Origin of the sequence: Acinetobacter sp. YH12138, assembly GCF_015218525.1 — a bacterium.
GTDB lineage: Bacteria > Pseudomonadota > Gammaproteobacteria > Pseudomonadales > Moraxellaceae > Acinetobacter > Acinetobacter amyesii.
Window position 1 is genome coordinate 1,730,146 of the sequence record NZ_CP048670.1, and the last position, 57,671, is coordinate 1,787,816.

The following is a 57,671-nucleotide window of genomic DNA, read 5'->3' on the forward strand; positions in this document are numbered from 1 at the left end:
AGCGCCTTCAACCAATCGGTTAATACCATATTCACCTGGCTCATCAAAAATCGTATGCGTTTGACCTTCCAAGTCAATTGCAGTAATACGTGCACCCGGAATTGCCCCTTTATTTGGCCAAACGAAGTTCACCCATTGCTGAACACCGTTTTCATACACCATACGCTGACCATCAATATCAATGGTATATGAAAGCAACTGTGTATTTTCTAATGGGAAGAACTGGAAGTTCGATTGATTGGTTGCCGCAGGTGCTGCTTGACTCAATTCCCCTGTAGCAACGCCATTACTTGGCGCAACATAGCGTTGGAAGTTCGCTACGAATTGTGGATTTAAACCAATGCCCAAATCTTTCCATGTTTTCGTGGTTAAGGTATAGCCTCGACGAATCACCAATGGATCCAAATATTCTTTTACAAAACGAGCGATACTTCCGTTTTCACCAAAAATTTGGCTAATTTCATTACTGGTCGCTTGTAAAGTAGCATTGCTATTAAATGGATATTTAGGTGCAAGATTGGTTGTAAATGGTTGATACGCCTGCATTGCCCACAACTTATTAATTTCGTTTTGAGCTGGGATCAGTAATACTTCAAATGACTGGGTCACCGGCTGCATAAAGAGCTTTTGAATCAACTGCTGGTCTAATTCATTCAGACCCACAGACATTTTTTCATCCACAAATTTTTGCGTGCTATTAAAGACAGAGCTTTGATCATTGATGGTTTGTTTCACCAATGTCATGCTTGCAGGTCCCATATCACCGCCACTCTTCAAATCATTGAACTTACTACGTACTTGACTCAAAGACAGCATGTATTCATCTAAAATAGATTTGTTTTGCTGATCATCACGCTTACGAACTAGTTGATAGAACACATCAAACTCTTTTGCAATAACGCCTTGACCGGCTTTAGAAGCAACTTGCTGTGCCTGCTGCGCATCATCACGGCTGAGGACTTTACGTTTAAACCACGCAATAAAACCTTTCTGAGGCGCAGCCAGTTCTGCTTGAACAATTGGATTATCCCAGCTGGTTTCTTTGGCAATACGGTCGACCACTTTACGAATTGGCGAATTCTCAGGTTCACCTAAAATATCGATAAAACGTGACTGCTGAGCAACATCTGCACCTTTGCCATAATGCACAGCATTTAAAAATTTACGCCATTCAGCGATATATTCCTGCTTATAAAGTTCGGTTAACTGTTTACTGATCTGATCTGGACTACCACTAAACGTCAGGTCATCAGAGCGATTGGTATTGAGTACCCAATCTTGGGTATCTGTCGGATTATTCGCAGCTTGGTTAATCGCATCTTTTACATAATCATTCCATGCTTGGTAAGTAAAAATACCCGGCAAAGCATAACTACCTAACATGCTGTTTTGGCCTGTTTCACCTAAAATTTGCTTCACAGTTACTGCAGGGAAACGTACCGAACCACGCATTTTAATTTCATTATAAACGCGGTCACGTGCAGGAATACCCATAGTAACAGCCGTCAATAATTGACGTGTTTGATCTACCAATAAAGGATCAGATTCCATTTGCGGAAACGCAGGATCAGCAGCTAAAGTCATCGCATAAGATAAAACTTGTTCGGCTTTTTGAATCATTTCCCCACGTGGCATTTGACCACGATTTGAATCTAACCACGAACGCCAGAAACGAGTAATCTGGTCACTCAAATGGCTCGATTCCATATATTTATGATTGCTCATCATCAAATAAGCCTTCAGTGCATTATATGCATCCTGAGGATTAGTATCCGATGGTTCTAAATAGGGCTGATTTGATTTCACAGCTTGAGTGATTTGCACATTGACGTGATTTTCTTTCAACGTCGCTTCATTGGCTTTAACGCGTTGTAAGTACTGCGCCATATTTTGCTGAGATGGTGCCAATACAATTTGTTGAATACCACGTAAATACTCAACTTTAAGTTTTTCACGGATTTTATTCCCTTGGTATAAACCAAAGCTGTATTTCAAAGGACGATCTTCATCAAAGTGATCGAGCTGCTGTAAATGCCCTTGTAATATCAGCAATGCATCCAATTGAGTCGAAAGCTCACTTCCGCTATGGCTTTCCATTTGCACAACTTTGTCTAAGTCAGCTTGAACTTCCGCCACGAGTTGTTGGTTATTACGATACGACCAAACCCATAACCCAAGCACCACAGCAACCAATAACAATGCAGCAATAAATGCCATAAAGCGCTGACGTTTACGTGCAGGATTGATATGTTGTTTAACTAGATTTTTATCTTTTAAAATGACGGTTGAAAAGAGTCCTTTTAAGAAATAACCATGGTCTTGCGAAACAGAATTCGTGGGAATGCCAAACTCACTATCCGTACTTTTCACCAAATGAAAGTCTTCAGCGATTTGCTCGGTCATTGGACTTTCAATCACACCTTCTTGTAGCGCACTGGTGAAATAGAACCCACGGAAAACTGGTTTAAACTGATAAGGGTTGTCTTGAAACAACGTACCAATAAAAGTTTTTAACACTGGCTTTAAACTTTTAAACTCAAGTGGAAATGTCATTACACTTGGAGAAATATTTTGCGAATGACGACGACTCAAGTGCGTAGTACTGACGCTCTTCAAACCATCGTATAAAATTGAATAATGCTTTTCGAACATCTCAACGGCATGCTCAGATGAGTCTGGATCATAAGGCAGTGTTGCACCCCAAACTTGATCAAATTCATCCTTATCATAACAATCAAAAAATTCAGTAAAGCCAGCAATCAAATCCATTTTTGAAAAAACGATATACACTGGCGCAAAAATTTCTAAACGTTCAGTCAAATCCTGTATACGTGCGCGTAAGTTTTTGGCTAATTTGATTGATTTTTCAGGGCTTTGACTGACAAGCTCAGCCACAGAAACAATCACGATTAAACCGTTAATCGGCGCTTTAGAACGGTTTTTCTTTAGAATATTTAAGAAACCTAACCATTCTGAATGGTCTTCGGCATAAACTGAATATCGACCTGCGGTATCGAGTAACACACCATCTGTAGAGAAAAACCAATCGCAGTTACGTGTACCACTTAAACCTGCCGACACCATTTTCTGATGAGTTTCTTCAAATGGAAATCTAAGACCAGAATTATAAATCGCTGAACTTTTACCCGCTGCTGGGTTACCAATCACCATGTACCAAGGTAATTCATATAGGGCTGCATTACCCTTTTTGTCGCCGAGTTTTGATTTACGGATAAGTTGAATCGAGTCTTTCATTTGCTGATTGATCAGCGCAAGTTCTTCTTTATTCTTTTGTTTGCCGTATTCAGCTTCATTATCTTTGGCAATCGCCTCAGCTAGCTCTTCGCCTTGCTGTTTATGACGATAATGCTGCACTAATTCATAAATACCCCACAGAATTAATCCGAGAATATAAACAGCAACCACAATGTAAAAAGTCTTTTGTGGAATCGAATTATGCATAGCCACAATGGCCACAAAAAATGACAAAGCCACCATCGCTTTAGGATTGGTGACGTACTGCCAAACATAACCGAGGATCGTATAAAATAGTGTGTTCACAATGTTCTCAATTTCGTCTTAATTCTAATTAAACAGTTTCTTGTTCAAGTTCATCTTCTACTGAAAATGCTTGAATAAAAGCAAATGTCGATTCTTGGTCTGTGCTATAAATCATGGCAGTTAACTCTTCTGGCAAGTGCATACCCAACATGAATCCAAAAATTTTTGCCAATTGCTGGGTATTTCCAAGATTCTGTTTTGTATATAAAAAATGATAGGTTTCAATCGCGGTTTCATTAAATTTATACTGTAATTTTTTCACCACTTTCATATCCGTTGCATCATCTAACATCAATAAAAAGGGTTGTTCTTGATCATACTGATCTAAATTATTCAGTGCTTTAAGCTCTAAATTACGCTTCAACTCAGGCTCATGTGCCACCACCTGTAGCACTTTATTTGGAGTTAAACCTCGAACTTGAACGTCTGAAGCAGCCAAACACCAACTCGATGCAAACTCTGCAGCAATGTATTTTTCTTGTAACCACATCTTTTCATCAATCCATTCTTGGTCGATTTCAGAGTCAGCATTGAGAATCAAACTGACTTCAAACTTTTGTTTTGAAATCATCTCTAAAATGCTTAACCATTCTGAATAAGCGACTTGAGTGCCGATAAAATGTGGCTCGATATGAATTTGTTCGGGAATGATCGAAAATCCGTCAGATAGATACTGCTGAATAATTTGAGCATAATCATCATTCCATTGATGAATCAAATTATCAGCAAGCAAAATATGAACATTTATACGATTTAGACGTGAAACTTGCTGTGCAGTGTTCTCCAAATGTTCTGGGTGTTCATCTTGCGTATAGTCTGGGTCCACCCAACCCGGATGCATACGATACTGATATGCCAATTCACTATCATAAAAGAGTGCTGATTGCTTCAGATGCTCAGCGATTAAAAACAGACTTTCAACGTGTTGCTCTAGTTGTTGCTGAATAAGTGACTGGATTCGTTTTTCACGCATGGTGATGGCACTATATTCATCATCTGCTTCTTCATTAGTGAGTTCATCTAAATCTTTGATTCGAAATGAAAGAACAGGCAAACCGTATGCATTAAATAACTTATCATCGAGTTCAGGACTTTTGAATTGTTGAATATCTTGGATAATTTGTTCGTTTTCACCAAAACTATGCCAAGCCGCTGAAGAATAAACATTTAAACGAAATTGCTGTACATCAATAGGCTTTGGTTTTGCTTGTTCAATGGCCTCAAGTTGTTGTTGCTCAGCTTGTTCTTCTGCACGTTTTTCAGCTTCAAGTTTTTTTTCTTTTTGATGTTGAATGCCCTTGTAAAGCAAATAAGGCGACAAAATAATTGCACATAAAGCGACAGGAAGAAGTAAAAAGTATGTGACTAAATCGAAAGCCGTCGGGTCATAGCCTGTATCTCGCCAGTAAAAAATCACGAAAGCAGTACACAAAACAAAAAGCGTACTAAAGGTTCCAATTATTAATTTCAGCATTATTATGCATTCCCCATTAAGGCATAACAGGTTTCTGTATTATCGACCTGTTTATTCGGCTGTAAAAATGCTCCCTGAGCTAAACCAATTCCGCTCAAAGAATTTAAACACACCGGTTTTATTTCTTCTTTTTGTAAAATTAAGCGCACATCCACCATTAATGTTGGACTGCACCAAGTTTGAATCATTTGTTTTAATTTTAGGCTGCGTGCCTGATTCGGTAAAAATGTTAAATAATCTTCATGATTTAAAGGTCCAATCACGATTTCAATTTTTTCGTCAATCTGTTGAATCTTCTCACCACAAAAAGTATTCAGCCCCAATAAGCTTGGCTGAGATCCACCTAAACATGTTCTCTGATCTTCTTCAAATACAAAAGTTTCAGGGATAAATTCTCGAATATCAAATTTCTGCTTAAAGATACAATTCAGCATGGTTTTTAATGCATAAGCTGTATTGTTTTGCCCCTGCATTAAACCTGAGAATTCAGCAAAATAATCATCTAAATCTGGCTGATCATGCTGGCTACGGATATAACCATTTAATGCATGTAAAATATCAAGATAGTGATTATCCTGCTCGATTTCATAACGAATAGGTAAATGATAATTTAAACTGGCATCAACATAATGTGCTGTTAATTTATGATTAAACAGCCCTAAAAACTTTTGTGTTTCGTGTCGCTGATGTCGCCCGCTGAGCTTAATCTTATTGGTATAGCTATAAGGTAATGCACCTTGAATACCCGTTAAACCCACCATTAAATTTGTCAGTTCAACTTTCTCATCGTTGAACTCTAAACTTTCAATTTCAGTGTTCGGGAAGTTCAAATTAAGTGAACTATTAAACTCAAAGTCATTGGCCCAATGGACTTGAGCTGCTCCATAAGGTGCATGTCTTAACAAACGAGTAGCTTGAACAAACTCGTAGGCTTTCGGTTCTTGGAAAAGTCCGTCAATTACAGAGCTTTCTTGCCACCAACGTTCTGCACGCATTGGTATAACTCCTGTTGACTATTTGCATCAAAAACCGAGACATCGACAAAGCTGTTCATATTGACTTTTAAATTAAAGATATGGGCCAGCAATTGACTAAATATATACAGGCTATGCCCTCTAAATATATCCGCATCGATATCGAGCTGTACTTTTAAACCTCTGACAAATAATGGAAACGGTTTACTATCTACAAGTTTCTGTGTGGTAGAAAACTGAATCTTTTTTATGGAGTCGATAATAATTTGGTTTTCTTTCGATTTAGGTAAATTATACAATTCCAAAAGTTCTTTAATATGAGAGACCGTATCGCCTTTCATTAAAGACATATTATTCAAAGATAAATGTGAAATGACCCGCCACTGTTCTTGTTTATTTTGCTCAAAATAATACGGTAACGACGGTCGTTTGAGCATCAGGGCACGACGGGCCAAATTACTATCATTCAGAGTTAATGCATTCTGATCTTTATTATAACTTTCGTAAGGTAACTCACGATTACTACATAGTAGTTCAGTACTAATAAAATCGGACTGAGTGCTATGTGGGTCTAAAGCACGAGATATGATTGAATAGTTTAATTCCTGATGTTTATTCTTCATCTGCTGCGGATTTAAACTATAAAAAAACTGGACTTTATCCTGATGATAATGACTCATTGCAAAAAAAGGCAGTACAGGATAATACACTTCATCTTGGTTACTTTTTTCACGCACCATATTCATTTTTACAATGCTATAGGCTTGAAAATATTCAGGATGGTGTGCATCTGTCACCAATGGATATTCCATTCGCTTATGATTAATCTTTTGCGGCTCTGCTTGTTTATTGAAAAGATTAACAATTGGTGTAGCAAACAATTTAAAATTTGCCGCATTTAATTCTGAATAATTTCGAATCGCCGCTTGATCATTTAAATTGAGTTTAAAGTGCATTTGAACTTCAAATTCACTATGTTCTAAACTTAAAAACTTAATGAAATCTAAATTTAGATTTAAAAAATTGAATTTTTCAGGAACACAAAAATATTCCATCAATAAACGATATGCATGATGCGTATGTTGATCGATAGGTAGAACACTTTGAACTTCTTCAAAGCCCATAATTTCAAATGGATTGGCAATATCAAAAATGTGCTGCCCTACACGAATCGAAAAACTTGTAGTGGATTTAAAAATACTATCCAAAACCTGCAAAGGAAAATTAGAAATAGCGTCTAAAAAGATCGGCAAAGTTTCATTTTTGAGTAAAGCGTGCTTATTCGAAAAAATTTCAAATCCTAAGCTCAATGTGGCATTTTGATTTAAATGCATATGTGCCGATGGATGAGTTTTGAAATTGAGCTGTTTTAATTGAATCGGTAATAATGTGACTTCTTGTACCGTCTGATATTCACATTGAACACCGCGCGTACTTTTGGCTTTTAGACTGGTCGCCTTTGGAATAACGTGTCGATCTGTTAATTGCTTAATTTTATTTATATCTTCGAAGCTTACTACAGAACATGCAGGAAATGGTTTTAAATATTGAGGAAACATCACCTCAAAAATTGAACGGGTAAAAACGTCATAACTATCTGCAAGTTTTTTATCAATCCGTGCAGAAATTAGAGAAAATGCTTGAATTAAACGCTCAATATGCGGGTCATCTATTTGTTCTTGGTTTAAAGACAAACGCTGGGCGATTTTGGGGTATTTACTGGCAAACTCACGGGACTGTTGTCCAAATTCCTGTAGTTGTTTTTCGTAATACGGTAACAGCTCTTCAATCACAGATAACCCACTTCATTAAGCTCTTGGAGAAATAACATATTGTTGTGTTGTTGGTTTTAATAAGGCATCAAAAATAACTGGCTCATATAAAGGATGAATATTTAAATATGCTTGAATACTTAAACATAGTGCCCCCATATTATGACCATCCATGAGCATTTCGACTCGAATCTGCTTTAAACGCGGTTCATGTGCAGCAATCGATTGTTCAATTGACTGACAAATTTTGTCACGATCCGATGGATTTGCTGTCGATAAGCCCACAAAATCGATAATGCCAAACTGCAAAATAGACTTTTTTGCTAATGGAAAGTCATCAATCAGTTCATCTAACTTTGCCACCCGACTATTGAGGAGATCCTCTAAATCGGAAGCAACAGATTCACGAAGTTCTTGCAAAGACAGACCTTGAGTCTGCTGAGCATCTGCTGGTAATAAGCGGTCAAATAAAGTCGTTCTAAAACCATAAGGATAAAGCTGATCGAGATTCATATCTTCTTATAAATATTTAAAAAAATGAAAATAGAGGCTACCCAAGTAAGCCTCTATCTGAATCCATCTATTACGCTGCGTATGAAGCAGTGTTGTTAGATAATGACCACTTCTTAGTAACAGCACCTTTCGCAGTACCGTTAATATCTTGTTGGTTATATGTCCACTCTACTGCAGCATATTTCAAACCAAATGATTCGTGTGGAACACCTTCATCATTTACAGTTGGTGTCACGCTAGAAACCAACACATGTTTCAGTTTGATTTGAAGATATTTAATGCGTTTGTCGCCATTCGCACGGTAAAAATCAATTTGAACTTCATCAAATGTATAACCTGCTGAACATGCTTCCCAAAGTTTAGGGCTTGTCGCATCTAAATCTTTAACAAAAACCATGTCAGAATGTTCTACACGTTCTGCGGTGTGACCACCCACACTTGAAGAAGTCGCAGATTTAGGTTGACGGATGTTATGCGTCCAAGAGTTAACTTCTAACCAACTCTTGTGCTCTGCATCACGAGATTCGCCGTCTACTTTGTACTTACCACGAAATTGAATGTATATATCTTTCATTGTTCTGAATACCTATTTATTTAAAGTTATTATAGTGTTGACCCAAAATTAATTTGAGGACTGAGGTAACTCGGTCACAAGTCGTAATGAAACAGACAACTCATCCAACTGGAAATGTGGTCTTAAGAAAACCACAGATTTGTAGTGACCAGGCAAAGCTGGATTTTCTACAACTTTTACAGAAGCTTCACGCAATGGATACTGAGCTTTAGCTTCTTGAGATGCACCATCATCGAGTAATACATATTGCGATAACCATTCATTTAAGAAGGTCTCAACATTACCCGCTGATGCAAAACTACCCACTTTGTCACGCATCATTGCTTTTAAATAATGTGCAATACGTGAAACTGCCATGATGTATTGGATCTGGCTAGACAATGCAGAGTTGGCATTTGCTGTATCGCTATCATATTTTTTAGGTTTTTGCGTCGATTGCGCACCGAAAAATGCTGCATAATCCGTATTTTTGCAGTGTACCAACGGAATAAAACCAAGGTCACTCAGTTCTTTTTCACGACGGTCAGTAATGGCAATTTCAGTTGGGCATTTAAAGACCACTTCGCCATCATTGGTTTTGAACGTATGGACAGGCAAGCCTTCAACTAAACCACCACCTTCTACACCACGAATCGCAGCACACCAACCATGCATATCAAATGCATTGGTTAAACGCGTACCAAAGGCATACGCCGCGTTCATCCATAAATATTCATTATGATTTTCACCTGAAACTTCTTCAACGAAGTTAAATCCTTCAGTGGCAATGCCTTCTTTTGGATCATATGGCAAACGACCCAATACACGTGGCATTGTCAATGCAACATATCGTGCATCGTCACTTTCACGGAATGAACGCCATTGTACATATTCTGCTGTTTCAAAGATTTTAGATACATCACGCGGACGATCAATATCAGTAAAAGACTCTAGTCCCAACATATTCGGGCTAGCAGCCGAAATAAACGGTGCATGTGCAGCCGCAGCGACATGTGAAATTTGCTCAAGCAAATACATATCAGATGGAGTACGGTCAAACTCAAAGTCACCAATCAATGTTGCATAAGGCGCACCACCGAATGATCCATATTCTTCTTCATAGATTTTTTTGAACAATGTGCTTTGGTCAAAATCGGTCGCACCTTGGAAATCTTTAATCAGCTCTTTTTTCGTCGTATTTAACATACGAATTTTTGTTAAAGAGTTTGAAGGTGTTTCTTGGCAGAAATAATACAAACCACGCCATGTCGATTCAATTTTTTGAAATTCAGCATGGTGCATGATTTTACTTAACTGAGATGAAATCAACGCATCAATTTCAGCAATACGCTTATCAATTGATAAAGTCATATTGTCTGAAACGGTGATGGTACCTGCCATCACTTCTTTAGCAAGTTCACCAATCAAACTTTTTGCACGATCATGTTCTTGATCTGTACGCGCGATACGACTTTGTTCGACAATTGAATCTAAAAGTGAATATTCTTCGGTTGCTTCAACGTTTACAGCAGTTGCAGTATTATAATTACTCATTTTCTGCCTCCACGCTCAACTTACGAATTTGATCAGTGTTATGTAACACTTCATCCAATAAATCTTCTAAGCGTTCATTATTTGAAATTTTATTACGCAAGTCAGACAGACGCTCACGCGCGGCAACTAACTTTTGTAATGGATCAACCTGTTGTACAACTTGCTCTGGAGTGAAATCGGCCATGCTCTTAAATGTAAGATCTACCGACATTTTTCCACCGTCTTCAGTCAAGGTATTCTCAACTTGAAAATTAGCACGTGGCGCTAAAGACTCCATGACTTCATCAATATTATCTAAATCAACATTAATGAATTTCTTGTCTTTTAATTTAGTTTTCTCTACTTCAGATGCCGCAGAGAAATCACCTAACACCCCAACAACGAATGGTAATTCTTTAATTTCTTTACCGTCGCCAACTTCAACATCGTAAGTCAATTGAACACGAGGAGGACGAATTCGTTGAAGTTTTTTCTGTACACTTTCACGTTTTGCCATGAGTGCTTTTCCTTGTTATTTATTTTTTAATGTATCGAAAGGTGAACCACTGGCAGCAGGTTTTTTCGCTGTAGTCTGCGTTTTTGCTGTCGTGGTAGTTTTCTTTTTGCTTGCTGCTGTAGTCGTTTGTTTAGACTTGGTAGACGCTGTATTGGTTCGTTTTTTAGCTGGTGTTGTCTGTTTAGATTTCACATTGCTCGAAGATTCTGTACTTTTTTCACGAACATCTGCTGCAGCAGACGTAGATTTATCAATCGTCGGCTGAATATAACGAATATTATCCGACAACACTTTGGCAGGAGAATAGGTCTGTTCATCTAGAGTACGATTTTCATTACTCCGCATATGATTCAGCGCATTATAAGAAATAGCGATACCTGCTAAAAAAGTGACATCAGTAAGTTCAGGCGACTGATAGTTCTTTTCTCGCAGCAGATTGACCGCTTGCAATGCTTTTAAATTGTAACCATTAGCTTGATATTTTTTGGCAATATCTACAAAAATTTCATTTTTTAAGTTCTCATTTTTCTTATTTTTTTTGTCACATAACTGATTATAAAAACCAATAATCTCTGGATCTGTATCACCTACTGCCAGTGGATAATCCTTTAAACAGGATTTTTTCACAGATGCCGCTTTATCTTTTGCAAAAACGGTTTGTGTTAAACTAGCTGCTAAAATTATAGGTAATAAAACACTAAATTTATTCAAAATTGCCTCTGTATTTCTACGTGCTAAAACTTAATTTATGTGAATATGTGGAGAAATCACCACTTATTTTCCCGTGGGTTTTCTCTTCATTTATCAAAATTAAAAATATGCTGCAGATTTAACAAAAAATAAGCACATAGAGTCAATACAAAAATGTGCCAAATACTCCAAAGTTTGTCGACGATTTGTTTTTTTTTGTTTCATTTTATAAAAAAATCTTTTTCCTTTTTTTATTTAGTCTGTATTATATCGCCTAAAGCAAGACACTAAAAATATATAAGGTGTTGATTTTAAAGTTTTTATTTTTATAGCAAGAAAAAAGAGATCACAGTCAAACTTGTAAAATTTTGTACTGTGGATTCTAAATTTGATGAGTTATTTATGAATAATTTAAAAGTTTTAATTACTAAACTTTCACCTCACGCCCGCATTTCACTCGAAAAGTCAGCCAATACATGTATTTCACAGCAAAATTATGAAATCGAAATTGAACATTTTTTACTCGAATTATTAACCTATAACAATAAAAATGACCTTCAAATACTCTTAGAAAAATACAAAGTTTCTGCAGACGGTTTGGCAGATGACCTCAAAGAAAGTATCGCTCAACTTCCAAAAGGAAATACGCGCACCCCGATTTTTGCCCAATCCATTGTGCGCTTACTTGAACAAGCTTGGTTATTAGCATCTGCTGAACAAAATCCACAAATTCGTAGTGGTCATTTACTTGTTGCACTGCTTACCGCGCCAGATTTATACCAAATCGCAGCAAGAGCTTCTTCTCTATTCGATTTATTACCTATCGATACGATTAAACATAAATTTTTAGATCTTTGCCTAAAAAGCATTGAAAATGAAGATTTAGCAACAGCATCACTTGATGAAAAATCAGCAGTACAAACGAATGCAACTACGCCAGTTAAAACACCAGCTCTAGACCAATACACCATTAATCTTACTGAAAAAGCTAAAAATGGTGGCATTGATCCTGTGATTGGTCGTGAGTTTGAAATCCGCTTAATGCTCGATATTTTGATGCGTCGTCGTCAAAACAATCCGATTTTAACGGGTGAGCCTGGTGTTGGTAAAACGGCCGTTGTTGAAGGTCTGGCATTAAAAATTGCAACCAACCAAGTTCCAGATGCTTTAAAAAATGTCAGCATTCATACTTTAGATATGGGCTTACTACAAGCGGGTGCCAGTGTTAAAGGTGAATTCGAAAATCGCTTAAAACAAGTCATTCATGAAGTTCAAGCCTCTGCACATCCAATCATTTTATTTATTGATGAAGCACACACGTTGATTGGTGCGGGTGGTCAAGCAGGTCAAAATGATGCAGCAAACCTGTTAAAACCGGCGCTTGCACGTGGTGAGTTAAGAACCATTGCTGCAACCACATGGGCTGAATATAAGCAGTATTTTGAAAAAGATGCCGCATTAAGCCGACGCTTCCAAGTAATTCAGGTTGAAGAACCGACTGAAGAAGTCGCAATCGATATGCTGCGTGCCATGATTCCCGTGATGGCAAAACATTTCAATTTACAAATTGACGATGAAGCTATCGTTACTGCAGTCCATGCTTCGCACCGTTATATCACTGGCCGTCAATTGCCTGATAAAGCGATTAGTGTCTTAGATACAGCTTCTGCGCGTGTTGCGTTAACGCAAAATGCACAACCAGTAAAATTGGATCAACTTCATGCTCAATTACATAATTTGAAGCTTGAATTGGCGATTCTTGAAAATGAACATAAGAATATTCCGATTCACCACGAACGCATTGAAAGTGTAAAAACACAAATATCCGCGCTTGAACAAGAAATTCAGTCGACAGAAACGCAGTGGAAAAAAGAACTCGAAATCGTTCAACAGATTAAAACGCTTGAACAAGAGTCCGAGCAAAAACCAGAAAATATTGAAACTTTAAGCAATATTCGTAACCAACTGGCAACGTTACAAGGTCAAACGCCGCTTGTTTTTGAGCGTGTGAATGCACAAATTATTAATGAAATCATTTCAGACTGGACCGGTATCCCTGTTGGTAAAATGGTGAATGATGAAATTCAGCAAATTTTGAAGCTTGAAGCACAGTTAGAACAACGTGTGATGGGTCAAGATTATGCACTGCATCAACTGGCACAAGGTATTAAAACCTCTAAGGCAAAATTGGAAGATCCAAATAAACCTCAAGGTGTTTTCATGCTGGTTGGCCCAAGTGGTGTGGGTAAAACCGAAACTGCACTTGCGTTAGCAAACGAGTTATATGGTGGTGAGTCTCATTTAATCACCATTAACATGTCTGAATATCAAGAAGCACATACCGTGTCGTCCTTAAAAGGTGCTCCTCCAGGCTATGTCGGTTATGGCCAAGGTGGCGTACTGACAGAAGCAGTTCGCCGAAATCCATATAGTGTGGTATTGCTCGATGAGATTGAAAAAGCACACAGCGATGTTCAAGAGCTATTCTACCAAGTATTCGATAAAGGTACTTTGGAAGATGGTGAAGGTCGTGTTATTGACTTTAAAAATACCACTATCCTGCTGACTTCAAATGCTGGCTCTAGTGCCATTATGCAGGCTTGTTTAAATCAGCCAGTAGAAGAATGGCCGTCAGCAGAAGAACTTCTAGATGTATTAAAACCAGCTTTATATAAACAATTTAAGCCGGCATTTTTAGGTCGTATGCGTATTGTGCCGTATTTCCCATTGCACGATGATCTGCTCGTACGCATTATTCAGCATAAATTAGGCAAAATCACCGCGCGTATTGAAAAACAATATGGTACGCAAACACGTTATACCGATGATTTAGTCGAATTATTATTAAGTCGCTGTACTGAGGTCGATAGTGGTGCGCGTAATGTCGATAACATTTTAAATGCGACGGTCTTACCTGCTTTAGCCACTGAATTGTTGATGGCGATGAGTGAACAAAAGATTCCATCAGTCATTGAAATCGATGTCAAAGACGATGAAATTATTTATGTTTTAGATCCTAAAAGTAAACCTGCGAAAAAACGCAGCAGCAAAAAGACCAAAACCTTAGAAGCATAAGTTAGGAACGATGTAGAATATGAGTTTAGAGCTCGACGCTTTATTGCAACCGATTACGGATGATTTACCTTGCGGTAGTGATTTTTCATTTTCAAATGATTTTCATGCAATTAAAAAAGCTAAAACACAAGATGACCCGCTCTTGGATCAAGGCGACTGGATCGCAGAACCAAAACAGGCAGATTGGGGCTTTGTGCACCAAAAATCGTCAGATCTACTTCGCGAACATACAAAAGATATTCGCTTATATGGTTGGTTGCTTGAAGCGTGGACTCACATTCATGGTTTCGAAGGGATTGCCAAAGGGATTGAACTTACACAAAAAAGTTTGCAAGACTTTTGGCTACAACTTCATCCTGAAATTGAAGATGATGACCTTGATCAACGTCTAGGTTTATTACAAGGGATAATTAATCAAATCCCAACATTAATTAAATCAGTTTCAATCGTTCATGGCGCGGTAGCTTATTCCCTATCCGACTATGATCGACTGCTGCATGTTCAAAACCAAAGACGTAAATCTAACCATGAAGATGATGATCAAGAAGAGTCTTTTAATGGTATGGAACAGTTTGAACATGCCTTGTTCAATACGTCAAAATCAATTCAATACCAGTATTACCAACAGTTTTTAGATATTTTAAACCATTGGGAAAACTTAAAAACGACTCTTGATGATTTGATGGGTTTAGATGCGCCAAGCTTTGCTGGCATTGACTCTCAAATCGAAATGATTCACTTGAGCTTAAAAAAAATCTATAAAGCAGATGCTTTTATCAATTCATCGAGCGCTGAACAGGTTCAATCAAATTCTCCAATTGAAAGCCAAACACTTTCCACTGTAACTTCCGTGCAGAATGATATGCAAATAATACAACAACAGCATACACAGCAATTTAAACCTCAAGTGCAAAATCATCTTGAAAACCGTGAACAAGCCATGAAAGTCTTGCAAGATATTGCGGACTATTTCCAAGTGAATGAGCCGCATAGCCCTGTCAGTTATATGCTGCAAAAAACCATTAAATGGTCACAAATGCCACTGCATGAATGGTTAACTCATGTGATTAAGGATGAAAACCCTCTTGAAGCTGTACAAGAAATGTTAGGTGTTCAGCAACAAAGTAATGAATCGAATAGCGACTGGTAAAAACAATGTTTAAAGCAGAAAAAATTTTATGGGGTGAAGGATTATTTTTACGCCCGCAACACTTTCAATTACAAGATGCTTATCATGAACAGCGTTTAAACCATACGGTTCGCGCAACAATACCGTTCGCTTATGGTATTCAAAGTTTAATTTTTGATGAATCGCAACTCAGTACCAACACATTAGCTTTGAATAAAGTCGAAATGATTTGGCAAGATGGTGAGATTTATCAAGCACCTGCACAAGACTTATTACCTGAGCCTGTACTACTTGATTCATTAAATTTACGCGGTGAAATGCAAATTTATTTAGCATTACCGATTGTTCAACCGAATAAACGAAACGTCAATTTTGAAGAAAATACCCAATCGAGTCGCTATCATTCACATTTGACTAAAACTCATGATTTGTTTACAGATGCGACGGCTGCTGAAATCACTTTATTACGCCGCCGTGCAGAGTTTAAAATCTTTGAATTAGGCCAAGAACCACAGCACAATCTTGATGGTTTTCTTTACATGCCTATAGGCCGAATTAAGCGCCAAAGTTCAGGTAATTTTGTTTTAGATTATCAATTTATCCCACCAATATTACATATTAGTTCGTGTGATTCGCTGATTACTGGGCTTAAACGAACGCTCAATATTATCAAAGCTAAAATTAAAACTATTCAATCGAATAATCGTGAAAACGAACAAAAGTTAATTGAATTCCGTTCTGGTGATATCGTTTCATTTTGGTTGGTTAATGCGCTGAATACTGCACATGCGACCTTAAATCATTTATTGCAATATCCACTGATTCATCCTGAACGTTTGTATTTTGAATTATTGCGTCTGACAGGTTCTTTACTCACCTTCTCTACAGCTTATGAAGTAGATCAACTCCCACAGTATCAACATCATAATTTGCAAGAAAGTTTTGCTCAATTAGATGTGATTTTACGTGAGTTGCTCGATACGATTATTTCAAATCGATATATCAGTATTAACTTGAAAGAAACCCGTCAATCCTACTGGGTGGGCAGTCTTGAAAGTGACAAAATTACTCGCGATTCGCGCCTGTATTTAGCTGTTTCAAGTAGTGTGATGCCTACACATGACATTATTTCTTATGTACCACTGCGCTTTAAAGTCGGCAACACTGTCGATGTTGAACAGCGTGTCATGGCAGCATTACCTGCTGTTCCATTGCAACATATGATGCAAGTGCCAACAGCAATTCCAGTTCGTTCAGGTGTGAGTTATTTTGAAATTGAGCCAAATAATGATTTGTATCAGCGTATGCTTGATTCTGAATCGATCTGCGTTTACATACCAGCTGGCTTCCAAGATATCTCGATTGAACTTATTGCAGTGATGAATGGTTAAGGAGCAATCATGAATATTTCAAATAATGCCCCTTCACTTTTTGACGACGGTCAAATTGGATTAGGCTCTTCAAAACCAAGTGCTGAACCGAAAATCAACAGTTCAACCAATTTAGTTGATCTACTGCATGATGGGTTTTACATTGTTTTCTTACTCAAAAATCAATATGTTCCATCCAGCCCTGAAAGTTTCAGGACAAAAATTATGGATCTATTAAACCGATTTGAAAGCCAAGCCCGTAAGCTTCAATTCAGCAATGAAGATATCACGGACGCAAAATATGCCTATTGCGCTTTATTAGATGAAACCATTGTCACCCAACAAGATGCACGCTTTTTTGATTTACAAAACAATTGGATGATGAATCCATTGCAATTAAGTCTTTTTGGTTCACAGCTTGCGGGTTACCGCTTTTTTGAAAATTTAGAGCAAATTCGTTCTAAGAATAAAGATCGTTTAGCAGCACTTGAAGTTTATCATTACTGCATGCTCCTTGGTTTTCATGGTAAATACCGACTTGAATCGATTGAAATGCTCAATTCACTCGTTGCACGTGTCGGTGATGAAATTGATTATATGAAAGGTAAAAAGGCGTTTTCGCCTTTCGCGGCACTGCCGGATCAAATTAAAAATATTATTCACCGTGAATTACCATTTTTTTGGATTATTATCTTTTGGGCATTGTTTGCTGTATTAGCATTTGGTGGACTGAAATATATGTTATCCAGTCAAAATAATCAGGCGTTATCACAATATCAAAATGTCATAACTGCACCATCGGAACAGGCTTATATCACTATTCATTTACCATAAGACTTAGACACCATGGCAAACGAAAAATCGAATAACGTTAGAATTTTACAGTCGACTCAAAAGAATAATTTACCGCCTTTAGCTCATGCTGCGATTGGCTTTCTTGTTGGTGCAGCGGTCATTATTGTTGCTGGCCTGGGATATTTTTATCTAAGTTCTGACGATCAGCCTGCAAATACAGAGATGACTACTTCTGCTCCAACTGAAGATAAAACTGAAACTGAGGCATCCGCTGCGCCCCGTCAAAGTGAAAATGAGCAAGCTTCAGCTGAAAAAGCACCGCAAACCGTTCATGTAACTGAAGAAAAAGATCCGGATAATGGTTTATATTCGAATGATTTAGCTACCGCTTTCAATCATGGAAATACAACAAAAGTGACTCAGCCTGTTCAAGCTGTAGCGAATAACCGTTCGCCTTTTGAAATTACCCAACCGCAGCGCCCTGTTGTAGCTGCTACAACAACCGTTAAACAACATATTCCAACCACATTAGCAAAACCTAAAGCTGCGCCAACAACAGCCAAGGTGACCAAGCCTACAGAGCCATCTACGAAAGCAGTAAAAGAAGATGAGTACTTCGAAGAGCCGATGGGCGGAACGCAAATTTCTGAAACCAAACGTCCGAAAGTGGTTGCTACAACAAACACTGCTAATGCGACTGTGAGCGCTACAGTTTCCCCATGATCATCTTTTTGGTTAGTTGTTTCTTTGTCTTAGCACTGGTGACAGTGCTTTGCTTTTCTTATGAGCTTAGAATTAAAGTTCAAGATTTTTTCTTTCAAATCATTCCACAAAGCAAAAAAAGAATTCAGCACGCCAAAAATTTTGCTTATGAACTGAACTATGCAGCAGCACCACAACAAATTCAATCACACTGGCATTTACAACAATGGTGGATTTTATTTGCAGGCTTTTTACTGTTTGCCAGTATTTTATTATTTGCTTTTACTCGCCCGATAACTGCAAGTAAAGTAGAAGCAGATTATTTACGTAAAGTCGACCCACAAATTTACGCCATGCTCGATGGACAGGTTTTAGATGCGCCTCCTGAAGTTGAAGAATATCTTGTTCAAGAGGCAATCGCAGAAGAAGCAGCAATGATTGAGCAGCCATCTGTTATGGCATCAAGCTTTAACCCAGAAGTTCAAGATATCCATACGCATTCATATTCTACAGATGTGCCTTCAGCAGATCGTAAATGGCATAAAATGAACCCACGTTATAAACAACGTTTATTGATGGTGTTTAAAATTATGCGTGAACAGCATGGCTATGAAATGGTTTTGCTTGAAGGTTATCGAAGTCCAGAGCGTCAAAATAATTTAGCTACCAATAAAAATACCACTCGTGCCCGTGGTTTCCAAAGTTATCATCAGTTTGGCTTAGCAGCCGATGTTGCATTTAAACGCAATGGCAAAGTGGTCATTACTGAACGAGACCCTTGGGCTATGCGTGGTTATCAACTTTATGGTCAAGCCGCTGAGTCTGTTGGTTTAACATGGGGCGGACGCTGGAAATCTATTCAAGATTATGGTCATACAGAATATCGTATGCCAGGCCTGAAAAAAACTGCAGAGATGGCGGCACTACTGACCTCTGAAGGTCAGCTTCAAGCCAATAACATTTCGATTGAGTAATTTCGATGTTGTGCCTTCAAAATATAATTGAAGGCACACCGTATTAATTTAAAAAATTTTGTATTTGCTCTATAACTTCAGTTGTTTTTTCTGCATGTAACCAATGGCCTGCACCTTCTATTTCTACAATTTTCGCATGTGGAAATTGTTGTTCTATCGCATTGATATGTTCTGCTTTTGAAATATAAGGTGACTGTCCACCTTTGAGGTACAATGCAGGCTGTTGCCAAATATTTCCGATATTTTCCCAACCAATAATTTGGTCATACTGTTTATACAACGCATCTACATTAAACAACCATTGTCCTTTACTAAACGATTTGAGTAGAAACTGTATCACCATATCTGTATGAATATACTCACGCATAATTTCAACCGCTTGTTGTCTAGATTGAATTTGCGCATTTTGTACAGCGATCAAAGCTTTAAATATTTCATCATGATGACGTTCTTGATATGCAAAGGGCGCGATATCCAATACAACAAGTTGCTCTACCCGCTCTGAAATTAAAGCCAATTGCATTGCGACCTTGCCACCCATGGAATGGCCAATCACTGAAAACTTATCGATGCCAATCGCATCTAATGTTTCGAGTACATCGTTTGCCATCTCACGATAATTCATTTCTGTACTTTGAGGTGATTTACCATGGTTTCGTAAATCAAGCTGAATGACAGAATATGAATTTTGAAAAGCTCTGGCAAGCATCCCTAAGTTACTGAGGCTTCCAAATAAACCGTGAATAAAGACAAGTGGGTGTGTTTCGCCTTCTAATTTTTGATGATATTCGTAATTTAGGATCATTTTTGAATACTTTGCTATGTTGATATTATGATGCCTAGTTGAATGAATGAAATCAAATGACAGTTAAAAAATTATTAGTCTTACTTAGGCTATTTGTAGGTAGCAAATATTTAATTTGCTTAGGCTATTTTATAAAATGAAATAGCCAACCGCATTCGACCTAAAGGTTCTTTGTCTTTAATTTGCAGATTTAAAGTAATTAAAAGGAATTTTTAAATAACGGATACCATTCCCTTCTGGTTGTGGAAATTTACCTGCATCCATATTGATTTGTATTGCAGGTAAAATCAGTTTTGGCATAGCCAAATTTGCGTCACGCTGAGTTCGCATTGTGACAAAATCTTCTTTTTTCGTACCAACGTGGATATGAATATTCTGCTGTTTTTGCGCATGCACACTGCTTTCGCAGCAGTATTTTGACCGGTTTTCTGGTAAATAGTCATGACATAAAAACACGCGCATTTTCAAGTGCTAACTGATAAATCTTTTGTACAGAGTCGAATAATACTGCCGCACTGCCCTTGGGAAAATCACAATGTGCTGTGCCCAAAATCATGCATAAATAAACTATCAAAGACAAACACAGTATCATCAACAACCACATAGCTCAGACAAGCAGGTGTATGTTCAGGCGTTGAATTGTTATACGCATTTAATGCACCGATTTTAAATGCCTCATGATCTGCAAATAAATAATCAAAAGACTGATGTGAATTAAAATATTTCACATCAAAATTATAAATGGTGCTGAATGTTTCCTGCACAATCTTGATGTTATGGCTCATCGCAATTTTACCACCAAGAACTTGTTTTAAATATTGAGATGCGGTTAAGTGATCTGCGTGCACATGCGTTTCTAAAATCTATTATATACTTAGGCTATTTTATTGAAGTAACCAACTGCCGCCAGTCTAAATATTCATTCTGACATGCCTTTCCTGATTGAAAAATTTAACGCTTCAAGAGTGTTTGATTAATTTTATTTAGAATTAATTTATAAACTTGAAAAATCACGAAATATATCCTCGGAGATTTTTCAATAAAGGCTGTTTATTATGAAGTTAATTGAAATAATAGATAATTTATAGACCAATACTAATATCTCTGAGTGCACCGCTCACCCACGTTAAAGCATCTGAACCCAATTCTATAATATTCGAACCAATTTCAGCTAAGTCAGTCAAATCTAGAGAAGATAGAGGATCAGATGATGTACTATTTTTTTGCTGTTCTTGTTCAGCTTGCTGCTCAATGGCTTGATCAAGATGAGTTTGATCTAATGGAGATGAGTTTGAATGTTGTTGTAATTCATAGTCGTTATTTTGCATAGGTTCATCCTGTTATTTTGTTTTATATGATATTCAGTTGACATTAATTTGGCTCAAACTCTTTAAGCACCTTATCTACAAACCACCACGGTAAACGCTGAATACCTGAATTCATCTTTAAAATTTCAGCCTGTTCAATTTCCGCAATGAAAGAAGCATGCTGTCCATCGGCAGAGTTATCAAATAAATAACTTCGATCCGTTGCTTCTACCGCCTGCATTAACAAATCCATACTTCGATAATAACGTTCGCGAATTTTTTGTTCTGGCACACCATGTCCACCCGTTTTTACGCGGTACTGAACACGTGAAATATTGATAACAGGATCAATAGTGGAAACATAATACAGATAGGTTTTAAAGCCTTTTCTTTTTGCTTCGCGTAGAAATTCTACCTTGGAAATATGGGACATCACCGTTTCAAAGGTAAAACTAATTTTTAGCTCTAAAAACTGCAAACGGATGTAATCAATAATTCTTGCACAAAGATATGAATCAATCTGATCTGGATGAAATTCAATTTTCCACGGATCTAATATCTGTGGTTTTCGTGCTAATAGCGGAATAAATTCTCCATTCGCGGGACGTTTTTTCGTATCGAGAAAGTCAATTAATGCTTCTGATTTTAAAGCGGAATGGTAATCCAACAAATTGAGCCGGTGTGAATGTTTCAGTTGAGCTTCGAGTTCATCCGCATTTAAATATGCCCCAATATGATGGGGCAATAAATATTCTTTAACTGTGCTTTTACCTGAACCATTTGGACCCGCGAACATTCTAATGCGAGGTTGTGGAGGCATGTATTAAACAATTTCCTCTGTTTTCTTTTTACGTTTTAAAATTTTTGGTAGATCATCCACTTGTACGAAGTCGGCTGATACATCTTTTATTTGTACTTCTTGACCATTTTGCAGACGTTGAACCAGTTGTAGACCTTTTACATAAACCACAGTGGATGACGCACTTGCTTGTTCAAAAGCATGGCGAAATGCATTGATAGCAAGGCTCGGGATCATATCGTCCTCATATTGGCTTGCTTTCATTACTGAAGTATAAGCTGTCATGTAAACAACTCCTCAAACATCAAAAATAATGTGTTCAATTATCTTATCATACTTGCAATATTTGTCTATTTATCCATCAGTCATACCGAGAGTGAAATGATAAAATACAAAGTGATTTAATCATTTGATTGTATTCCTCGAACCAAACTGCACATATGAGTCAATGTATGGGGATGCCACATCATGAAAAATTTAAATTTTATCCAAATTCGATTTATAATCTGATTAAGCATTTAATTTTTCACAAAAAAATAGCCACTTATTCAGTGGCTAAAAGAGAACGACATCAACAAGTTGATGTATTAGGACTGACCTATGCAACAGGACCAGGGATGTTTGTTGCATATAAATCGTTCTAACTTGATCATAATAATGTGATGGACTTATCATTTTAAGCATATTTCATATCATTTCCTGACAATTTGCATTTTCAATTTCTAATATTATTAGAAACTACACCTATAGTGAATAATGCTGTAATAATTTTGAAATATTAGACCATTTCGAATTATGAAAAATAGAACAAAATGAAAGAAAGTTAGACGAGAGCCCAAAAGTTTAAGCAGAGAAATTTAAACCTAAATTATTTTGTAGGACTCGAACAAAATGCACTTTCGTTTAAGCCAGATGACTGCATACTCTGTTGCTGTTGTTGTAAATAGTGCTGTGAAGCCACTCGCATTAGATTGGCCATTTCAAGAGCTGAGTTTTGCTGAGAAATTTCTAAAATCTGTCGATATGCATTCAATCTTAAACAAAAAGCTTGAGTTTGCTGCTGACCCGTTGCAGTAGATGTAGGGTCATCTAAAATGGCTTTGGTTGAATTAATTTGCTCAGTATATGTATGTATCTGAGCATTATATTCAGCTTGAGTCAGTTGTGGAGTAACCGCTTCATTCACATTTGCATATGCTACAGAAGCAGTAAACACAGAGAAAATAAGGACATAAAGTTTATACATCAACGGAGAATGCATAAATTAAGCCTCATCACCTTCTTTCCAGACATCTTCATAATCATCAGCATCGATCATAAAACGATAGCCTACATCCAAAGCTAAATATGGTAGCACTTCAGGTACAACATCTTGCAGTTTACGCACAGTCATTGTTTCAAAGTTATCTGCGCCTTCAAGCTCACCACCATAAATATACCAACTGACATTTTCATCACCTTCTGCAGGCTTACGAATACCAACAATTGGATCTTTATTTAAGGTATGAACAGCCACAGCAATTACATCACCGCCCTGCACTTCTACATATGCAGAACCCACTTCTTCACATAAAAGTTTTTGTTCTGCAATCAATTCTGCCAAAGGTGATGAATTTTGCGTATGTTTTGCCATGTTTGTTCTCAGGCCATATAGGTTTCGGGCATTCTACCGTGAATTACACTTATATAGATAAATTTTTTCCGCGGGAAAGCATTCGAGCCTTGTTTTATCAATTCATTTATAGAAAAAGACTCAATGCGGTAGATTCCACCTAAAAGTATAAACAAGAAGAAAGGAAACTTATTCAACACATATACCGCTAAAACACAGTAATAGACGAATAAAAAATAGAATCAGCATGCAAACAGCAAGCTTCTTTACCACCACAGATTTAACTTTTGCCAATACCAGTACAAATTTGGACAAATACCCGATTTTCCAAACTTACATAATTTATGAAAGAAATCGTCAATGCCTTGCACGCTTCATACATTCAAAACACTGACTAGAAAATACACAGGATGGTTAATACGCTTATATATAGGTCTATAAAATATGACGTAACTACGCAATAAATGTTCATCATATCTAAAGCTGCCTACTTATAAGGAAATGCTCCCACAGAATATTCAATTCACTGAGGCAAATAAAATATCTAGCGTGAGCCCTATCATTTATGAAAACATTTTATTGGTTTAGAAATATGCTTTATAAACCATAAAAAATTAACTATCTTTTAATTTTTATATACTTAGCATACAAAGCTACTTTATTCTTTCAAATAACTCGCTTGAAAGCTGAGAGCAATTTAGATTTCTTTATGCACGAAATAAATTAAACCTTAGAAATTTTAATTCGCTGTATAAATACCATCTTTACGGCTACGCATGCTTAGGCTGTTCAACTGACGATCTATAAGGTGGATACACAAGCCATCTCACCTTTAAGATCATTCGCACTGATTATTGCTAAACGTATGCACCACGATAAAGCAAGTTTACACAAAAGATATCAACAGTTTTAGCCAATTGGGTTTAAAATGATGTCCGACAATATAACGATAAAAATGTAATCTTTTAACATTGCCAATTCTTTGCAAAGTTCGCATTATATAGCCCATTCTCGGCACATGCTTTTCACGTCAATTCAAAGAAATTATAAAAAAAATGTGGAATTTTATGCCATAATGAGCAAACTTTGCAGGTATCTTGCAAAGTAAATTTGCAACTTTTTATTGGAGCAGGCTGAATGAGCTCGACCATTTTGGTCATTCATGGACCGAATCTCAACTTACTGGGAAAACGTGAACCCGAAGTTTATGGCTATCTAACACTCGAAGATATCAACCAAAAACTGATTTCACAGGCTCAAAACGCTTCCATTTCTCTCGACACTTTCCAAAGTAATTGGGAAGGCGCTGTCGTCGACCGAATTCATCAAGCGCAACAAGAAGGCGTTCAATTCATCATTATTAATCCAGCAGCCCTAACACATACTTCGGTTGCTGTGCGTGATGCCCTTCTAGGTGTAGCCATTCCGTTTATCGAAGTACATCTATCAAATGTCCACGCTCGCGAAGCATTTAGACATCACTCCTATCTATCTGATAAAGCCGTTGGCGTTATTTGTGGTTTAGGTGCAAAAGGTTATGCCGCAGCACTAGACTTCGCCATCGAAAAAATTCAACCAACTTCTCAATCTTAATTAGGAATACTGTTCATGGATATCCGTAAAATCAAGAAACTCATCGATTTGATGATTGAATCTGACTTACAGGCGATTGAAGTTAAAGAAGGCGATCAATCGATTGCTCTAACTCGTCGCAATCCAGTAGTTGCTGCCGCTGCGCCTGCTATGGCTGCTCCTGCCGCTGCGCCTGCTGCACCTCGTTCACCACGTGGTGCTGTTGAGCCGTCTCCTATGGTTGGTGTGTTCTATGCTGCGCCAAATCCAGGTGAAGCACCATTTGTGAAAGTTGGTCAAACTGTATCTGCTGGTGAAACACTCGGTATCATCGAAGCAATGAAAATCATGAACCCAATTGAAGCAACTCAAAGCGGTGTAATTGAAGAAATTTTGGTTAAAAATGGCGAAGTGATCCAATTCGGTCAACCATTATTCCGCTATCGCGCTTAAGACCACGGGGAATCACAATGTTGCAAAAAGTTTTAATTGCAAACCGTGGTGAGATTGCGCTCCGCATCACCCGCGCTTGCAAAACTTTAGGAATTAAAACCGTAGGGATTTATTCCGATGCCGACAAAGACCTAATGCACTTACGCTTCTGTGACGAAGCTGTGTGCATTGGACCAGGTGCCAGCAGCGAAAGTTATCTCAATATCCCTGCCATTATTACAGCGGCTGAAATCACCGGTGCAGATGCCATCCATCCAGGTTATGGTTTCTTATCTGAAAACGCTGAGTTTGCAGAAATTGTAGAAAACTCAGGTTTTATCTTTATCGGTCCGCGTCCTGAACACATTCGCTTAATGGGGAACAAAGTTTCTGCCATTATTGCGATGAAAAAAGCTGGTGTACCAACTGTTCCGGGTTGTGACCATGCTGTAACGATTCACAATGCATTGGCAGAAGCCAAAGAAATTGGCTTCCCATTGATCGTAAAAGCTGCTTCTGGTGGTGGTGGTCGTGGTATGCGTATCGTTGAACGTGTGGACACACTACTCGAATCTGTACAAGCTGCTCAGCGTGATGCGGAAATGTGGTTTGGTGACGATACCGTTTATATGGAACGTTTCCTTCAAAAGCCACGCCATGTCGAAGTGCAAGTTCTTGCAGATGGTAATGGCCATGCGATTCACCTTTATGATCGTGACTGTTCATTGCAACGTCGCCATCAAAAAGTGCTTGAAGAAGCGCCTGCACCAGGCTTACCTGAAGAAGCACGTGCGCATATTCTTGAAGCATGTGTAAATGCTTGTAAATTGATGCAATACCGTGGTGCTGGTACATTCGAGTTCTTATTTGAAGAAGGTGAATTCTTCTTTATTGAAATGAATACTCGTGTACAAGTAGAACATCCTGTTACTGAGCAAGTAACTGGTGTGGATATTATCGAGCAACAATTACGCATTGCTGCTGGCTTAGGTTTGGATCTTCAACAAGAAGATATTCAACTTAAAGGTCATGCGATTGAATGTCGTATTAATGCAGAAGATCCATCTACATTTATGCCTTCACCGGGCAAAATCGATCATTTCTATGCACCGGGCGGCGCAGGTATCCGACTAGATTCTCATATCTATCAAGGATATAGCATCCCACCATACTATGATTCAATGATTGCAAAACTCATTGCGCATGGTAAAGATCGTGAAACCTCTATTGCGCGCATGAAACAAGCTCTAGAAGAGATTATCTTAACTGGCGTGAAAACCAATATTCCGCTACATAAAGATTTGATTCTTCAAGATAAAAATTTCTGCGAACAAGCAATGGATATTCACTATCTTGAAAAACATCTATTAAAGAAAGTCGAAGGACATGAAGAGAAATAAAACTTCAGCGTCAAAAAAACCACTCAAATGAGTGGTTTTTTATTTTCATAAGAAAGATCTATAGTCATGCTTAAGGCAAAACTCGACGCAATGTCGCAAAACACTGCTGAGCCTGATCATTGGCACAGAAATTAATAACCGATGGACTTTTCCACTTTACAAAGTACTGTGAAATTTCGCCGGTTTGATCTTGAATATTGCCCGAACAATCCATCTGATTATTGTCATATTTCACTTGTAAAATCAGTGCTGGAATTTGCACATTCGGATCTTGCGCAGGTTGATAGTCATATACCCCAGATGACCACTCTTCACCGCTTTTGATCACAACATCATTATTGCTCTTAAAATTATAATATTCAACGCACTTTTTATTGGTCGGAATTTCCATACCCCATAAGCCGACCAATTCAGAACGTGTTGTCACCCTAAAGCTATTCACCGCTTCAACTTGATTTTTAGCCTCTGAATTTTGAGTTGTATTCTTATTATCTGCCGCCATCACCAACGATGAACTCAACATGAGTAAAACTGTAAGATATGCTATTTTCATACATTTAATCAGTCATATAAATCATGCTCTTAAAGTAACACATTTTTTTACAAATCCGCGGTTTATCACATTTTCATAACAATCATTTTTCCTATTTATCCAAAAAATCAATCTCGGTTAACGAAACTACAAATCAGCTAAATGCCAAACAAATCACACTATTTACAATAAAATAATATAAAATCTTTTTTATCGTTTAATATACGAAAAAAACGAATTCTCCCATATTTAACCTAGGCTTACATAAGCTAATGAAACTGCATTCGAATAGTCTTGCTCCGCTTAATGCACGCCACAGCATGGCTTTTGTAATAGTCGCTGCAGTTATTCTTTGCTGCTGCTTAATCGGTATTTTCACCCGCCCATTAAGCTATTTAGCGATTTTTTGGCCTGCGAATGCAGTATTGTTAGCGTTATTCTTAAGGTTTCCCAAACTCAGTAATCTAGGTGGATGGTTAGGTGCATTTACCGGTTATATGCTCGCAGATTTAGTGACGGGCAATTATTTCCAACTCACTTTATTTCTCACTTTTTCAAATTTAACCAACAGCATTGTATCGCTATTTTTTATGCGATATTTTCAGGTGAACTATCAAAACTATAATAAAGGTTTCACCTTTCTGACCATGATTGTCATCATCGCCTGCGGTGGATGCCTTGCAGGTGCTCTCTTTGCTATTTTCACCGTGCCTTATATTCCCAATACGTTTATGTCGACCGATCGATTGTCGATTGATTTTGGTATGTGGTGGATTACCGAAATATTGAATGCGCTGATTATATTACCGCTTATTCTGTCTTTTCCTAAACTGGCCGATCTTAAACTTTATTTCAAAGATCGACGTCATCAAAGCTTTCAGATCAATAAAATATTTCCGGCAATTGCAGTTGTCTTCTGTGTATTTTTAACAGCCGTTTCTGCAGGTCCAGGGGCAATTCTCTACCCTTTAGCGGCTCTAATTTGGGCAGCATTAACCTATCGCTTATTTACCTTATCCCTAATTAATGCCGTGGTAATTTTAGCGACCTATTACAATTTAAATGCGTTCTACTTACACGATTCTTCATTAGCCTATTTATCGACAGCAATTTCAGTTCGTATTGGCCTAGCCATGCTGATTCTCTCGCCTTTGATTCTTTGTATTATTAGCCGAAATCGGCACGAACTATATAAAGAGGTTTTATACCTTGCAAATCATGATAGTTTAACGCATGCGATGAATCGTCGATATTTTTTCGAGCAAGGTGAGCTTTACCTACAAAACCAAATTCAGCTTAACTTTTCCATTATCATGATAGATATTGATCATTTTAAAAAATTGAATGATCAATATGGGCATTATGTCGGTGACCAAGTTTTACAAGAATTTTCGAGCGTTGTGCGTAAGAATTTACGTGAAACAGATTTATTTGCACGTATTGGTGGTGAAGAGTTTAGTGTATTACTCACGAACATTGCAGCAGCTGAAGCTCAAGGTATTGCTGAGCGTATCCGAAAAGTCGTTGAAACTACGCCTATTTTCATTGATGAAAAAAATACGATTTATATTACGGTGAGTATAGGTCTGATTCATCAGTCTTTGCCCAATGCTCCAAGTTTGCAAAGTATGATAAATCAAGCCGATCAGGCCTTATATCAAGCCAAAGAGCTCGGCCGTAATCAGGTGATTTTAGTTCATTGAGATTTATCAAAATACTGAATTGTTTCAAGCTGGCTTTTGGATCGTTTTAGGCAAGCCCACGACCAAAAACATGGCGGGTATAACAGCCAATCCCGCGATCATAAAAATGACGGGTCCCGAAAGCATGTCCCAATATCGACCTGCTAAAATACTGCCACTCGCAACACCTAAGCCCCACATGGTACTGTATAGCGCTTGACCACGCCCTTGTTGACTTGCGGTAAAATTTTGAAAAATGATTCGCATAGCGATTAAATGGAATAATCCAAAACTAAAGGCATGAATCGTTTGCGCAGCAAATTGAGTGATAAACACCGTCGGATATAAGCCTACAATCAACCATCGCATCCCTGTTAGCCCCAAACAAATGAGCGCTAAGTTACGCCAAGAATATCGATTAAAAAAGACATTGGCATAGGCAAACATAATGATTTCCGCAATGACTCCGACAGACCATAAAAAACCGATTTGGCTCGTCGAAAAATCAGCCTGCATAAGGTAATTGCTATAAAAACTATAAAACGGTGCATGCGAAAAGAGCAGAAAAAATTCAATGATAAAAAAACTCGCTACAACTGGTCGTTTTAAGATAGGCCAAAGTGGTTCAAGTTTTTTCTGTGAAGATGGTGCAGTAGCAGGCTCTTTAATCGTAAATGACCAAATAAATACGAGAAATGCAATGCATAACAACATGATAGGCAGCATTGAAACAGGTATTATTTCTAGCAAAGCCCCAATTCCAAATACCCCAACAATGAAGCCAACTGATCCCCATTTTCTGACTTTTCCATAAAGTTCTGCACGCCGCTCAGCTAACCAAAATAAAGTTACTCCTTCAAACTGAGCCAATATAGCATTTTGAAAGAAACTAAAAACCAGCATGAGTAATGCAACAGATTGAAAACTGTTGGGAATTATAAAAATCAGAAACCAAATACAGGCTTCCATCCATGTTGCGATTCGAACTAAAAGCATGCGCTTGCCGGATTTATCTGCAATCCAACCCCAAATAAACGGTGCAAAAAAACGTGTGACAATTGCAATCGAAGATAAAATACCTATTTCTTGATAATTAAACCCTTGATCCTCTAGATACAAACTCCAATACGGCATGAATGTACCCACTATTGAATAATAGAAAAAGTAGAATCCACCTAGTTTTGTTTGGATTGGAATTGATTGCATTTGGTTGTATTCACTTGTATTTTCAAACACTTAAAAATTTTAATGGTTGTATAAGATTGCAGTCATTTGGCTATATTTGTAGCTCAACAGTCTACAAATGAGTCTACTAATTGCAAAAAAATATTTTTTTTGATTTTTTGTAGACTGCTTTAAAAACTCATTAATTTTCACTATTTTATCACTGTTTATCGCATAAAAGAAAAACCGCCCGAAGGCGGTTATTTTTGACGATGAAAGTTATAAATCTTTTGGAGTATTTATTTTATTGGCGGGCTAGAGATGGAAATAAACACTCAACAATACGTTGGGTACTCCATAAACCAATTTCTTGATGATGCATATGAGGTGCTAAATACTTTAGAAGTTTGTTAATCTTGTATCCTGTATTCGTACTTCCATCAAATTGTTTCTTAAGCTCAGCCATTTCATGGTTCGCTAAATAACTAAATGAATTGGTCTCTAGGAAGTTTTTTACAAACTCATTATTTACTTGATTTTGTTTCGAATCTACTGATTTACCTGCAATCCAGTCATAAATAAAAGTTTTTTCAACAGCATTAAACACTCCAAACATTTTACCGTCTTCGTTGTGAATCATCTGCCAAAACCTACTCTCTTCAGGTGGTCGATTCAATTTTATCCAGCCCATACGGACAAGTTCAAAAATAAACTCTTCAACACTATCATCTTCAGACAGCCATTCATTCGTCGTTCTATTGTTAAACATGCACTTATTGCTATGCATGTGTTTACCAACGATCGCCTTTTTCTTAAATATTTCTAGCACCATCTTTTCAGTGCTTAAATTTTTAATTATCTGAACTGAACTCATTCCTTTGTTATTTAGGAGATAGCCGATTTTGAGTTTACGAATGAACTCTTCTTTAGATCTGTACCTTGTAGAAAGTTTTTTAATAGCATTGGTTGCAAGCTGCGCATGCCCATTATCAAAATTATCTATCGTGATATGAACATTAAAATAGTGTGCATCAATTCCAAGTTCTTTTAACTCGTAATTGCTTATTAGCAAATGTAAAGGAAGTTGTTCATAGCCTAAATTAAATCCTGCTATCTCTGGTATAAACTCTGAAGGTGCATATGCAAGCGCAAGCTGAATTGCTGCCTGATGGTAATAGGCATCAGATAAATTTAAAGATAGTTGATTCAAACCATGTGCCAGTAGTAGGTTTTCATACATTCTCACGTGATTGGCTTTTTCTGAACCGAGACCAAGTTCCTCTAAATATATCTGAATAAAATCTCTAAATACTGGATCATTCCAATACTGAGTAAAGCTATATAGCCATGAACCATCCACTTTTTTTGTGGGTGCAATCTTGTATAAAAACTCATAAGCTTTACTAACTGATGAAAAATACTCTCTTCCTCCACCTTGCTTTCTTCTATCTAGGTATTCTTTATAATATTCACACTGTGTACGGTTATTATGATGAATCCAATCGATAAGATGATCTATCTCATTTGGCATCTCATCAATGTGTTCGAGAGTTATAATTTCATTCTCTAAAACCTTAAATGCCTTTAATTCTTTGGCAGAATTAGGTATTGAAGCATCTAAGAAGAACTCAACAATTTCGAAATATTTCTGATGATCTTTGGTTATTAAATTTAAGATTCTTTCTTTTACTGCTGTAGGCATTATAATTCTCACGCGGTAAATGATTCTTCTTAACCATAGTTCAGAAAATAAGTAGTATTTGTTAATTTTTTTTAATAAAATTTAACGCAATGTAATATTTTAAAAATTTTAATATATAAAACACACCTTTAGCATAATTTTTAACAAGTTTTTAAAAAAGCAACATTTTTTTGATGTGACTTAATTCACATATTCATATTTAAATATCAATTATGATTCTTTTATAAAATATTCATAGGATAATTTATATGAAATCAATTTTTGACTTTATTTCTAAAAAATCCCTATCAATAACGCTATTTGAAAGTGCGAGTGCTGGATATTTAGCATATAGAATTTCACAGGATAAAAACTCTGGGATACTTCTTGATGGCTCTGTTGTAAGTTATGACTTACTATTCAAGAAGCGTATTTTAAATATAAAACAATCACTTATAAACAAATATACAGCGGAATCCCAAGAGGTCACCACACAAATGATAGTGAATGGTAAAAAACTTTTTAAATCTGATATTTATATTTCTTGCACTGGGCTTTTAAAGCGTGGAGGATCTGAAAACAAATATAAACCAGTAGGTACTTTTTTCTATTGCATCTTCTTTAAAAAAAACTACTATAACTTCAAAATTAAAACTAAAGGAAAACCTAATACAAAATTAAATACTCTATATAAAGCTATTCTAAAATCACTCTCAAAAATATTAAAAAAATATTATTGTTAGCTTCATGTAATTAAAAATTATTTATTTATCCATATAAAACAGCACCGAATACATAATCTTTAAACACAATGAAACCTAATACAGATTATGTAACATCTTAAATATTTAAATTTATAATATTCATGTTACTAATAAATCATCTACTGTAATTGAGTAGATTATCTAATTAATCTTTGAAGGAACAGTATTATGTCTATTTATAACCAAGATCAAGAGAACAACAACACTCAAAAACCGCTGCATCAACAAAATCAGCAGTCTGATCAACAGCGTCAGCAAAATGGTCAGCAACAACAACAGCAACCCCAACACCAACAAAACCAACAGTCTGATCAACAGCGTCAGCAGAATGGTCAGCAACAACAGCAGCAACCCCAACATCAACAAAACCAGCAGTCTGATCAACAACGTCAGCAAAATGGTCAGCAGCAGCAGCAGCAACCCCAACGCCAACAAAATCAGCAATCTGATCAACAGCGTCAGCAGAATGATCAGCAGCGCCAGCAGAATGGTCAGCAACAGCAGCAGCAACCCCAACGCCAACAAAATCAGCAGTCTGATCAACAGCGTCAGCAGAATGATCAGCAAGACAAATAGTCAAAGTAACAACAGTAATTTGTATTTGCAGAAGTAGCCCAGGGATCACTACTTTTGCAATTTATTAAATAATTTATCGGAGTTATTACTATGAACGACCATCAAAATGAACATCCAATACATCATGACTGGCGTACGGATTACTCCAATAGACCGTACTATGGCGATCTTCAACGAGAAGTACCCGATATTGACTATGACCGTGATCTAAGGTCAGCTTATGAGCTTGGTGAGCGCGAACGTCATTTATACGGTGAAAATGCGCGTTTCGAGGATTCTGAGCCGGATTTACAAACCAAATGGGAAGAGTTTAAAGCAGATTCTCGTTTGAAATGGGAACATGCTAAGCATGCGATTAAGGATGCTTGGGATAAAATTTAACCCTGTATGTATGTAAAACTAGAATTAATAAATTGTATCAAATATGGACTTCATAAAAATAATTCTGCATGACACCTCTTTTAACTTTGCATTGGAAATTATTTTCCGATGCATCATTATGTTTATCTTAATTATTATTTTTTTAAGATTTTCAGGTAAAAGAGGTGTTAGGCAACTTTCAGTATTTGAGTTAGCTATTATTTTAAGTTTGGGATCTGCAGCAGGCGACCCCATGTTTAATGATGATATCCCCATCATTCAAGCACTCATTGTATTTGCAGTCATTATTCTTCTCTATAGATTAACTACATACCTCATCATGAAATCAGATTCATTTGAAACCATGTTAGAAGGTAGGCCAATGTATATCGTCAAAGATGGCTTATTGATTGTTGAAGATATCAAACAGGAAAAGTATTCATATGACGAATTTTTTGCTGAGCTAAGGCAAAACAAAATAGAACACTTAGGGCAAGTCAAATCAGCCTTACTTGAAACAGATGGGTGTCTAAGTGTAATCCCTTATGCCAAGGATAATATTAAATGGGGACTACCAATTTTTCCTGATCACTACCAAAAAGCACAGCGTTTTGATTCCAAAAAATACTATTCGTGCATGCTGTGTGGTCAAACACAATTTATTAGTTCTCTAAATGCTCAGTGCCCCCGCTGCAAATGTGACCGCTGGGCTGAATCTGCTTTTTATTGTGAAAGTAGCTCCAATCAACCATCAGATTGAACATAAAATAGACAATTTTTTACTCTAATTTTGCCAAGCATCTTTATTGTCTATATTAGCTTTATGCAATAGCAAAACCTTATCTAGCACATGTACTAAATAACATCAGACAAAGGGATGTAGCTCATGAAAAAATCAAATAATCCTAAAATTGATCAGTTTGAAAAAGAGGCATATGTAGACCCTAATGGTAAAACACTGACCTCATCTTTGGGTGTACCTGTAGCTGACAATCAAAATAGCTTAAAAATAAATCAGACTGGTCCTACTCTGTTAGAAGATTTTCTCTTACGAGATAAGTTAATTCATTTTGACCGTGAACGTATCCCTGAGCGTGTAGTGCATGCTCGTGGTGTTGGAGCGCATGGTTATTTTGAAGCTTATGAAGGCAACGAAAAATGGACTAAGGCTAAATTTTTGACTAATACTCAAAATCCAACACCAATCTTTGTCAGAATTTCTACAGTACAAGGCGGACGCGGCTCAGCTGATGTAGTCCGTGATGTACGCGGATTTTCCATCAAATTTTATACCGAAGATGGAAACTACGATTTAGTCGGTAATAACATTCCTGTATTTTTTATTCAGGACGCAATCAAGTTCCCTGACTTTGTCCACGCTGTAAAGGATAAGGTTGCTTCTATACCGGCCTAATTTAACTATGAATAAAAAAACCGCCTTTCTGGGCGGTTTTTTTATCTATTGGTTCTTGGTTCTAACTAGATTTAAAAAATGTAGATGACGTTCGTATTGATCAATAACATCTTGCAAAATATCTTCTTGCGTCCATTCGATGATGTCATAATTTTGACCACCTTCCCTCAAAAACACTTCAGCTTGATAATCTTGCGTAATTTCTGCTGAATCAGTCATAAAACTTGGTGTATTTTTTTCTTGAACAACCACTTGGTAGATAAAGTTAATCTCATCTTGATGGTTTACACGTAGCTGCAAGCCATCATCTATCGTGTTTACTGTCACATCTAAATGACGACGCTTAAACTCTTTCTGTAGATTTGAAAATGCCTGGCTTACCGTTTTTCAATATAATCTTCAACTTCTTCACGTGTATGCGGATAATGCATAATCAATCCTAAACGTTGCTGCCAACTTCTTGGATTATGAATTGCTCTAGGTGTAATACGCGCATCCTGTAATGCTTGCATCTTGGTTGCATCTAAATGTAGAGCCTTGACTAAGCCCCAGCAAATTAAAAGCATTACGAAGGTGAATGGTAATGCACTCAACATTGTTGCAGATTGCAAAGCTCCTAAACCTCCAGCGAACAACAAAACAATCGCAAGCACTGCCATTATTGTTGTCCAAAACAATCGTTGCCAGGTCGGAGAATTTTCCGATTTTGCTGTTAAATAGTCTGTAACAAGTGCACCAGAGTCAGCTGAAGTCACAAAAAATAGCATAACCAGTATAGTCGCCACAAAACTCATCAAGCCTGAGAATGGCAAGGTCCCTAAATATTCAAATAATGCAACGGATGAATCTCGTTGCACTGCAGAAATCAGCGAGGTGTTCGCTTCGTTTAAAATACTATAGAGTGCAGCATTCCCCATGACTCCCATCCAGATCAGCGTAAAGCCTGTTGGAATAAGTAAAACACCTACAATAAACTCACGAATAGTACGTCCTTCAGACACACGCGCAATAAACATACCTACAAATGGTGACCATGAAATCCACCATGCCCAGTACATAATTGTCCAACCACCGATCCAACCATCAGACTGGTAGGCATATAAATTAAAGGTCATATTGAACAAATTTGAAATGTATTGCCCCGTGTTTTGGATAGTCGTTTGCAATATAAAAATGCTTGAACTAGCAAAAAATACAAATAATAAGAGGGTTAATGCTAAGCCTAAATTGATCTCTGATAATCGTTTAATACCCTTGTCTAAGCCCATAAATACGGACAAAGAGGCCATAGCTGTAACAATGACGATTAGAATTAGTTGCGTCGTCGTTGAATATTCAATCCCGAATAGATAATTCAGGCCGGAGTTAATTTGTGTCACACCAAAACCTAAAGTCGTTGCGACACCAAATACAGTACCGATCGTTGCAAAGGTATCTACACCATCACCAATTGGACCATAGATTTTTTTTCCTATGAGAGGATATAACGCAGAGCGAATTTTTAGAGGTAGATTGTGTCTATAAGCAAAGTAAGCTAACGCCAAGCCAACAATTGTGTAGATTGCCCAAGCATGAAGTCCCCAATGGAAGAATGTTACACGCATAGCTTGCTGAGCTGATTGGATAGTTTCTGGTTCACCGGTTGGAGGTGATACATAGTGCATCACTGGCTCCGCGACACCGAAGAACATTAAGCCAATACCCATACCAGCAGTAAATAGCATAGCGAACCAGGAGCTATTACTATATTTTGGCTGACTATGATCTAAACCAAGTTTAATTTTACCCATATTTGAACAGGCAATATAAATAAGCACTATTAGAAAAATGGCTACAGATAGCACATAGAACCAACTAAATGAGTTTGTAACCCATTGATTCAGTTGTTTAGTTATTAAATCAAAAGCATTGGGAGCTAAAAATACAATGGCAATAAAAATGCCGATAATAACAACTGTGCTAATAAACACATTTGGATTCACATTGGAATACCATGACGGTTTCAATGAAGACATACCTTCCCTATTCCGTTTTATTTGTAAGACAGATCTAAATTGATCAAAGAGATATCCGCTACTTGCGAAAGAAACAGGCTTGTATTGAAAAGTGCTGGCATTTTCATTTTCGTTTGAAAATTTAAAGCTGACTCGTTCAAAGCCGTTGTTTAGAGTTTGAGCATGTTATCATATTTTTAGATATATAATCCAATATTAAGTAGTAAAGCAAATTAAGAAAACGATCCATAATCATAGTTTTCAATTTTTTTCTTATTTGACGCCCTGTTTATTCTCTACGGAATTGATTTGCTAATGTAGGAAATACTCATCGCTTTGCTGAGATTAAACATTTATTCTTTTCTAGAGTTTATATGATTACGTAAAAATTTTGTTGATCTTATAAAATGAGTATTAAACACACTTAATAAATTTTAAAGCTGAAACAATGATTAAAGATCAAATACTTAATACATAAAAAAACAAAATGAGCTGAAAAGCAATTTATAGTAATTAATTCACTTTCAAATTAAAGCAGGCTTATAACATGAATTCAAAAACCCGTAAGCTCCTTTTAGCTGGTGGTGCAGTACTTATTGCAGGCTCATTGCTCTCAACGGCAAATGCAAATACTACGGAAGTTCAAGCGGTACCAAAAGTAGATTTAAATAAATATCTTGGTACTTGGCATGAGATTGCACGTAAGCCACTTTATTTCCAAAATAAATGTGATTATAACGTCACAGCTAAATATTCTTTAAATGAAAATGGTAACGTCAAAGTTGATAACAGTTGTTATAGCGCAGATGGTAAACTCAACCAATCAATAGGTGAAGCATATGTTCAGAACGCGCCAGCAAACTCGAAACTTAAAGTGAGCTTTTTACCAAAAGCAATTCGTTGGTTGCCAGTAGGCCGTGGCGATTATTGGGTTCTAAAAATTGATGATGACTATCAAACTGCACTAGTTGGGTCACCAAATAAAAAATACCTTTGGGTACTCAGCAGAACTGCTAACCCTGACCAGGCCACAGTTGATGAATACTTAGATTATGCAAAATCCATCGGTTTTGATTTATCAGATCTAATTAAGACTAAACATAAATAAGCTTTAAAAGCCCTCTTATTGAGGGCTTTTTAATTTAATGATCCATTATTTGTATTAAATTTAAAAATAAGTGCTTAGAACAATATATGCTTTCTGCGCTAGGCAAAGGCTCTTTTCCTAAACTGATTACAAATAAATTTATCTTTCTAATAATTGACCAATTTCTAAATTTGAATATCCACGATCTTTGAAAATTAAAACAATTGCTTGCTTATACACATCAGAATCAGAAGATTTATATTTATTAATAAGTTGCAGCTCTGAATTAAGCTGGAGATCATTTTTTATAGTCAATACTTCCGTAGAGACTTTGTTAAAAATCTTTAAGTTAAACATACAGGCACTCGTTATCCGCGTTATAGCGGCCCGACTACAACAAATACCTGCCTTAGCATAGCTAGACACCCTTGGCCGAAAGGATTACAAATTAAGATAATATTTGCAAGTTTTCGTATTTCCAAGAGATAAAAAGTATCCAAAAAAACTATAAAAAGGTCGTAAAACGCCCAAATCAAAACTTATTTCTAAATAATACAATGTAATTTATCTGGCCAAGAACGTAAGAACATAAGACCCTTTGTATCCCTTCTATTTCAATCCCTGATATCAGCGTCTATTTACGATAGGCTGAATGCTCACTCACATTGAAATAGGAAAATATTCTAATGACTACTATTAATGTTGAAAATATTAAGAGCCATGCAGATGTAATTGCTTCATGTGGGACTAAAGTTGGTGAAGTAGACCACTTGCAAGGTTCAGATCAAATTAAACTGACTAAACATGGTGACGGCCATCACCACTTAATTCCAGTTTCATGGGTTGGTGAAATTACAGACAATAAAATTGTACTGACTAAAGACTCTCAAGAAGTTAAAGATACTTGGGTTGAAGCTTAAAACCTCTATTCTATAAAAAAACCCTCTTAGTGAGGGTTTTTTTATATCTGGTGAAATCATTCGAGTAAGTTAGTCTTTATCTAATGTGTGAGGTGTTGTCGTCTCTTCATTTTCATTACTGTCTTTTTGCTGGCAACCTACCAGCCCAATTACTAGTACTACGCTTATAATTGCTAACGCTTTCATACTTAGGCCTATATATTTGCTAAACCTCTACACTAACAAAGTATGACGGTTACTGTGTAAATTTATGAAATATCATTTATGAGATAAATAATAAGAAAGTCTTTAAATAAAGTTTTTCATATATTAATGATTGTCTAGATTATGAAGTTATCCCTACATTCAAATAATTATCTTTCACCCAGGCCAATAATTCTTGTGCTGCTGCAAGACGTATGGCGTCTTCTTCCTCGGCCTGATCAATTAGATCTGAAGGAGGGAATGGTCTAAAGTATTCCAAGTTTAGCTCCTATTATTGAGCGTGACTTAATCCTGCTCTAGCTTCGACGATGATTTTTTGAATTTCTTCCCGTCGTTGTTTCTTCTTTTCATGGTAAATCCACACAGAAGAAATCAACACACTTATAATTAGTCCGCCAATCAGTACTTGTAGTCTTGTAAAGATCATTTTTATTGCTCTTATCATGAAGTTTTCATTTTAATTAAGCATTTAAATATTAAAACTTAATGGCAATTAATGACAAAAACCCGTCAATTATTGACGGGTCAAGACATGACATGTCATTACATGTTTAGTAAATATTTTTTAGAGAATTTGGATATTGCTGGCTTGCTTGCCTTTCTTACCATTCGTAATTTCAAACATTACACGCTGACCTTCCTCTAGTACTTTATAGCCATCGATTCGTACTTCACTATAGTGTGCAAATAATTCTTCACCAGTATCGGAAGCAATAAATCCAAAACCTTTTGTACCGTTGAACCACTTCACTGTACCGTTTGTTAAATTAGACATTCATATTTCCTTTAAGTAATTATAAGTTTAGAAATTGCTGTAAATATTGATTAATTAACAAGCATATTCAATATAACCAATAATCCTTAAATATGAGGATACAACTGTTAGATCTATGTGAATCAAGTTCTTGTTTTATTTTGCAATTACACACAAAAGTGATAAATATCCCTCATATTAAGGTAATAATCAGATATAGATTGTAATATTCGATCATTCACACTTTCCATAAATTGAATGAAAAAAGCCCCACATATACATGTGGGGCTTCACCCAATTCATTTGCGCTGATATGAGCCAGTAAATTATAAAGCACTTTAATCAAAATATGTATTCAAAATATATCTTTAAAGCTAATTAATATAAACTATCGATTCAACTGCGTGTATGCCCATTTTAAAAATTTATCTTTATCATGAAAGTTTGGTACATTGATTAAGTGAATAAAACTCACTGCTCCAAATTTACCCGCAATCTTTTTAGGATCAACAATTTCAAAATCATTGTCATTACCTAAATTAAGTTCTTTGAAAAACTCCAGAACCTTGTTATGCAAACCTTGCTGTGAATGTTCAGTTCGCTCTATCAGAAAATCATAAATCTGGCTTAAAACATGTAATTCAAAATTTTTATTCATGACTTTCTTCTCATAATTGTTAAGGTTGGAATCCCAAACTAACGGTTATTATGAGAAAATTAAAGTAATCTAGCATCCTGAAACAATATGCTTTGAAATATCTAATTTAAGATAACTCATGTTTTTTTTAAGCTTTTAGTCAGGCCTTTGCCCGCCCCATATTGATATCTGCAAGTTCAAATCTGTGAAATCGATACCCCAATTCTTCAGCATGGTCATAACGATCCATACTCCAAGCCTTTGTTGCTAGTTTACCCTTGCGACCTCCAGACCATGGACCAGTTGCTATTTCAATTAGCATGCGATGTTCGATGAGGTGTAAATCAAAACGCCAATGTTTGGTACTTTTGAAATGAAAGTACTCCTCATACTTCATTTCCATCCGGTCTAATATTTCTTTTAACCTCTCGAATGCTTCTAAGTATTTTTCACTGGCTTTAGGTAAAGGCCTGGTGCGTGGTTTCTTTTTGGGACGTATCTTTTTGGTTAGCGCTTTATATACATCAGGCTCCATATTTCACCCAATAAAAAACCTCCCGGAGGAGGTTAATTTAATTGCATGTAAAAATTAAAATAACTTAAATATTTTTCCAGTTTTATCACTGTAGAAATGCATATCAAAGCTAGGCTTAATTATTTCATCATCTATATTTAGATAACGGACGCAATCCCCAAAACTATTTGGCTCATCAGATGACTTTTCGCACATAGCTTCTAGTGTATAGACAGCGCCATGTTGATCAACCACATCTAACATTACTTTGTTTAGTAAAGTATCCATGTATTAGCCATCAATCCCAACGATTTCACTCGCTTGGAAACCACGTTGACCTTTTGATACGCTAAATTGTACACGCTGACCTTCAGCAAGTGATTTGAAACCACCTGAAATGATTTGAGAAAAATGAGCAAAGACCTCTTCGCCATTATCAGCCGCGATGAAACCGAAGCCTTTAGTATCGTTAAACCACTTAACAGTGCCTGTAGTTAAATTTGACATAATAATTTCCTTTAATAATATTTAATTTAGAGTTCTTCAAAAATTAAGAAAATAAATAGTTAATCTATAAATAATTTAATTAAAAAATTTAGCTCTAAACTGTTTAGGTTTGAGAGTGAATGTTTAAAAATACAATTTATATAGTTTATTTAGTTCAGTATAAAAAGATTTACCATCAATATTTAAAGTTAACTTTTGTCCTGATTCCAAGACAACTTGTTTAGCAACTTCAACTAAGGTTTTACCATTCAAATTGCTTTGAATTTTTTTTAACGGAATAATATTCACACGAATTTCATCGCCGTTAGTTGCTGAAGCAGTAGTCCAGCCGTTAGATATGTTCATTTATTGACTCATATAATGAGCTTTTGTAAACAGAATAGTATTAAAAATAAAACCAACTTTAATTTTGGAGATTGTTCACTTAAGAAAAATTTAAACTTATGATATTTACAGTAGCTGTGAAATTTAAGAAAAGATATAAAAATTAAATCATTATCTTAAAAATATGATTTAAGGAAAACCCACGGATAGCTGCAGGCTTCCCTTGATCGGCATGATGCGAATTCATGCTATGCGTTAACTGTTTGAATTTGACGCTTGAACATCAGAATGGAGGGAATACGCAATTCCGTTAACAACTCAAACACTACCGTTCCGCTTACGGATTCGATCAAACACACTATATCAAATATTTTAATATATACCTAATGTTATTTCAATTTTATTTATATTTCATAACTTATAAATTAACTTTTTTGTTAGCTAGGCATATTCGGGGCATTAGGATTACAACACTTCATACTAATTTCTAAGTCTAGGTTCGCCTGTGCTTTGTCTGTCACATAGTCACCAAAAAAATCCCGCTACTTCCTAGCGGGATTTTCTGAAACTTTAAATTATTTTGAGCCGTTATTTCTTTACTTTTAAACAACTCTGACAAAAAAATTAAATTTCCATCAAAGCACTTTCGTGTAACCATCTCACCATGAATACCAACCAAGCATTTTATAAGTTGTAACATTTTAAGGGTCCCTGATATATTAAATTAATTATTTAAATTTAAGAGCTTAAATATTATTTAACCAGTCGTTCCATTTCACTTAACCTTATTTCCGTGTTCTGTCTATGAACCACAAAACAGACAACGATTAAACTACATAGAAATATTGTAATAAGTATTTTGAAGCTTTTACGCATATGGAGAAACCTCAAAAATTTTTTACGGCCAAACTATCGTGTATATTAACTGCGTTTAGCACCCCAACACAGTTGCCTTACATAACTGTGATATTGCTAGCTTGTCGGCCTTTTTTCCTTGAGTAATTTCAAATTGTACACGCTGGCCTTCTTTCAGTACTTTATATCCACTCATATTTATTTTACTGTAGTGTGCAAATAAATCTTCACCACTATCAGATTGTATAAATCCAAATCCCTTACCTTCATTGAACCATTTCACTATACCGCTGGTATTGTTAGTCATTTTTTATTCCTAATGTTTGAGTTTGTTATTTCATACTCTTTAGTAATACTTAGTAAGTTATTTAGTTAGTTTAGTTGCTCATAAGCCCATTTTAAGAACTTATCCTTTTCTCGAAATAAGGGTACTAATCTAAGATTGATTTTAGATATACTCCCAAATTTTCCATAAAGGATATTTGGCTCCGTTTGTATGACGTCCGATTGATCTCCTTGAGAAAGTTCTTTGAAAAACTCCATAGCTTGGTTATAGGGTGTTAATTTTTCGAATCCTTCCCGTTCGACTATAAAATCATAGATCTGCCTTAAAACATGATGATCATATAGATTGGGCATTTTGATTGCTCGATTTAGAATTGTTGTTCTATAAATCTAACTAAATTGTATAAATTTAAAAAGTGCGAAATAGAAAAAAAATAAAAAATTAATGTAAATTAAAGATATTAATTTTATCCATTTTAAATATCTAGCTAAACCATTGTTAAGTTTAATTAAAATACACAACCTAAAAGTCTTAAAAGTTATTTTTTTACAATTTAAAAAATTAAAGTTTTTATATCGTTAAAGGCTTTGTTGCACAAACCTACCGGTAAGGTCTTATTCCACAATATAATTCCTAGATGAACAAACCTACGTCCAAAATCTTTCGTACGTGGCGCTTCTTCTTTCATAAAATCTTGCATAGAAAAACCTTGCTATCGTTTTGGCTTTACCCATACACAAATGAATTAAAACCATTAGCTCTATTTTAAATTTATTCAAAAATTTATATCAATATTTTTGATAAAAAATTTAATTATGTAGTTTTACTTACTAAGCTTTTTATTTAAAGCCAAAGATGTTGGTAACCAACTTAGATCATTTTGGATTAATAAAATAGAAATACACAACTAAGCATACTAGCGAAATCGTTGAAATTAAAAGATAAGTGCCCGTTGTATTAAAGCTTTTTAGAAATTTAAATAAGTCCATCATTTCTTCCCCCTATGAAAAAACAGATAAATTATACTAAATAATATCTGGGGGATTAAATAGCTGTTAGTCGAATAGCGAAGACGACACGATCAAGTGGTCATTAAAAATACATATCTCCTTTAAATCTAGATTTATATATAAATTTGAGTCTGTCAAATACAAAAAAACAGCTCCCAACTCAATGAGAACTGTATTTTTAATACTACAAATTGATCGAAATTAAACGGCAAGTACTTTCACAATAATGGTTTGCATGTCTTCATTTTCTTCCGCCAAATAAACTCGCTTTAACTCTTTGCTTTTCACTTTGAATTGATGATTTTGATACTGAATTACAGCCGGAATTTGATCAAAATACAGGCTATCTGCGTCTAATTCTTCTTGAAAAAGTGGCGTGCCCAATTGATAGTCTAGGCTTTTTAATACTACATATTTAACAGTCGTTTTCATTGAAATAAACCTACTTTTGTTACGCTCTTTATTTTAAGTTTTAACATCGTTTTCCTTCCGAAGAAACCTTTATTTCATATTTTCGTACAGCTTCTAAACAATCACGCTATTTTCGTGAATTCCACAACACACACAGTACCAACTTAGACTTTTAGTGAAATTACAGGCGAGCGAAATCAATGCTAAAATTTTAAGAATACTAATGATCATTCACCATTCTACTTTGGGGTAAGCACATGCTTAAACAGTGTTGCGATGCTTTAGAACAAAAATCCATGACTATCGCGTTTATCGAGAGTGCAAGCTCTGGTTATTTATGTAGTCAATTTTCAATTTATAAGAATAGTGGTGCAGATATCTTATTAGGTGGACTAGTGAGCTATGATCCATCAATCAAGCGTGAAATTTTAAAAGTAGATCCTCTACTAATAGAAAAATTTACGGCCGAATCCGCAGAAGTGACTCAAGCGATGGCTGAGCAAGGACAACAACTATTTTTACATGCGGACTTTGTGGTGGCCTGCACTGGATTACTCAAACCTGGTGGCAGTGCAACCGTAGAAAAACCCGAAGGTACATTTTATATTTCAATCTTACATGACGGTCGTATCTATAATTATCACTATTTTATTTTAGGTACGGCTTTAGAACGCCTAGATCAGTTAACTGAAAATGTTGCTCACAGTGTATTAGACATCTTAAATGCAGAATAAAACATACATAATCTTCATATTTAAATATCATTTTGCATCGCATACTGTATTAAGGAATTTACTTATCAGGACAAGAAAATGCAGCTACGTCATTTCAATGCATTCGCAATTAGCACCCTACTGTCCTGCTCTGCTTTCGCGACGGTAGGCGGCCCTCAAACCATTGAGGTTTTAGGTTTTGATAAAAAAGATCAAAAAATCTATTTAATGCGTCATTTTGAAGATGGTCGTGGTCGTTTACCACAATTATATTATTATCAATTAAATAGCCAAAAGCCGACGCAATTAATTACAGTGAAGTCTTTGTATATTAATCCAAAGACAAAACGGATTGATTACGATCAAGACAGCACCCAGTTTGATAAAGAAATCGCGAAAATAAAAAAACGTTTAGTCAAGTTAACACCTGTAAATAACAATAATGCTCGAATACAGGTATTAACAACCATGAATGGCACTGCAAAATCATGGTATGACCCCACTGAAACCATTGATAAATGGACCTATCAATATCGTGTTAAAAATTCGCAGTATAAAAGCGCTGTACAAAAGGCTGAGACCTATAAAGAAGGTTTAAAAATCTCTAAAACTTATCGTGTAGTGCAAAAGCCTTTTTATTTAGTAACTGTTAAATATCTAGGGATTCCATTTGAAACAGGATATAGCGTTGAAGATCCAGTTTTACTATCCAAATAGATTGTTAAATTAAATAACAAATAATAAAAAAGCCTCTTTTGAGGCTTTTTTATTACACTTAAAATTATGCTGCAGAACGCTCTGCAATTGGCACAACTTTACGTAATTCCGGACCTGTATAGTCCGCACTTGGGCGAATAATACGATTGTCCGCACGTTGTTCCATCACGTGTGCTGCCCAACCCGTTACACGGCTCATCACGAAAATTGGCGTAAACAGTTTAGTTGCAATATCCATGAAATGATATGCAGATGCATGGAAGAAATCAGCATTACAGAATAATTTCTTCTCACGCCACATCACTTCTTCACAGCGCACTGATACAGGATAAAGTACAGTATCACCGACATCTTTTGCTAGGCGTTCAGACCATTTCTTGATAATGCCATTACGTGGATCGTTATCTTTGTAAATCGCATGACCAAAGCCCATGATCTTTTCTTTACGCTCAAGTTTGCCCAACATTTCACGCTCAGCTTCTTCTGGAGACGTCCAGTTTTCAATCATTTCCATTGCAGCTTCGTTTGCACCGCCATGTAATGGACCACGAAGTGAACCAATTGCACCTGTAATACAAGAATGCATATCAGACAATGTTGATGCACATACACGCGCTGTGAATGTAGAGGCATTAAATTCATGCTCTGCATATAGAATCAGTGACACGTTCATCACTTGCTCATGCAATTCATTTGGTTTTTCACCACGCAGTAAATGTAGGAATTGTGCGCCGATTGAATCATCATCAGTGTTTTCTTCTACACGTACGCCATCATGGCTGAAACGGTACCAATAGCAGATGATTGCCGGTAGTGTTGCCAAAATACGGTCTGCAACATCTTGTTGCTCTTCAAACGATTTTTCAGTTTCTAAATTTCCAAGCATTGAAACGCCTGTACGCATCACATCCATTGGGTGCGAGTCAGCAGGAATGCGTTCTAACACCTCTTTCAACGCCTGCGGTAATTGACGCAATGATTTGAGTTTGGCTTTGTATGCTGCAAGCTGTTCTGTTGTTGGTAATTCACCAAAGAAAATCAGGTACGCGACTTCTTCAAACTGACAGTTTTCTGCCAAGTCTTGAACGTCATAACCACGATAGGTTAAGCCCGCACCACTTTTGCCTACAGTTGACAATGCAGTTTTACCAGCTACTTGTCCGCGCAGTCCTGCGCCCGTGAGTACTTTTCCTTCAGCCATTTTTTATTTTCCTTCAGTGAACAATTTATCTAAGGTGTTTTCAAAAGTGTGATAATCGAGGAATTGATAGAGTTCTTTTCGTTGTTGCATTTTATCCAGTACATTGACTTGTGTACCTTCATTGCGGATCGCATGCATTACTTCGAGTGCCGCTTTTTGCATTGCACGTGTTGGTGATAATGGGTAAAGCACCATTGCAATACCCTGCTCGCCTAGTTCTTCTTTGGTGTAGTAAGGGGTATCACCAAACTCTGTAATGTTTGCCAGTACAGGGACACCGACTGCATCGCAGACAGTTTTGTACATGGTAATATCAGTCATTGCTTCAGCAAAGATCGCATCAGCACCGGCTTCTACACATGCACATGCACGGTCAATCACTGCTTGCAGACCTTCTTTCTGCAAAGCATCTGTACGTGCCATCACCACAAAGTTTGAATCAGTTTTTGCATCGACAGCCGCTTTAATACGGTCAACCATTTCCTGCTGCGTCACAATTTCTTTGTTCGGACGGTGTCCACAGCGTTTTTGCGCGACTTGGTCTTCGATATGAACCGCTGCTGCACCCGCAGCAATCATTTGTTTCACAGTACGAGCAATGTTAAATGCACCGCCCCAACCTGTATCGATATCGACGAGTAATGGCGTATCTACACGTTCAGTAATACGACGAACATCTTCCAAAACATTGTCTAAACTGGTCATGCCTAAGTCAGGTAAACCATATGAATAGTTCGCCACACCTGCACCAGATAAATATATGGCTTTATAGCCAACTTCTTTTGCCATCATTGCTGCATAGGCATTTACTGTGCCAATGATTTGTAATGGTTTTTCGATTTCCAATGCTTGTCTAAATCTTAAGCCTGCAGACGTTTGTTGTGTCATATTCCTTTCCACGGCATTTACTTTAATTTTCGAAGTTTGAGTATATCCATATTTTTTTCCAACTCTATGGCTTTGTAGAATATTAACTCTAAAACTTTAGTCAAATATTTCACTTGTCACCTATCTGTTGTTATTCTTTAGTCAAAGATCCCTTATTTATGAGCAAAGCAGAAAAGTACTGAATTTTTTGCTATAATTATCGTCAAATCAGCTCTTTTTTTGTTAAATATTATCACTTTATGCAAGATTTAATACACATTGAACCTTTAACGCATGACCAGCCACAAACGCGGCGCGGACATGAACGATGTGTTGCGCTTTTAGAAAGTGCTACGGAGCTTTTTTTAAAACATGGGTTTGATGCAGTTTCATTAGATGACATCGTGAATCATGCGGGTGGTTCAAAAGCGTCAATCTATAAATATTTTGGTAATAAAGACGGGTTATTTAAGGCTATTTGTGACTATCGTCGCTGCTTATTTTTCAAAGATATTTGCCTACCATTTACAGTCAGCCCTGACACCGATATTCGTGCTTATCTCATCAATACTTTAAGTGACTTTCATCAGCATATCGTGATGCCTGAAAATGCGGCATTTATGCGGTTAGTCTTAGAACAAACAGGACGTAATCCTGAAATAGCACGTTATATTCATGAGCAAGGCCCAAAACAAATTCAGAACACCGTTGCAGAAATTTTAAATCAAGCGCATCAACACGGTTTGCTGTATTGTGAAAACCCGCTGTTTTCGGCTCAATTTTATTTTGGAATTTTGCGAAATTTAGAATGGCGCGTTCTCATGGGCATCACCATTGATGAAAATGATCAAGAAACCATCAATTACATCAGTTATTGCGTCGATCGTTTCCTAGACGGTCACCAAAAGCGCTAGATTTTTTGCAATTTACCTCTCTTATAGTATATTAATCGATTCCTTTTTCTCTAACCAACCAACAACTAATTGTTGTTTTGTTTTTTGATTCAGCAATTATTGTGGAGTAACAATGGCTCTACGTCACTTTCTAACTTTACGCGATTTATCGACTTTAGAACTTAATCAAATTGTACAGCGCGGTATCGAACTCAAGCGCAAACAGCATAACAATGAAGTTTTCCAACCTTTCGTTGGTAAAGTCATGGGCATGATTTTTGAGAAATCGAGCACCCGTACACGTGTATCGTTTGAAGCAGGAATGAGCCAATTTGGTGGTAGTGCAATTTTCCTTTCATCTCGCGACTCTCAATTAGGGCGTGGCGAGCCAGTAGAAGATTCTGCACGCGTGATTTCAAGCATGCTTGATATTGTAATGATTCGTACTTTTGGTCATGACATTGTTGAACGTTTTGCTTCTTATTCAAAAGTTCCTGTCATCAATGCATTAACAGATGATCACCACCCTTGCCAATTACTTGCCGATGTTCAAACATTTGTTGAACACCGTGGTTCTATTGAAGGTAAAACGGTTGCTTGGATTGGTGATGGCAACAATATGTGTAACTCATATATTGAAGCGGCTCATATGTGGGGCTTTAAATTAAAAATCGCTGCACCTAAGGGCTATGAACCTAAAGCAGAATTTTTATCTGAATTTGCACACTGTGTGGAACTTGTTGATTCTGCCGAAGATGCTGCAGTTAATGCAGATTTAATCGTTACAGATGTTTGGGCAAGTATGGGCCAAGAAGAAGAGCAAAAAATTCGTGAAAAAGCGTTTGCTGATTATCAAGTGAATGAACGCCTGATGGATCTTGCTCACGCTGACTGCCTATTTATGCACTGCTTACCTGCGCATCGTGGCGAAGAAATTTCTGAAAATATGCTTGACCACAAAAATGCTGTGGTTTGGGATGAAGCTGAAAATCGCTTACATGCACAAAAAGCACTTGTAGAATTTTTAATTAACGAAAATCTTAAAAAAGACTAAGGTTTTACTTAGATAAAAAAGCACCTTCGGGTGCTTTTTTTGTTTTTGCATGCTTTAATAAAACCATAACTTTTATAAGTGATTAAGATTATGCGTTTAAGAAATATTTGCTTATTGGCTCTTGGATTGAGCTTATCTACTTTTAGCTTTGCTGGTGAACCAAGTGAATTAGATCAATACTTGGTGAAAAATCAGATTTTAGATAGCAATTTTAAAATTAAAAATAAAACAGGTTTAAACGAAATACTGGCTGCCATTAGTGATGAAGATTCACGCACTCTTCCCTATCAAGTTGATCAGAATATGTTGATGGAAAAAATGGAAATTGAAGCGGATAAGATTGAAATTGATGGTATTATCACCACCCCTGATTTTGCGCAATTTGAACAATCAGTCGGTGAACATAAGGTGAAGCAACTCATCAAGCATAATTCACTCCAAAACTGTGAATTACTATTCGAGCATCAATTTCAACGTGTTAATCCATATAAAATTGAAATGGATCTAAGCTCGGGTAGCAATCAATACGAAATTATCATTAAAAATACAGAGTGCAAATTTAAATAAATATCTAATTTCTTACAGCTCTTGGTTTCTTACAGCTCTTGGTTTAACTTTTGCATTGTTTGACTTAACGAATTAAACCTTGAGGCTGTAATACAATCACAGCTGCGCCCACCAACACAATGACGCCACCTAGCATATCCCAACGTGTTAGAACTACGTGATCGACAAAACGCAACCACAGCAATGCAGAGAAAATGTAGATTCCGCCATAGGCTGCATAGATACGACCCGAAGCTGCTGGATGCAACGTCAATAACCAAACAAATGCAGCCAATGCAAGCGCTGTTGGAATCCATAACCACTGCGATTTTTGCTGATTTAAAATCAAATATGGGAAGTAACAGCCTAAAATTTCCATCAGTGCTGTCAGTGCAAATAAACCAAATGTGGTCAGCACTTTTGTTAATGGTATGTCCATCATTGAGAAACCCAAATCTAGCGTCGAATAAATATAAAAAACCCGTGCAAGCACGGGTTTTTCGTTAATTAAATTACTTAAGCAGGTTCAGCGGTTTGGTCTTCAAACACTTCGAGTTTTAAGCCCACAGCTTTACCATTTTCTCTCTTCACTGAAACACCAACATTACCGCCATGTTCCGCAAGCTCGCCAAACAAAATCATTTCAGCAAGCGGTTTCTTCAAATGCTCTTGAATTAAACGCTGCATTGGACGAGCGCCCATCAAGCGATCGTATCCTTGCTCTGCCATCCATTCGCGTGCATCTTGGTCAACCTCAAGAACCACTTTTTTGTCATCTAACTGTGCCTGAAGCTCTGTTAAAAACTTATCAACCACACTTTCAATGACAGTTGTTGGCAATGCTTTAAATTGAATAACACCATCTAAGCGGTTACGGAACTCCGGAGAGAAGGCTTTTTTCATCGCGTCTTGGTTATCATTACTGTTATCTTGATCCATGAAACCAATGCTCACACGTGAAATTGATTCTGCACCAATATTGGTAGTCAGCACTAACACGACGTTACGGAAGTCAGACTTACGACCATTGTTGTCCGTTAATGAACCATGATCCATAATTTGAAGTAACAAATTAAAGACATCTGGATGTGCTTTCTCAATTTCGTCTAGTAAAAGTACGCAATGCGGATTTTTATGAATCGCGTCGGTCAACAAACCACCTTGATCAAAACCTACATAACCCGGAGGCGCACCAATTAAACGAGATACGGCATGACGTTCCATGTATTCCGACATATCGAAACGTACAAGTTCAACGCCTAATAATTTTGCCAATTGCTTAGTGACTTCAGTTTTACCCACACCTGTAGGACCAGCAAATACAAAATTACCCACTGGCTTATCTGGTGCTTTTAGACCTGCACGAGATAATTTAATCGCAGATGCAAGCGCTTCAATCGCTTCATCCTGACCGAACACCACACGTTTCAGATCACGCTCAAGATTTTCAAGGACGCTCTTGTCATCTTTAGACACAGTTTTCGGTGGAATACGGGCAATTTTCGAAACGATATCTTCAATGTTTTCAACTGAAATGACCGTATCATCTTGCTCAGCTTTTAAACGACGCTGCGCACCAGCTTCATCAATCACATCAATGGCTTTATCAGGTAAGAAACGATCATTGATAAATTTCGCTGATAGTTCAACCGCAGAAACCAACGCTTGATCTTCGTATTTCACATGATGGAATTCTTCAAATTTACCTTTTAAGCCACGCAGAATATCAATCGTTTCTGAAATAGATGGTTCATTGACATCAATTTTTTGGAAACGACGAGATAATGCATGATCTTTTTCAAAAACTTGACGGTATTCTTGGAAAGTCGTTGAACCGATACAACGTAAAGTACCATTCGCCAAAGCTGGTTTGATGAGGTTCGATGCATCCATCGTGCTGCCCATACTTGAGCCTGCACCGATGATCATATGAATTTCATCAATAAATAAAATAGCTTCGGGCTTTTTCTTCAATGCATTTAACAGTTGTTTTAAACGCTTTTCAAAATCACCACGGTATTTAGTTCCTGCAACTAAAGCACCAATGTCTAAACTAAATACTTCTGCATTTTCAAGCGGTTTAGGAGCTTTGCCATTTACAATGAGCCAAGCCAAACCTTCAGCAATCGAAGTTTTACCTACACCCGGATCACCCACCAAAAGTGGGTTATTTTTACGGCGACGGCATAGAATTTGAGCTGTACGTTCAATCTCTTTTTCACGACCAATCAGTGGATCTGTTTTGCCTTTTTGAGCTTCAACATTGAGATTGGTCGTATAAAGCTCTAATGGGCCAGAATTTGAAGACGTAGTACTTTCACCATCGAGCTCTTCTATTTCTTCTTCGGCTTGAACTTCATCTTTACGTGTGCCATGAGACAAGTACTGCGTTAATGTCAAACGGTTGATTTGATGGCGTTTAAGTAAATACACCGCAAATGAATCACGCTCTGAATACATCGCAACTAAAATGTCTGCACCTTCTACAGTGCGGTCATTACCACTCGATTGCACATGGAAAATTGCACGCTGCAAAATACGATCAAAACTTTCTGTAGGATGTGGCGCTTGATCGCTATTTTCGCCAAGCTTAGGGGTATGTTGTTCTACGTATTCTTCAAGTTCTTTGCGAAGTACAATAATGTCTGCGCCACATGCTTTCAATGCATTAACAGCGGAATCATTATCCAGTAAAGCCAATAATAAATGTTCTACCGTCAAAAATTCATGTCTCTTTTGACGAGCCATGCTGACAGCCAAACGTAGTGATACTTCTAATTGACGACTGAGCATGTAATCCCCTTATTAATCTTTTGGCTCAATCTGACAAAGTAATGGATGACTTTGCGACCGAGCGTAATTATTGACCTGATTTGCTTTAGTCTCTGCGATGTCTCGCGGATAAACCCCTGCAACACCCTTTCCTTCATAATGTACAGTTAGCATTACTTGAGTGGCTTGGTCAAGATTCAAAGCAAAGTATTGTTGTAAAATTTCAATTACAAAGTCCATTGGAGTGTAATCATCGTTCATTAAAACGACAGCATACATAGGAGGACGCTTTAACTCAGGTGGCGCAGTCAATACTTGAATGTCTGAATCACCATCATCCTGCATACCTTGGCTGAGAGTCGGGTTTAGATGCCAGTCCACTAAACCAGATTGGTAAAATGAATTTTTAATGTCAGATAAACACGTTTGACGCTTATTGGTTCGCATAGGATTTAGGTTTCACACTTAGTTTGCACTTGCTTCAGTTTGAGGAATTTCTGAAAGGAAAGCAGATTGATTTTCAACAGGCTGACCTTTCGACCAGCTAAAACGGCGAATAACGGGTTTAGAACCGCTTAAACGCACTTCAATAAAGTCTGGACTAAAGCCTTTTGGCATGGTCCAACGTCCAGTGAGTCGCTCACTTTCGCTAAAGTTAAAGTTTTTGTCTTCTAAAGGCACTGCAAGTACTTCTGTACCCTTAATTAGACGCAGCTCAACACTTCCAGACACATTACTTTTTGACGGACTTACTTGAACGAGATCAAGTTGGTATTCATACGCATTTTCAGGTAACGGTTTAATCGCTAAATGTTGTACTGCAAGAGGCATACCACCACGTTGGCGTAATACTTCACGATACAAAACACCTAAATTACCCGTTAATTCTTGATCATCACGTGCTTTTTTAACAGCCAAATATAAATCATTTGAATTACTTACAGCGACATCACGCTCTTGGATTGCCGCATTCAAACTTTTATTCAGGCCTGCTAATTCAGTTTTTTGCTTTTGCACCACATCAACAAGTTGCTCTGCATCTGCATCATAACCGACCACAGTTAAGCCCTGACGATGACCGATACTATATCCGAGAAAACCGCTGCTCAATGCAAGTACAACTGCACCAATCGCCAGTGGCATATTCGTCTTCATAAAAGGCGTTTTTTCACTGTTTTCAGGTTCTGACTTGAAATTAGATTCTGTATTCGACATCGTCATCTCTTATTTTTAGTTCACTCAAGGCACACATTTAAATCCAGTTTTAAATGTGTGTGAAGTTTTAAATCGTTTCTTATGGTAATAAACCAATGCCTTGAAGTCCTGCATTTTCAGCAAAACTAAACATCAAGTTCATATTTTGTACGGCTTGACCTGCTGCACCTTTCACCAAGTTGTCTTGAGCCACCAAAATCACTAATTTTTTCGGCTGAGGTTTGCAAATCGCAATACGTAATTGGTTCGCACCACGAACAGTACGTGTTTCAGGTGAGCTACCTGCAGGCATAACATCTACAAACTGCTCATTAGCATAGAACTGTTCATATATGCTTTGTAAATCCGCAGAAGCACCTGCGTCTGTCAAATCAATATAGATAGTGCTGAGCATGCCACGAATCATCGGTACTAAATGCGGTACGAATAAAATTTCGTTAAACACACCTTTTTGACCTGAAATATTTTCTAAGGCTTCTACTATTTCGGGATGATGACGGTGACCTGCTACACCATATGCTTTAAAGTTATCTGCATTTTCAGAATAGATCATACCTAGGCTGGCTTTACGACCTGCACCAGACACACCTGATTTTGCATCAATAATAATGCTTTCAGGTTTCACTAATCCTTCGGCTTTTAATACTGGCGCTAAACCGAGCTGAACAGTTGTTGGGTAACAACCTGGGTTACCAATCACTGAAGCCTTTTGAATTTTTTCACGGTTTAATTCAGACAAACCATAAACTGAATCTTTTAATAGCTCTGGACAGGCATGGTCTAAACCATACCATTTCTCAAATTGAGCTAAGTCTTGCAAGCGGAAGTCAGCAGCAAGGTCAATCACTTTAGTATTTGCAGCAACTAACTCTTCTGCGTGTTTCATTGCAACACCGTGCGGCGTCGCAAAGAATACAACGTCACATTGTTTTAGTTCTTCAATATTTAGATCTGAATAGCAAAGGTCTGTATGTCCACGCAAGCTTGGGAACATATCATCCACACGGCGGCCATTTTCAGTACGCGAAGTTAAAACTTTCACTTCTGCATTTGGGTGTCGCAGTAAAATACGCAGTAATTCAACACCTGTGTAACCTGTACCGCCGACAATACCTACTGAAATCACGCTCATTACCTCTATTCAAAGTATCCATTTGATGACTGCGTAGTATGACAGGAAGTTACGGTTTTCTGAACTGTTTTGACATATAAAGCTTCACTTTATAATGTTAGCTTATCTTCTGAATCCTATTAAGTCAGATCATGCATATAAATCCTGATCATTACCTATCCACAGCTCAAGGTCGTGTCTTCACTAAAGAAAGAAATATTCCAGCATGGCAATGCTGTTTTGACGCTTTTAAGCATGAATTAAAAACTAACCCAAAGGTTAAAATCATTTATATATTGATCGGATGCCAAGGGGCTGGGAAATCAACTTGGGCCAAAAACCAAATATCCCGCGAACCTGAAAATATTATTTTTGATGCTATTTTAGTAAAGCAATCTGAACGTCTACCGATAATTGAGCAAGCTAAACAATTGGGTAAAAAATGCGTTGCTGTATGGTTACAAATCCCGCTCGAAGTATGCATAAAAAGAAACGCTCAACGACCTTCAGATGAAATAGTCGATCTGACGGCATTAACCAATGTTTATTACGCATTAGAACCGCCTATATACCAAGAAGGATTTGATTTAATTGAAATAATATATTAAGAAATGCTTTAGTGTTTACAACTTAGTGCCTTTAATTCAGAGCACCCACCACCAAGGCATTGCCGTCATTTTTAGTATTTTTCGATGCTGCTGAAAATTTATATCATGCTTTTGCACTTCAGCCCAAAAATTTAGACTATGATCAAAGTGCTTAGTATGCGCTAACTCATGTACAGCCACATAACGCGTGATTTCCAACGGAAAAAGTACCAGCCCACTATTCAACATAATGTCATGCTTTGCAGAACAGCTGCCCCAGCGAGTTTTGGGCTGACGAATTGAGCAATCACCATATTTCAAGCCTGTTTCACTGCTCACTTGCTTTAAATAAATTGGTAAATACTCTTTGGCATAAGCAATCACAAAGCTTTTTAAATATTGCTCAGGCTGCCGAACACTGATGAAAAGCTGATGCTTTTCTTCATCTAAGATGAATGAGTTTTTTTGTACTTTATAAACAATGCTTAGAGGCTGCTCTAAATTGAATAGTTTTAATTCTACTGGTAGCGTTTTATCAATCTGCCCTGTTTTTTCCTGCTGCTTCTGCCATGTCTCAATCATCCATTGTTCCGATTGTTTAAGAAAATCTTGAACTTGGCGCTGTGTACAAAACTGGGGAACCGTTAATTTAATTTGAGTTGGTTCTACACGCAGCCTTAAGCGTGTGGCACGTAATTTTCGGGTGATTTGAATTTCAGGAAGGTTTGGTGTCATTTATTCTTTTTAAAAAGCTTATTAA

General features: G+C 36.9%; 57 protein-coding genes and 5 pseudogenes (1 of these 62 running past the window's edge). 24 read left to right on the forward strand and 38 right to left on the reverse strand.

Annotated elements, in window-relative coordinates; genetic code table 11:
* The 9 genes from tssM to G0029_RS08415 form a co-directional block, all read right to left on the reverse strand.
* Positions 1-3,561, reverse strand: partial view of a type VI secretion system membrane subunit TssM gene (gene tssM / locus G0029_RS08375; RefSeq protein ID WP_180107929.1) — the 5' portion only. Its footprint begins 273 nt before the window's first position; only the first 3,561 of its 3,834 coding nucleotides appear in the window; its start codon is at positions 3,559-3,561; its stop codon lies off the left edge, out of view.
* Between the two features lie 28 nt (positions 3,562-3,589).
* Positions 3,590-5,035, reverse strand: coding sequence for a hypothetical protein (locus G0029_RS08380; RefSeq protein WP_180109703.1), 1,446 nt, complete (start codon positions 5,033-5,035; stop codon positions 3,590-3,592).
* A 2-nt stretch (positions 5,036-5,037) separates the two neighbouring features.
* Complete coding sequence (gene tssG, locus G0029_RS08385; protein ID WP_180023729.1) at positions 5,038-6,030, reverse strand: type VI secretion system baseplate subunit TssG; 993 nt, start codon at positions 6,028-6,030, stop codon at positions 5,038-5,040.
* On the reverse strand, positions 5,994-7,802 hold the full coding sequence (tssF, locus tag G0029_RS08390) for a type VI secretion system baseplate subunit TssF (RefSeq protein WP_180107931.1): 1,809 nt from the start codon (positions 7,800-7,802) through the stop codon (positions 5,994-5,996). The genes tssG and tssF overlap by 37 nt, the downstream gene beginning before the upstream one ends.
* Before the next feature lie 15 nt (positions 7,803-7,817).
* Positions 7,818-8,294 carry a type VI secretion system baseplate subunit TssE gene (gene tssE / locus G0029_RS08395; protein WP_078190770.1) on the reverse strand — a complete coding sequence of 159 codons (477 nt, stop codon included), beginning with the start codon at positions 8,292-8,294 and terminating at the stop codon, positions 7,818-7,820.
* A 70-nt stretch (positions 8,295-8,364) separates the two neighbouring features.
* Positions 8,365-8,868, reverse strand: coding sequence for an Hcp family type VI secretion system effector (locus G0029_RS08400; protein ID WP_078190771.1), 504 nt, complete (start codon positions 8,866-8,868; stop codon positions 8,365-8,367).
* 48 nt (positions 8,869-8,916) lie between these two features.
* Positions 8,917-10,401 (reverse strand): type VI secretion system contractile sheath large subunit, encoded by a 1,485-nt coding sequence (gene tssC, locus G0029_RS08405; protein ID WP_111885474.1) that lies wholly within the window; start codon positions 10,399-10,401, stop codon positions 8,917-8,919.
* Positions 10,394-10,897 (reverse strand): type VI secretion system contractile sheath small subunit, encoded by a 504-nt coding sequence (gene tssB / locus G0029_RS08410; RefSeq protein ID WP_078193364.1) that lies wholly within the window; start codon positions 10,895-10,897, stop codon positions 10,394-10,396. Before tssB ends, tssC begins: the two co-directional genes overlap by 8 nt.
* A 15-nt stretch (positions 10,898-10,912) precedes the next feature.
* The gene (locus G0029_RS08415; protein WP_180023731.1) at positions 10,913-11,524 is read right to left on the reverse strand and encodes a hypothetical protein; all 612 of its coding nucleotides are present in this window, start codon (positions 11,522-11,524) and stop codon (positions 10,913-10,915) included.
* Between the two features lie 465 nt (positions 11,525-11,989).
* On the opposite strand from G0029_RS08415, the gene tssH reads away from it, so the two are divergent.
* From tssH to G0029_RS08445, 6 genes are read left to right on the forward strand one after another with little or no spacing between them, the layout of a single operon-like run.
* Entirely contained in the window at positions 11,990-14,662 is a 2,673-nt protein-coding gene (gene tssH, locus G0029_RS08420; RefSeq protein ID WP_180109704.1) for a type VI secretion system ATPase TssH, read from the forward strand.
* 19 nt (positions 14,663-14,681) lie between these two features.
* A complete protein-coding gene (gene tssA / locus G0029_RS08425; RefSeq protein WP_111885477.1) occupies positions 14,682-15,812 on the forward strand; it encodes a type VI secretion system protein TssA in 1,131 nt (376 codons plus the stop codon).
* A 5-nt stretch (positions 15,813-15,817) separates the two neighbouring features.
* Positions 15,818-17,182 carry a type VI secretion system baseplate subunit TssK gene (gene tssK, locus G0029_RS08430; protein WP_180109705.1) on the forward strand — a complete coding sequence of 455 codons (1,365 nt, stop codon included), beginning with the start codon at positions 15,818-15,820 and terminating at the stop codon, positions 17,180-17,182.
* A gap of 9 nt (positions 17,183-17,191) precedes the next feature.
* Positions 17,192-17,995: a type IVB secretion system protein IcmH/DotU gene (gene icmH / locus G0029_RS08435; RefSeq protein ID WP_078190778.1), complete on the forward strand. Its 804-nt coding sequence runs from the start codon at positions 17,192-17,194 to the stop codon at positions 17,993-17,995.
* A 12-nt stretch (positions 17,996-18,007) separates the two neighbouring features.
* The gene (locus G0029_RS08440; RefSeq protein WP_180107933.1) at positions 18,008-18,679 is read left to right on the forward strand and encodes a hypothetical protein; all 672 of its coding nucleotides are present in this window, start codon (positions 18,008-18,010) and stop codon (positions 18,677-18,679) included.
* Positions 18,676-19,632, forward strand: coding sequence for a M15 family metallopeptidase (locus tag G0029_RS08445; protein ID WP_180008112.1), 957 nt, complete (start codon positions 18,676-18,678; stop codon positions 19,630-19,632). The genes G0029_RS08440 and G0029_RS08445 overlap by 4 nt, the downstream gene beginning before the upstream one ends.
* A gap of 43 nt (positions 19,633-19,675) precedes the next feature.
* On the opposite strand, the gene G0029_RS08450 is transcribed toward G0029_RS08445, so the two are convergent.
* The 5 genes and pseudogenes from G0029_RS08450 to G0029_RS08470 form a co-directional block, all read right to left on the reverse strand.
* Positions 19,676-20,437: an alpha/beta fold hydrolase gene (locus tag G0029_RS08450; protein ID WP_180107934.1), complete on the reverse strand. Its 762-nt coding sequence runs from the start codon at positions 20,435-20,437 to the stop codon at positions 19,676-19,678.
* 177 nt (positions 20,438-20,614) lie between these two features.
* A pseudogene (locus G0029_RS08455) lies at positions 20,615-21,300 on the reverse strand (MBL fold metallo-hydrolase); the annotation flags it as partial.
* Positions 21,301-21,519: 219 nt separating this feature from the next.
* Entirely contained in the window at positions 21,520-21,765 is a 246-nt protein-coding gene (locus tag G0029_RS08460) for a hypothetical protein (protein ID WP_180107935.1), read from the reverse strand.
* A gap of 43 nt (positions 21,766-21,808) precedes the next feature.
* Positions 21,809-22,564, reverse strand: a complete 756-nt coding sequence (locus tag G0029_RS08465) for a zeta toxin (protein WP_227591799.1) — start codon at positions 22,562-22,564, stop codon at positions 21,809-21,811.
* A 3-nt stretch (positions 22,565-22,567) separates the two neighbouring features.
* The gene (locus G0029_RS08470) at positions 22,568-22,828 is read right to left on the reverse strand and encodes a hypothetical protein (RefSeq protein WP_180107936.1); all 261 of its coding nucleotides are present in this window, start codon (positions 22,826-22,828) and stop codon (positions 22,568-22,570) included.
* A gap of 167 nt (positions 22,829-22,995) precedes the next feature.
* Between G0029_RS08470 and G0029_RS08475 the strand changes: the two genes are divergently transcribed.
* Positions 22,996-23,187, forward strand: coding sequence for a hypothetical protein (locus G0029_RS08475; protein ID WP_180023739.1), 192 nt, complete (start codon positions 22,996-22,998; stop codon positions 23,185-23,187).
* Between the two features lie 224 nt (positions 23,188-23,411).
* Here the strand turns inward: G0029_RS08475 and G0029_RS08480 are convergent, their stop codons facing one another.
* Positions 23,412-23,804, reverse strand: coding sequence for a hypothetical protein (locus G0029_RS08480; protein WP_180107937.1), 393 nt, complete (start codon positions 23,802-23,804; stop codon positions 23,412-23,414).
* Positions 23,805-23,807: 3 nt separating this feature from the next.
* Complete coding sequence (locus G0029_RS08485) at positions 23,808-24,176, reverse strand: hypothetical protein (protein WP_180107938.1); 369 nt, start codon at positions 24,174-24,176, stop codon at positions 23,808-23,810.
* A 1,116-nt stretch (positions 24,177-25,292) separates the two neighbouring features.
* Between G0029_RS08485 and aroQ the strand changes: the two genes are divergently transcribed.
* The 3 genes from aroQ to accC are packed head-to-tail and all read left to right on the forward strand — an operon-like array spanning position 25,293 to position 27,559.
* Entirely contained in the window at positions 25,293-25,748 is a 456-nt protein-coding gene (gene aroQ / locus G0029_RS08490) for a type II 3-dehydroquinate dehydratase (protein ID WP_078190789.1), read from the forward strand.
* Positions 25,749-25,763: 15 nt separating this feature from the next.
* Complete coding sequence (accB, locus tag G0029_RS08495) at positions 25,764-26,180, forward strand: acetyl-CoA carboxylase biotin carboxyl carrier protein (protein ID WP_078190790.1); 417 nt, start codon at positions 25,764-25,766, stop codon at positions 26,178-26,180.
* Positions 26,181-26,197: 17 nt separating this feature from the next.
* Complete coding sequence (accC, locus tag G0029_RS08500) at positions 26,198-27,559, forward strand: acetyl-CoA carboxylase biotin carboxylase subunit (protein WP_180005521.1); 1,362 nt, start codon at positions 26,198-26,200, stop codon at positions 27,557-27,559.
* Positions 27,560-27,629: 70 nt separating this feature from the next.
* Here the strand turns inward: accC and G0029_RS08505 are convergent, their stop codons facing one another.
* Positions 27,630-28,112 carry a hypothetical protein gene (locus G0029_RS08505; protein WP_078190792.1) on the reverse strand — a complete coding sequence of 161 codons (483 nt, stop codon included), beginning with the start codon at positions 28,110-28,112 and terminating at the stop codon, positions 27,630-27,632.
* Positions 28,113-28,363: 251 nt separating this feature from the next.
* Between G0029_RS08505 and G0029_RS08510 the strand changes: the two genes are divergently transcribed.
* A complete protein-coding gene (locus G0029_RS08510) occupies positions 28,364-29,794 on the forward strand; it encodes a GGDEF domain-containing protein (protein ID WP_180107939.1) in 1,431 nt (476 codons plus the stop codon).
* A 24-nt stretch (positions 29,795-29,818) separates the two neighbouring features.
* On the opposite strand, the gene G0029_RS08515 is transcribed toward G0029_RS08510, so the two are convergent.
* The gene (locus tag G0029_RS08515; RefSeq protein ID WP_180107940.1) at positions 29,819-30,979 is read right to left on the reverse strand and encodes an MFS transporter; all 1,161 of its coding nucleotides are present in this window, start codon (positions 30,977-30,979) and stop codon (positions 29,819-29,821) included.
* A 262-nt stretch (positions 30,980-31,241) separates the two neighbouring features.
* Complete coding sequence (locus G0029_RS08520) at positions 31,242-32,639, reverse strand: iron-containing redox enzyme family protein (protein ID WP_180106432.1); 1,398 nt, start codon at positions 32,637-32,639, stop codon at positions 31,242-31,244.
* A 248-nt stretch (positions 32,640-32,887) separates the two neighbouring features.
* Here G0029_RS08520 and G0029_RS08525 point away from each other — a divergent pair, with 248 nt between their 5' ends.
* The 5 genes and pseudogenes from G0029_RS08525 to G0029_RS08545 all read left to right on the forward strand — a co-directional run.
* On the forward strand, positions 32,888-33,361 hold the full coding sequence (locus G0029_RS08525; RefSeq protein WP_180106434.1) for a CinA family protein: 474 nt from the start codon (positions 32,888-32,890) through the stop codon (positions 33,359-33,361).
* 189 nt (positions 33,362-33,550) lie between these two features.
* Complete coding sequence (locus G0029_RS08530) at positions 33,551-33,958, forward strand: hypothetical protein (RefSeq protein ID WP_180109706.1); 408 nt, start codon at positions 33,551-33,553, stop codon at positions 33,956-33,958.
* An 84-nt stretch (positions 33,959-34,042) separates the two neighbouring features.
* Entirely contained in the window at positions 34,043-34,339 is a 297-nt protein-coding gene (locus G0029_RS08535) for a hypothetical protein (RefSeq protein ID WP_078193446.1), read from the forward strand.
* 43 nt (positions 34,340-34,382) lie between these two features.
* Positions 34,383-35,078, forward strand: a complete 696-nt coding sequence (locus tag G0029_RS08540) for a DUF421 domain-containing protein (RefSeq protein ID WP_078193447.1) — start codon at positions 34,383-34,385, stop codon at positions 35,076-35,078.
* A gap of 126 nt (positions 35,079-35,204) precedes the next feature.
* Positions 35,205-35,705, forward strand: a pseudogene (locus G0029_RS08545) (catalase); the annotation flags it as partial.
* A gap of 72 nt (positions 35,706-35,777) precedes the next feature.
* Here the strand turns inward: G0029_RS08545 and G0029_RS08550 are convergent.
* Positions 35,778-37,747, reverse strand: a pseudogene (locus G0029_RS08550) (BCCT family transporter).
* A gap of 526 nt (positions 37,748-38,273) precedes the next feature.
* On the opposite strand from G0029_RS08550, the gene G0029_RS08555 reads away from it, so the two are divergent.
* The gene (locus tag G0029_RS08555) at positions 38,274-38,834 is read left to right on the forward strand and encodes a lipocalin family protein (RefSeq protein WP_111883684.1); all 561 of its coding nucleotides are present in this window, start codon (positions 38,274-38,276) and stop codon (positions 38,832-38,834) included.
* A gap of 138 nt (positions 38,835-38,972) precedes the next feature.
* Here the strand turns inward: G0029_RS08555 and G0029_RS08560 are convergent, their stop codons facing one another.
* Positions 38,973-39,170: a hypothetical protein gene (locus G0029_RS08560; RefSeq protein ID WP_111883685.1), complete on the reverse strand. Its 198-nt coding sequence runs from the start codon at positions 39,168-39,170 to the stop codon at positions 38,973-38,975.
* Between the two features lie 329 nt (positions 39,171-39,499).
* Here G0029_RS08560 and G0029_RS08565 point away from each other — a divergent pair, with 329 nt between their 5' ends.
* Positions 39,500-39,733 carry a DUF2171 domain-containing protein gene (locus tag G0029_RS08565; RefSeq protein ID WP_078190806.1) on the forward strand — a complete coding sequence of 78 codons (234 nt, stop codon included), beginning with the start codon at positions 39,500-39,502 and terminating at the stop codon, positions 39,731-39,733.
* Between the two features lie 769 nt (positions 39,734-40,502).
* Here the strand turns inward: G0029_RS08565 and G0029_RS08570 are convergent.
* The 9 genes and pseudogenes from G0029_RS08570 to G0029_RS08610 all read right to left on the reverse strand — a co-directional run bounded on the left by G0029_RS08570 (position 40,503) and on the right by G0029_RS08610 (position 45,256).
* On the reverse strand, positions 40,503-40,712 hold the full coding sequence (locus G0029_RS08570; protein WP_111883687.1) for a cold-shock protein: 210 nt from the start codon (positions 40,710-40,712) through the stop codon (positions 40,503-40,505).
* 367 nt (positions 40,713-41,079) lie between these two features.
* Complete coding sequence (locus G0029_RS08575) at positions 41,080-41,349, reverse strand: hypothetical protein (protein WP_078193453.1); 270 nt, start codon at positions 41,347-41,349, stop codon at positions 41,080-41,082.
* Positions 41,350-41,518: 169 nt separating this feature from the next.
* Positions 41,519-41,863: pseudogene (locus G0029_RS08580) on the reverse strand (hypothetical protein); the annotation flags it as partial.
* 54 nt (positions 41,864-41,917) lie between these two features.
* Positions 41,918-42,130: a hypothetical protein gene (locus G0029_RS08585; RefSeq protein ID WP_180102256.1), complete on the reverse strand. Its 213-nt coding sequence runs from the start codon at positions 42,128-42,130 to the stop codon at positions 41,918-41,920.
* A gap of 3 nt (positions 42,131-42,133) precedes the next feature.
* The gene (locus G0029_RS08590; protein ID WP_067766972.1) at positions 42,134-42,349 is read right to left on the reverse strand and encodes a cold-shock protein; all 216 of its coding nucleotides are present in this window, start codon (positions 42,347-42,349) and stop codon (positions 42,134-42,136) included.
* A 123-nt stretch (positions 42,350-42,472) separates the two neighbouring features.
* Entirely contained in the window at positions 42,473-42,694 is a 222-nt protein-coding gene (locus G0029_RS08595) for a transposase (protein ID WP_067766975.1), read from the reverse strand.
* A gap of 932 nt (positions 42,695-43,626) precedes the next feature.
* Positions 43,627-43,835 (reverse strand): annotated as a pseudogene (locus tag G0029_RS08600) (cold-shock protein).
* Positions 43,836-44,367: 532 nt separating this feature from the next.
* Positions 44,368-44,514 (reverse strand): hypothetical protein, encoded by a 147-nt coding sequence (locus G0029_RS08605; RefSeq protein ID WP_180106442.1) that lies wholly within the window; start codon positions 44,512-44,514, stop codon positions 44,368-44,370.
* 511 nt (positions 44,515-45,025) lie between these two features.
* Positions 45,026-45,256: a hypothetical protein gene (locus G0029_RS08610; protein ID WP_078190858.1), complete on the reverse strand. Its 231-nt coding sequence runs from the start codon at positions 45,254-45,256 to the stop codon at positions 45,026-45,028.
* A 236-nt stretch (positions 45,257-45,492) separates the two neighbouring features.
* Between G0029_RS08610 and G0029_RS08615 the strand changes: the two genes are divergently transcribed.
* A complete protein-coding gene (locus tag G0029_RS08615; RefSeq protein WP_168379808.1) occupies positions 45,493-45,969 on the forward strand; it encodes a CinA family protein in 477 nt (158 codons plus the stop codon).
* 78 nt (positions 45,970-46,047) lie between these two features.
* Positions 46,048-46,665, forward strand: coding sequence for an aminotransferase (locus tag G0029_RS08620; RefSeq protein ID WP_180106444.1), 618 nt, complete (start codon positions 46,048-46,050; stop codon positions 46,663-46,665).
* A 64-nt stretch (positions 46,666-46,729) separates the two neighbouring features.
* Here G0029_RS08620 and prpC read toward each other — a convergent pair whose 3' ends face one another.
* Both prpC and prpB read right to left on the reverse strand, forming a co-directional pair.
* Entirely contained in the window at positions 46,730-47,866 is a 1,137-nt protein-coding gene (gene prpC / locus G0029_RS08625; protein WP_111883699.1) for a 2-methylcitrate synthase, read from the reverse strand.
* Positions 47,867-47,869: 3 nt separating this feature from the next.
* The gene (prpB, locus tag G0029_RS08630; RefSeq protein WP_180023756.1) at positions 47,870-48,754 is read right to left on the reverse strand and encodes a methylisocitrate lyase; all 885 of its coding nucleotides are present in this window, start codon (positions 48,752-48,754) and stop codon (positions 47,870-47,872) included.
* A gap of 239 nt (positions 48,755-48,993) precedes the next feature.
* Here prpB and G0029_RS08635 point away from each other — a divergent pair, with 239 nt between their 5' ends.
* From G0029_RS08635 to G0029_RS08645, 3 genes are all read left to right on the forward strand, one after another.
* On the forward strand, positions 48,994-49,647 hold the full coding sequence (locus tag G0029_RS08635; RefSeq protein WP_180023757.1) for a TetR/AcrR family transcriptional regulator: 654 nt from the start codon (positions 48,994-48,996) through the stop codon (positions 49,645-49,647).
* Between the two features lie 112 nt (positions 49,648-49,759).
* Entirely contained in the window at positions 49,760-50,680 is a 921-nt protein-coding gene (gene argF / locus G0029_RS08640) for an ornithine carbamoyltransferase (protein ID WP_078193464.1), read from the forward strand.
* A gap of 90 nt (positions 50,681-50,770) precedes the next feature.
* Positions 50,771-51,247: a hypothetical protein gene (locus G0029_RS08645; RefSeq protein WP_180005563.1), complete on the forward strand. Its 477-nt coding sequence runs from the start codon at positions 50,771-50,773 to the stop codon at positions 51,245-51,247.
* Between the two features lie 64 nt (positions 51,248-51,311).
* Here the strand turns inward: G0029_RS08645 and G0029_RS08650 are convergent, their stop codons facing one another.
* The 5 genes from G0029_RS08650 to argC form a co-directional block, all read right to left on the reverse strand.
* A complete protein-coding gene (locus tag G0029_RS08650) occupies positions 51,312-51,665 on the reverse strand; it encodes a YnfA family protein (RefSeq protein ID WP_111883867.1) in 354 nt (117 codons plus the stop codon).
* A gap of 77 nt (positions 51,666-51,742) precedes the next feature.
* A complete protein-coding gene (gene clpA, locus G0029_RS08655) occupies positions 51,743-54,019 on the reverse strand; it encodes an ATP-dependent Clp protease ATP-binding subunit ClpA (protein WP_180106446.1) in 2,277 nt (758 codons plus the stop codon).
* Positions 54,020-54,031: 12 nt separating this feature from the next.
* Entirely contained in the window at positions 54,032-54,445 is a 414-nt protein-coding gene (gene clpS, locus G0029_RS08660; protein ID WP_180051274.1) for an ATP-dependent Clp protease adapter ClpS, read from the reverse strand.
* 18 nt (positions 54,446-54,463) lie between these two features.
* The gene (locus G0029_RS08665; protein ID WP_180022835.1) at positions 54,464-55,213 is read right to left on the reverse strand and encodes a hypothetical protein; all 750 of its coding nucleotides are present in this window, start codon (positions 55,211-55,213) and stop codon (positions 54,464-54,466) included.
* Positions 55,214-55,292: 79 nt separating this feature from the next.
* Entirely contained in the window at positions 55,293-56,345 is a 1,053-nt protein-coding gene (gene argC / locus G0029_RS08670; protein ID WP_180084340.1) for an N-acetyl-gamma-glutamyl-phosphate reductase, read from the reverse strand.
* A gap of 131 nt (positions 56,346-56,476) precedes the next feature.
* Between argC and G0029_RS08675 the strand changes: the two genes are divergently transcribed.
* Positions 56,477-56,932 carry an AAA family ATPase gene (locus tag G0029_RS08675; protein WP_180106448.1) on the forward strand — a complete coding sequence of 152 codons (456 nt, stop codon included), beginning with the start codon at positions 56,477-56,479 and terminating at the stop codon, positions 56,930-56,932.
* A gap of 36 nt (positions 56,933-56,968) precedes the next feature.
* Here the strand turns inward: G0029_RS08675 and G0029_RS08680 are convergent, their stop codons facing one another.
* A complete protein-coding gene (locus G0029_RS08680) occupies positions 56,969-57,646 on the reverse strand; it encodes a SprT family zinc-dependent metalloprotease (protein ID WP_180106450.1) in 678 nt (225 codons plus the stop codon).
* Positions 57,647-57,671: the final 25 nt, after the last annotated feature.

What these genes read in the sequence shown, in the direction of transcription:
- prpC (WP_111883699.1), bottom strand. Translation starts at nt 47,866, where the DNA reads ATGGCTGAAGGAAAAGTACTCACGGGCGCAGGACTGCGCGGACAAGTA.
- argC (WP_180084340.1), bottom strand. Translation starts at nt 56,345, where the DNA reads ATGAGCGTGATTTCAGTAGGTATTGTCGGCGGTACAGGTTACACAGGT.
- tssH (WP_180109704.1), top strand. Translation starts at nt 11,990, where the DNA reads ATGAATAATTTAAAAGTTTTAATTACTAAACTTTCACCTCACGCCCGC.
- G0029_RS08460 (WP_180107935.1), bottom strand. Translation starts at nt 21,765, where the DNA reads ATGCAAAATAACGACTATGAATTACAACAACATTCAAACTCATCTCCA.
- G0029_RS08675 (WP_180106448.1), top strand. Translation starts at nt 56,477, where the DNA reads ATGCATATAAATCCTGATCATTACCTATCCACAGCTCAAGGTCGTGTC.
- tssA (WP_111885477.1), top strand. Translation starts at nt 14,682, where the DNA reads ATGAGTTTAGAGCTCGACGCTTTATTGCAACCGATTACGGATGATTTA.
- clpA (WP_180106446.1), bottom strand. Translation starts at nt 54,019, where the DNA reads ATGCTCAGTCGTCAATTAGAAGTATCACTACGTTTGGCTGTCAGCATG.
- G0029_RS08650 (WP_111883867.1), bottom strand. Translation starts at nt 51,665, where the DNA reads ATGGACATACCATTAACAAAAGTGCTGACCACATTTGGTTTATTTGCA.
- G0029_RS08555 (WP_111883684.1), top strand. Translation starts at nt 38,274, where the DNA reads ATGAATTCAAAAACCCGTAAGCTCCTTTTAGCTGGTGGTGCAGTACTT.
- G0029_RS08635 (WP_180023757.1), top strand. Translation starts at nt 48,994, where the DNA reads ATGCAAGATTTAATACACATTGAACCTTTAACGCATGACCAGCCACAA.
- G0029_RS08540 (WP_078193447.1), top strand. Translation starts at nt 34,383, where the DNA reads ATGGACTTCATAAAAATAATTCTGCATGACACCTCTTTTAACTTTGCA.
- G0029_RS08465 (WP_227591799.1), bottom strand. Translation starts at nt 22,564, where the DNA reads ATGCCTCCACAACCTCGCATTAGAATGTTCGCGGGTCCAAATGGTTCA.
- G0029_RS08515 (WP_180107940.1), bottom strand. Translation starts at nt 30,979, where the DNA reads ATGCAATCAATTCCAATCCAAACAAAACTAGGTGGATTCTACTTTTTC.
- prpB (WP_180023756.1), bottom strand. Translation starts at nt 48,754, where the DNA reads ATGACACAACAAACGTCTGCAGGCTTAAGATTTAGACAAGCATTGGAA.
- G0029_RS08380 (WP_180109703.1), bottom strand. Translation starts at nt 5,035, where the DNA reads ATGCTGAAATTAATAATTGGAACCTTTAGTACGCTTTTTGTTTTGTGT.
- G0029_RS08445 (WP_180008112.1), top strand. Translation starts at nt 18,676, where the DNA reads ATGATCATCTTTTTGGTTAGTTGTTTCTTTGTCTTAGCACTGGTGACA.
- icmH (WP_078190778.1), top strand. Translation starts at nt 17,192, where the DNA reads ATGAATATTTCAAATAATGCCCCTTCACTTTTTGACGACGGTCAAATT.
- tssE (WP_078190770.1), bottom strand. Translation starts at nt 8,294, where the DNA reads ATGAATCTCGATCAGCTTTATCCTTATGGTTTTAGAACGACTTTATTT.
- G0029_RS08510 (WP_180107939.1), top strand. Translation starts at nt 28,364, where the DNA reads ATGAAACTGCATTCGAATAGTCTTGCTCCGCTTAATGCACGCCACAGC.
- G0029_RS08610 (WP_078190858.1), bottom strand. Translation starts at nt 45,256, where the DNA reads ATGAAAACGACTGTTAAATATGTAGTATTAAAAAGCCTAGACTATCAA.
- aroQ (WP_078190789.1), top strand. Translation starts at nt 25,293, where the DNA reads ATGAGCTCGACCATTTTGGTCATTCATGGACCGAATCTCAACTTACTG.
- clpS (WP_180051274.1), bottom strand. Translation starts at nt 54,445, where the DNA reads ATGCGAACCAATAAGCGTCAAACGTGTTTATCTGACATTAAAAATTCA.
- G0029_RS08450 (WP_180107934.1), bottom strand. Translation starts at nt 20,437, where the DNA reads ATGATCCTAAATTACGAATATCATCAAAAATTAGAAGGCGAAACACAC.
- G0029_RS08480 (WP_180107937.1), bottom strand. Translation starts at nt 23,804, where the DNA reads ATGCATTCTCCGTTGATGTATAAACTTTATGTCCTTATTTTCTCTGTG.
- tssG (WP_180023729.1), bottom strand. Translation starts at nt 6,030, where the DNA reads ATGCGTGCAGAACGTTGGTGGCAAGAAAGCTCTGTAATTGACGGACTT.
- G0029_RS08605 (WP_180106442.1), bottom strand. Translation starts at nt 44,514, where the DNA reads ATGCAAGATTTTATGAAAGAAGAAGCGCCACGTACGAAAGATTTTGGA.
- G0029_RS08560 (WP_111883685.1), bottom strand. Translation starts at nt 39,170, where the DNA reads ATGTTTAACTTAAAGATTTTTAACAAAGTCTCTACGGAAGTATTGACT.
- G0029_RS08400 (WP_078190771.1), bottom strand. Translation starts at nt 8,868, where the DNA reads ATGAAAGATATATACATTCAATTTCGTGGTAAGTACAAAGTAGACGGC.
- accB (WP_078190790.1), top strand. Translation starts at nt 25,764, where the DNA reads ATGGATATCCGTAAAATCAAGAAACTCATCGATTTGATGATTGAATCT.
- G0029_RS08585 (WP_180102256.1), bottom strand. Translation starts at nt 42,130, where the DNA reads ATGGATACTTTACTAAACAAAGTAATGTTAGATGTGGTTGATCAACAT.
- G0029_RS08680 (WP_180106450.1), bottom strand. Translation starts at nt 57,646, where the DNA reads ATGACACCAAACCTTCCTGAAATTCAAATCACCCGAAAATTACGTGCC.
- G0029_RS08590 (WP_067766972.1), bottom strand. Translation starts at nt 42,349, where the DNA reads ATGTCAAATTTAACTACAGGCACTGTTAAGTGGTTTAACGATACTAAA.
- G0029_RS08565 (WP_078190806.1), top strand. Translation starts at nt 39,500, where the DNA reads ATGACTACTATTAATGTTGAAAATATTAAGAGCCATGCAGATGTAATT.
- G0029_RS08520 (WP_180106432.1), bottom strand. Translation starts at nt 32,639, where the DNA reads ATGCCTACAGCAGTAAAAGAAAGAATCTTAAATTTAATAACCAAAGAT.
- G0029_RS08665 (WP_180022835.1), bottom strand. Translation starts at nt 55,213, where the DNA reads ATGTCGAATACAGAATCTAATTTCAAGTCAGAACCTGAAAACAGTGAA.
- G0029_RS08615 (WP_168379808.1), top strand. Translation starts at nt 45,493, where the DNA reads ATGCTTAAACAGTGTTGCGATGCTTTAGAACAAAAATCCATGACTATC.
- G0029_RS08475 (WP_180023739.1), top strand. Translation starts at nt 22,996, where the DNA reads ATGGGGATGCCACATCATGAAAAATTTAAATTTTATCCAAATTCGATT.
- G0029_RS08575 (WP_078193453.1), bottom strand. Translation starts at nt 41,349, where the DNA reads ATGAATAAAAATTTTGAATTACATGTTTTAAGCCAGATTTATGATTTT.
- G0029_RS08525 (WP_180106434.1), top strand. Translation starts at nt 32,888, where the DNA reads ATGAAATCAATTTTTGACTTTATTTCTAAAAAATCCCTATCAATAACG.
- G0029_RS08470 (WP_180107936.1), bottom strand. Translation starts at nt 22,828, where the DNA reads ATGACAGCTTATACTTCAGTAATGAAAGCAAGCCAATATGAGGACGAT.
- tssK (WP_180109705.1), top strand. Translation starts at nt 15,818, where the DNA reads ATGTTTAAAGCAGAAAAAATTTTATGGGGTGAAGGATTATTTTTACGC.
- G0029_RS08645 (WP_180005563.1), top strand. Translation starts at nt 50,771, where the DNA reads ATGCGTTTAAGAAATATTTGCTTATTGGCTCTTGGATTGAGCTTATCT.
- G0029_RS08530 (WP_180109706.1), top strand. Translation starts at nt 33,551, where the DNA reads ATGTCTATTTATAACCAAGATCAAGAGAACAACAACACTCAAAAACCG.
- tssB (WP_078193364.1), bottom strand. Translation starts at nt 10,897, where the DNA reads ATGGCAAAACGTGAAAGTGTACAGAAAAAACTTCAACGAATTCGTCCT.
- G0029_RS08570 (WP_111883687.1), bottom strand. Translation starts at nt 40,712, where the DNA reads ATGTCTAATTTAACAAACGGTACAGTGAAGTGGTTCAACGGTACAAAA.
- argF (WP_078193464.1), top strand. Translation starts at nt 49,760, where the DNA reads ATGGCTCTACGTCACTTTCTAACTTTACGCGATTTATCGACTTTAGAA.
- tssC (WP_111885474.1), bottom strand. Translation starts at nt 10,401, where the DNA reads ATGAGTAATTATAATACTGCAACTGCTGTAAACGTTGAAGCAACCGAA.
- G0029_RS08505 (WP_078190792.1), bottom strand. Translation starts at nt 28,112, where the DNA reads ATGAAAATAGCATATCTTACAGTTTTACTCATGTTGAGTTCATCGTTG.
- accC (WP_180005521.1), top strand. Translation starts at nt 26,198, where the DNA reads ATGTTGCAAAAAGTTTTAATTGCAAACCGTGGTGAGATTGCGCTCCGC.
- G0029_RS08485 (WP_180107938.1), bottom strand. Translation starts at nt 24,176, where the DNA reads ATGGCAAAACATACGCAAAATTCATCACCTTTGGCAGAATTGATTGCA.
- G0029_RS08595 (WP_067766975.1), bottom strand. Translation starts at nt 42,694, where the DNA reads ATGAACATATCTAACGGCTGGACTACTGCTTCAGCAACTAACGGCGAT.
- G0029_RS08440 (WP_180107933.1), top strand. Translation starts at nt 18,008, where the DNA reads ATGGCAAACGAAAAATCGAATAACGTTAGAATTTTACAGTCGACTCAA.
- G0029_RS08620 (WP_180106444.1), top strand. Translation starts at nt 46,048, where the DNA reads ATGCAGCTACGTCATTTCAATGCATTCGCAATTAGCACCCTACTGTCC.